Raw genomic sequence first — 57,671 nt, forward strand, 5'->3', positions numbered from 1 at the left:
AATAGCCGGAAATGAGGCTAATGAAGTAGAGCTTGAAGATGGAGCATTTTGGATATCAGCACTCCCTTCTTCACCTAATAATGTGGAGTTTGGCGATGTTGATTTAGACGATGGAGATACAGCTATCCTGGTTTCTCCTCAGTTTTCAGACCTTCCCGATGCGGATAATCGTATTCGCTTTGAAGCGGCATTTGAAGATGCCAGTTCAAACACTAGCGAATTGATAATCGGTGTAATGTCAGATCCCAATGATCCTTCTACGTTTGTCGAATTGCAAAGAGTTACTTCGAATACAGATGATGTTTTTAATTCTTATACCGTTGACCTTGATAATGCTGCAAGTATAGGGTCAGCACAATATATTGCAATTGCATCAGGTGCTGATGACAGTAATTTTGATGAGATTGCTTTTGATGATTTTGTGTATGAAGAAATCCCAACGTGCTTTCAACCTGTAATGGCATCTGCTTCATCTATTTCAACTTCAGAGTTAGAAGTGAATTGGACACCATCTACACAATCAGCAGCAACTGATTTTGTGATTGAGTACGGATCTGTTGGTTTTACACCTGGTATGGGTGATAGCCTTATCACGCAAAACCCTAATGCTGATACAATTACAGGTTTAATGAGCGGAACGTCTTATGACGTGTATGTTACGGCTGTTTGTGGTGCTGGGGACACGAGCTTTGTAGAAGGCCCATCAACGGCAACTACTTATTTCAATGCTCCATACTTTGAAGACTTTGAAGGTCTTTCAAGTGGAATTGAAGGAGGAACATTTGGAAACGGTTGGGTTGACGTGTCTTCAACAGATTTTGACTGGCACTCAAATACTGGAACGACCACTTCAAGTAGTACTGGTCCTAACGGAGACCATACTTCAGGTAATGGAGTTTACCTTTACAGTGAAGCTTCTAATGGCTCAGCAGGAGACACAGCAATATTAGAGTCTCCATTTGTGAATATTTCTTCACTGACTAATCCTTATATGTCTTTCTGGTATCACAGACATGGTGCAGATTATCTTACTGGATACATCGATATCTGGGATGGTTCATCATGGACTACGATTGACTCGATTGTTGGAGAAACACAAACCGCAGAGTCTGATCCTTACCTAAAGAAAGAACTCGATCTATCATCTTACAGTGGCGATGTTAAGTTCCGCTTCTGGCACATCAAAGATGACTTTGAAGCAGATTGGTCAATTGACGATGTAGAAGTTTTCAATAAACCTAATGATGATATTGGTGTTATTGGTTTTGTTGGTGATACTGCGCTTTGTGGAGACAGTAACACAGCAATAACTGTAATAGTAGAGAACTTTGGTTTAGCTGATCAAAGTGGATTTGACATTACAGTTGACTGGACAGGGTCAGCTTCAGGTACAGCTACTACAACATATAATAACACATTGGTAGCAGGAACAACTGATACGGTAATTGTTGATTCAGTAAACACAGTACTTGGTGGTACGTTTAATCTAGAAGGTTACACAATGCTATCTGGTGATGCAGTTGTATCAAATGACACTGCAACGTCACCAACTGTAACATTTGATCCGTTACCTGCATCACCAAGCTTACCATCAATGGTATCTACCTGTAATGGAACCGATACCACACTTGTTGTGAATTCAACATCTACAGAAAGGGTTACATGGTATGATGCTGGTATGAATTTCGTTAAGTACGGAGATTCAGCTTCTTTCACAGTAACTCAGAATGATACAGCATATGCAACTATCCAACCATATGTTGGTGATAATGTAGGTCCTGCAAACTATTCAGCGCTCGGGTCAGGTGGACCTTATTCATTTTTCACTTCTGGCCTGGAGTTCGATGTTAACCAGGAAGTTACAATTGATTCTGTTACTGTTTTTGTTACAGGAGCAGGTGATGTTCACGTTAATATTGAAGATAATTCCGGAAACCCTGTTGGTTCAACTGTTGTTTCAGTTAACCCAACTACAAGTGACGAGGAAATTACGATCCCCGTTGGAATTACTGTTCCAGCAGGAACGGGGTATGAAATGAATGCAACCGGTTCAACTGTTTCAGACTTGTACAGGAATAGTGGCGGTGCTTCATTCCCTTATACTAGTACTAATGGTTATGCAACAATAACAGACGGCACTTTAGCCGGATATTATTATTACTTCTATGACTGGGTGCTTTCTGACTCAGACTGCGAAAGTGCTCCTGCAAGAGTTACATTTGAGTCTAATCCGATCCCTACAGTATCTCTCGGTAACGATACAGCATATTGCGAAGGAGATGCGTTCAATATCACACTAGATGCAGGAAACGCTGGTGCTACTTACAACTGGAGTGATAACTCAACCAATCAAACACTTGTAGTAGATACAGCAGGTACATACTGGGTTGAAGTTACAAGTGCTGGTGGATGTGTAGATACAGATACTCTTGAAGTAACAGAAAACGCACTTCCAATGGTAAGTCTTGGAAATGATACAGCTTACTGTGCAGGAGATGCGTTTAGCACTACACTAGATGCAGGCAATGCTGGAGCTACATACAACTGGAGCGATAACTCAACCAATCAAACACTTGCAGTAGATACAGCAGGTACATACTGGGTTGAGGTTACAAACGCAAATGGTTGTGTGAGTACTGACACGCTAGAGGTAACAGAAAACGCACTTCCAATGGTGGACCTTGGAAATGATACAGCATACTGTGCAGGTGATGCATTCAGTATAACATTGGATGCAGGAAATGCTGGTGCTACTTATAACTGGAGCGATAACTCAACTGGTCAGACCCTTACTGTAAATACAGCAGGTACATACTGGGTTGAGGTAACAAACGCTGGCGGCTGTGTGAGCACAGATACGCTAGAAGTAACAGAAAGCTCAGTGCCAACTGTATCGCTCAATGATGCAGATATTTGTGCTGATGAAACTGCTACCCTAGATGCAGGAGCTGGATTTGCCAGCTACAACTGGAGTACAGGAGAAACAACACAAACGATCACTGTGTCATCAGATGATTCGTATGATGTTACCGTGACAAATGCAGCAGGATGTGAAGGAGAAGCATCAGCAGTAGTTACAGTTAATCCTCTACCGGTAGTTGACCTTGGAAATGACACATCAATGTCTCCAGGTTACACGATTACACTGGATGCAGGATCTGACGGAGACACATACAACTGGAACACAGGTGCATCAACTCAAACAGTAGATGTTGAGTATGGAGATGTACCAGCAGAGTTCTCAGTAGAAGTGACTTCAGCTGAAGGCTGTGTGTCAACCGACACGATTTACATCGATGCCAACACAGGAGTTAGAGACCTTGTTAAAGGATCTATCAAATTGTATCCAAACCCAACGCGTGGAAACGCTAAGCTGGATATGACACTCACTGAAGGAGGCGAGATGATGATCGAAGTTTACAGTATTTCTGGTCAATTACTCGATCAGGTACAATACGGAGCTTCAGCAGGTCAACAAATCGTACCGGTTGATATGAGTAACTACGAAAACGGTATGTATATCATCAATGTGAAATTGAATGACGAGAGTATTTCTCAATTCAACGTTACGAAGATGTAGTCTGGAAACTCATAGATAATTGAAAAGGGCATCGGCTTAGCTGATGCCCTTTTTTATTTACAGTATAAATAACCAGTATACCTAAGTGTAAATACCTTATTCTACTTTGTAGAATCTATAATTAAAAGAATAATGAACTTTTCTTCAACTGGCCAATAGGCTTATTACCAATATATAATATTGAGCCTTAAAAAACTTTGGGGTAAAGAAGGGTTCATTGATTTTACCAACTTGAGAGTTTAAGAATACTCAATTAAAAACTGTTTGTTTGAATTACCTGATACAGCATAATTTAGTTAATCCCTTGACTGTAAGCGGGCGAGCAACTTAAGCAGCTCCAGATAGAGCCATACCAGCGTTACCATCAATCCAAAAGCGCCAAACCATTCCATATATTTGGGAGCTCCTGACTTTGCACCACGCTCAATAAAATCGAAGTCGAGTAATAAGTTGAATGCTGCTACACCCACAATTACCAGGTTGATTCCGATCATCATCCAGGATGTGTTTTGCAAACTCAAAAAAGAACCGCCAAAAAAGCCCATCACCATGTTGATGATGTACATAAGAGCAATTCCGCCAGTTGCGGCCATTATTCCAGATCGCAACTTCTTGTTGACTTTGATGATTCCGGTTCTGTAGAGAAAAAGCATTGCAAAAAACACACCTATTGTGGAGGCTACTGCCTGGAAAACAATACTTCCCCCGCCAAAACTTTGGCTGATGTAGAGTGATATACCACCAAGAGCCATTCCTTCAAGCAAAGCGTAAACGGGAGCTGATATAGGCGATAAATTTGGTTTGAAAGAAGTCACCAATGCTGCGATTAATCCGCCAATAATACCAACCCACATCAATGTTGTACTGGGGTTTAGCCATGTGTAAGAAGCGCTGGCTAAAACGAGTAGAGTCAATAGAATTGTCTTGTTGACAGTTCCCGCAATTGTCATAGCTCCATCTGCGGTTGAACTTTTTGTAGCTTCTTTAAATGCTTTCGAGTTAAAAGCTGGGTTTGAAGATTGTATTTGTCTCATTGTTATTTTCAGTTTATTGAGATTCTAAACGACTTGTAGAATGAATTGGTTACTTTTTCCCGGTTGAGCCGAATCCGCCTTCTCCACGGTCACTGTCTTCGAGTGAATTTACTTCTCTCCATTCAACCTGTTCGTGTTTTGCTATGACCATTTGCGCCACACGCTCCCCATCTTCAATCGTTACGTCCTCATTGGATAAATTCACGAGCAATACACCAATTTCTCCACGATAATCGGCATCGATTGTGCCCGGAGCATTCAAAACTGTAATCCCTTGTTTAAATGCGAGTCCTGATCGCGGCCTAATCTGAGCCTCATAGCCCGCCTTTAACTCCATAAAAAGCCCCGTCTTGATCAATGTCCGTTCAAGTGGCTTGAGCGTTACAGGAGCATCTAAATTAGCTCGCAGATCCATCCCGGCACTCTGCTCAGTAGCGTAGTGCGGTAGTTTGTGTTTGCCTTTGTTGACAATTTTTACGTTCATAATAACTGTTTAATGCGTTTGCGTTCAATGGTCAGAACCGTAAACAGGAAGACGAGAAGTATTCCTGTGTTCAGGGTGTATTTCATCCAGCCTTCAAGTTCTGGAATCGTGCTGAGTCCATAGAGAGCTACAGCATAAGCCAAATAACCTAAAACTCTTTTTAGGTCGTATGGAATTGGGTTGTGTTTTTGGCCAAAGAAGTACGATAAATAACACATACTGGCATAGGCTGCAAAAGTAGCCCATGCGGCTCCTTCATAGCCCATTTGCGGAATGAGCATGTAGTTGAGCACAACTGTAATGATGGCTCCAACTACAGCAAGATAAGCACCGTAAATTGTCAGGTTTTTAATCTTGTACCAAACACTCAGGTTGTAAGTCCAACCGAGGAAAATGTTGGCTAAAAGTAAAATTGGAACAATGTGTAATCCTTTCCAGTATTCCTCTCTTCCCAAAAAGTGTTTAAACAAATCGAGGTACATGAGTACGAATAAAAACATTCCCGATACGATGATGGTAAACCAGTTCATGACATCGGCATAGGCGTGAGCCGCACCTTGTTGTTTTGCTCTAGAAAAGAAGAACGGCTCTACGGCATAGCGAAATGCCTGAATGAAGAGCGTGATTACGATGGAGAGTTTGTAAACACCTCCATAGATTCCAACCTGTGACTTTGCTGCTGTTTCACCGATTTCAGGTTCCAGAATTACGCGAATGAGTCTCCTGTCAAGTGTTTCGTTGATGATGCCGGCAAAACCTGCAACCATAACGGGCAGTGCATAGATCAAAAGTGTTTTGATTTGCTGTGAGTCGAGTTTGAAGTGTACGAGCCTAAAGGTTGGTGATAGCGCGATAAACTTGATTCCGCTCGCAATCAGGTTGGCGATAAACACATATCCCACACCAATAGCCGGGTTGTAAAATGTGTCGATAACCCAGTTTGAAGTTCCTTCACGAGCTTCCGGAATGAGGTATCCGATGAAAAACAAGTTGAGCCCGATGTTGACGCCAATATTCAGGAAGTTGATAACAGCAAACTTCACTGATTTTTCATCTTTCCTTAGTTTGGCTAGCGGAATTGCCGATAATGCATCAAAACCGAGAGCCAGCCCCATCCACACGATGTACTCGGGGTTTTGCTCATATCCAATCCAGTCGGCCAGGAGGTTCTGACCGAAAATAATAATAATGAAAAAGATGACGGTGCTGTAAGACAAAAAGCCCAGCACGTTGCCAATTACTTTGTTGCTATCAGTGTTATGTTCGTTGATGTAGCGGAAATAGGCGGTTTCAAGCCCCCATGTGAGTAAGACAGCAAAAAAAGCTGAGAGTGCATAAATTTCAGTGATAACACCGTAATCAGCTGTGATGAATTGAGTCGTGTGCAGCGGCACCAATAGGTAGTTGAGAAACCGACCCAGCATGCTCGATAAGCCGTAAATAGCGGTTTGACCTGCCAGTTTTTTTAGTGCTGCCATGAATTGATTTGTAGCTCAAAAGTAAAATTTAAAATCGGGTTGTGGGGAGAAGAAGCATTGTAACAAAGGGGGTGTATCAAAAAGCTTCTATGAGATAAAAAAAGACTCGTGTTTTAAAGGCATTAATCCAGTATTTTTAGCTACTACAAATTCTTAAGTAGCTTTTTAAAACCGAAAAATGTGAGATTTTTCGGTTTTGATACACCCCCTGTGAAAAGTATACTTTGATTTATTCGCCTTTAAAGTTCGGCTTGCGCTTTTCCAGGAAAGCTGAAGTTCCTTCTTTGAAATCTGCTGTTCCAAAAGAGTTTCCAAACTGGTTGATCTCTTCTTCAAAACCGTTTTTTCCTTCATCAAAGCCTGCATTAATCGCTTTGATAGCATTTCCAATGGCTTTAGGAGAATTCTTTTTGATGGCTTTTGCAATTTCCTCGCACTTTTCGAGAAGTTCACTCTGGAAAGTAACATGGTTGACGAGACCCCAGTGATGAGCATCTTCAGCATTGATCATGACTGCTGTAGCAACCATCTCAATCGCTTTTCCTTTTCCAACGAGCTGAGCGAGACGTTGAGTTCCTCCGTAACCCGGAATAACACCGAGAGAAACTTCAGGCAGTCCCATTTTGGCGTTTTCTGATGCCACGCGGATGTGACAACTCATAGCCAATTCGAGTCCGCCACCGAGAGCAAAACCGTTTACGGCTGCAATTACAGGCTTCCTGAGTGACTCAACCAAATCGAATAACTTCTTGTGGCCGTCAGCACTCAGTGATTTTCCTTCTTCAACACTGTAGTTTGCAAATTCCTTGATATCAGCACCTGCAACAAAAGCTTTTTCGCCAGATCCGGTTAAAATGATCACCTGAATATCATTATTTGCCTCACCATCTTTGAAAGCCTGAGAGAGCTCGCCAATGGTCTCGCGATTAAGCGCGTTGAGTTGCTTGGGGCGGTTTATCGTGATGTATAGAATGTTGTCTTTTGACTCGGTTTGTATGTTGTTATATGCCATTTTAAATGATTTTTTGTCTGCTCAAAATTATACATTTATTCAGAGCTCAACGGGAGCAAAATAGTGAAAGTGGTGCCTTCATTCACTTTTGTTTGGAAGTTGATTTCGCCTCCGGCAGCAATTACGATATTCTTCACCATTGCCAATCCAAGGCCCATTCCGCTCGATTTTGTGGTGAAATTCGGACTAAAGATTTTCTCTTTCAATTCATCAGGAATGCCGCTTCCGTTATCGCTTATTTTCACGACAACATTTGAGTTTGTTTTTTCCAAAAAGATTTTGATTTCGGGCTCTCTTTCATCGGGCACGGCCTGCAATCCATTTTTGATAAGGTTCGTGAAAGCGCGCAACAGGTGTTGTTTATCGGCAAAAACATAATGGTCAGATCCTTTTACATCAAGCTCGATTGCTCCGTTGTTGCGGTGCAACTCAATAGCCGAATTGAGGACAGATCTCAAACCAACTTTTTCGTTTTGTGCTTTTGGCATTTTGGCGAAATTGGAGAATTCATTCGCGATGCTTGAAAGTGTGTCGATTTGCTCAATTAGGTTCTGACCGATAGACTGAATGCGTTCTTCCAGCTCCTCAGGGTTTTGTTTTGCAGTGCGTTGAAGGTGCTGAATGTTGAGCCGCATTGGCGTGAGCGGATTTTTAATTTCGTGAGCAACCTGCCTGGCCATCTCTTTCCATGCAGATTCACGCTCGCTTTTGGCGAGTAACTGTGCACTTTTTTCGAGCTCTTCCAGCATCCTGTTGTAGTCGTTGATGAGCTCGCCAATTTCATCTTTGCTGTTCCACTCAATGGGTTCATTTTTCTTGTTGATGCGCACTTCTTTGAGTTTCGCACTGATTTTTTTGAGCGTGTTGGTGATGTAGTTACTCAGTAGGAAAGCGACAATCGAGGCGAATAAAAACAACAACACATAAACCTGGGCAAGAGTCAGCAGAAACGAAGAAACTTCATTCTGCATGGTTTGTGAGTCCTTGCGATACGGCAAATTGATAATAGCAATTTTCTTGTTGCCGTTCTCCAAAATGAAATAAGCGGAGAGATATTCCTCACCATCGAGCTGTTCCTTTTTGACGATGGATTCGTTGGGTTTGAGTTTGCCCAAAATTGAATCGTGGAGTGTTTTGGAGAAAACACCTTTTTCAAAAAGTTCAACCTGGGTTGAACCCAGTAAGTCACCATCAGTGGTATACACGTTTAGATCAACATCGTGAATTTCAGCCAATTCATGGATTTTGTTTTCCAGCTTTGCATTGACCTCTCTTATTCCGTTTTCAATGGTAAAATATTGCAGCGAAAGCATGATCGTGTTTTCCTGCTGCTGCAGTCTGTTTTGGTGAAACTGCTCGTTTCGGTTCTGAAAGAAAGCGTAGGTGGAAATACCGATGACAATGAGCGAAATGAGGATGAGCGCCATCATTGAAAGGTAGATGCGCGTACCCAATCCCAGTTTTAATGATTTTTTGCTCTTTGTCATGGCTTATCTTTTCTTCAGATAAGCAAAAACCGGGCTAAAGTTATTCAGTGCCCTCGTCATTTGTAATTTCCTGAGCGCTTTCGTCAAGAATTTTGAATAACTGATCGAGGTTTGGCGTGAGGATTACTTCAATTCTGCGGTTTTTTGCTTTACTTTCAGGAGTGTCGTTTGATGCGATTGGAAAGTGCTCTCCTCTACCGGCAGCTGTAAGCGTTTGTGGGTCGATGGAGCTATTGTTCATCATAATTCTCACAACTGATGTAGCGCGCATCACAGAAAGGTCCCAGTTGTCTTTTATGCATGAAGAGCTTATAGGATCAGTATCGGTGTGGCCTTCAACCAGAATGGTGAGTTCATTTTGATTTTCCAAAGCTTTTGCTAATTGAACAACAGCTTTTGTACCTTCAGATCCGACACTTGTTGAGCCACTCGCAAATAGCAACTTGGCCTCCATTGAAACGTAAACGCGACCGTTGCGCTGTTCAACGGTAATACCTTTATCGGCAAAGCCTGTAAGTGCATCTTTTACTTTATCGCGTAGTGCTTTTACAGCAGCATCCTTTTGAGCGATTATATTTTCGAGTTCCTGGACGCGTTTTTCACGAGCCTTGAGTTCTTCCTGGAGTTTGTTGAGTCTTTTTTCTTTGTCATCCAGTTTTTTGTCGAGCAGCTTGAGTTTGTCTTCCTTGATTTGAAGGTCGTCCTGTAGCGCCATTACTTCGCTCATCAGCTTGCGGTTTTCCGCATTCGACCCGCTTTCGAGAGCATCGGCCTTTTCACGAAGTTGTGTGTTGATTTTTTTGAGGCGATCAGTTTCGTGACGCAATTGGCGGTACTGTTTTGCTGTGGAAGCCGTATCGTCAATCATTGATCTCACAGCCTGCTTGAGCTTTTTTACCTCAGCTTTGAGCTCGGCATTTTCAGTTTCCAGGCGGTCTTTTTCTCCTGCGAGGTACTCGCGTTCTCCCTCGCATTTGTCGTATTTTGTTTTGAGTTCTTCAACGCGCTTTACAGGGACGCACGATGCAAACAGGGCGATGAACAAACTAAAAGCTATGAGTTTACGCATGATACAGATACATTTTTTCCAATATACAAAGGTTGATGTCAAACGCGCTCAAAACAATGGATATTGCGCTATTTTATGAACAGATGTCTTTTGACAACCTAAGGGATTAGTAAAGAACTGTCACCGTAACTCAAAAACCTGAACTCATTGTTGAGCGCATAACCGTACACTTTTTTCCAGTCAGACCCAATAAGAGCTGCGACCAGTAGCAAAAGTGTGCTTCCGGGCTGATGAAAATTGGTGATGAGTCCGTCACACACCTTAAACTTGTATCCCGGGGCGATGATAATCTCAGTTTGTCCACTCAACTTGTCAAGTTTGTGGTGCTTCATGTATTCCAGAATCATTTGGAGCGACTCACCTCTGGATGCATCCCACGGCTCATCGTAGGGTTCCCACTGCCCGATGCGAAACGGCATTTCCATTTTGAAGCCGTGCTTAGCGATTTGTGCGCCAACCCAATAAAGACTCTCCATCGTGCGCATGGCAGTTGTTCCAACGGTTATGAGTTTTTTATCATCCGTTTTGAGTAGTTCTTCAATGGTTTTTTTATTCACTTCAAAAAACTCACCGTGCATAGCGTGATCACCAATTTTATCGGTTTGCACGGGTCTGAATGTGCCGGCACTCACGTGCAGAGTAATTTGAGAAGAGTTGATTTTTGCTTTTTCAATATCGGTCAGAACCGAAGGCGTGAAGTGCAAACCCGCAGTGGGTGCAGCAACTGATCCTTCCACTTTGGCGAAAACTGTTTGATAGCGTGATTTGTCTTCCTCCTCAGCTTCTCGTGTCATGTAAGGAGGTAATGGAACTTTTCCGGCTTCTTCCAAAAGTTGAGAAAAGGTGAAGTTTTTAGGCTCCCAGCTAAACTCGATCAAAAAGCGGACATCTTCCCTGTCGATTTTTTTGACATTCAATAGATCGCCTCTTCCCGTTTGGAGCGTGAGTTTTTCTTCTTTCCATTTTTTTGCTCCGCCAACCATGCACCACCAGCGTGTGCTTTTGGTTTGTGAAAGAGCCAGCTCAGCGCTCGGTTCTGACTGTGGCTCGAGACAAAATACTTCGATAACACGCCCGTTTCGGTTGCGGAAAAACAGCCGGGCGGGAACGACCTTTGTGTTGTTAAAAATTAGGTGACTGTTTGATGGCAGCTCTTTTGGTAGCTGATTGAAGGTTTTGTGATCGATTTGTCTCTTCCTGTAAGTGAGAAGTTTTGAGCTATCTCGTGGTTCAACAGGGTATTGAGCGATTTTTTCATCGGGCAGGTTGTACTGGTAGCTCGCGATTGAAATTTCCTTGGGATGGGCCATTCTTAACTTTTTGACAAAAGTAAAGATGACGGATTTATCAGCTATCTAGCTTTTCTATTTCTTTCAATACATCATCAGCTTCCTGCATTTTTTGATCGGCAGCCTTTCTGTCTTTATGCGATAGAGCGTGTGACTCCTCCATCAATTTTTTGTATTTCTTTTGAAGTTTCTTTTTGGGATCAGAATTGAATAGTCCAAACATATTATCTCTATTTATGATTAGAACAGTCATAGTCTGCTAATGTTCGCGCTATTCGAATTTCAATTGCATTTTTTGAATGCGGCTTTCGAGTGATTCTGCAATGAATTTTTCCCTCAATCGATCTACCATCACGGGAAAGGCGAAGGGAGTGGGCTTTTCAGGTTCTGACAGAATAAACTCCTGGCTGTTGATGCGTTCAAGTGTTTTGAATAGCCTGTTAAACTCGAGTTGAAACTCCATGGCTTCTTCAAATGCTTCTTTATAAAGTAGATTGCGCGGTTCGTAATCGCGAAATACATCGAAAAACAGTTGTGAGGAAGATTGCAGGTGTCGGTCAGATTTTGATTTTCCGGGATAGCCTTTGAATACGAGTCCGCTAATGCCGGCAATTTCGCGAAACCTCCTTCGAGCCATTTCTGATGCATTGATGCTGTTTTGAATATCATCCATCAAATGCTCAGTAGTGAAAAGGTTATTGTCAATTGCTTCCTGTATAGGTACCGGTTGATCGCTGAGTAATTCAAATCCGTAATCGTTGACTGCGATAGAGAACGAGATAGGCTTGAGTAAACTCATGCGATAAGCGATTAGGCTGGCGATTCCTTCATGAACAAAGCGGCCGTCAAACGGATACATGCAGCAATGGTGGCCCTCTTTACTTTCAAAAGATTCTATGAGAAACTCGTTTTCCAGCGGAACATGACTTCGCTCTTTTTGAAAGTTCAGGAGTGGCTGAATAGTCTTGAGTTCAACATCCGATCCGGTGTTTAAAATGGCTTCTTGCATTTTTTCGCGGAGCATTTCAGATAAGTTGCTGCTCAAAGGCATTCTTCCTCCCTGCCAACTGGGAATTTTTCCGGTTTTGCTTTTACTCCTTTTTACCTGAACGACCATGTCTTTGATTCTCACTAGTTCAAGACTTCTTCCGGCAAACCAAAAGACATCGCCAGGCTTGAGTTTTGAGATAAACGACTCTTCAATTGAGCCTATTCTTCCTCCTGAAACAAATTTTACCGTTAGCATAGCATCAGAGACGATTGCTCCAATTTGCAAGCGATGCCTCATGGCTACTTTTCTGCTCGTTACTTTGTAGAGATTGTCTTCCAGCACTTCAACTTTGTGGTATTCATTATAGCTGTGTAGGCTGTCACCTCCTGTTGTGATGAAATCCAGGCACCAGAGCCATTCATCATCATTGATACTGTTAAAACTGAATGTGGATTTTATCTGTTCCAGTGTTTCATCGGGATAGAAACCATCACCAACAGCAAGAGTGGTGAGGTATTGAACCAAAACATCAAACGACCGGATATAAGGAGTTCGTTCCTCCATGTAATTTTGGTCGATCGCTTTTCTCAGTGCAGCCGCCTCAATCAGCTCGAGCGAATGAGTTGGAACGAAGTAGATTTTACTTTTCTCTCCCGGTCGGTGTCCACTTCTCCCTGCTCGTTGAGCAAACCGAGCTACTCCTTTTGGTCCGCCAATTTGAATAATCGTTTCAACAGGTCTAAAATCAACTCCCAGGTCGAGGCTCGATGTGCACACTACAGCTTTTAGTCGTTCGTCATGCAGAGCATCCTCAACCCAATCGCGCAGTTCCCCTGAAATAGAGCCGTGATGCATGGCTATTTGTCCGGCTAATTCAGGATCTTCATCCAGAATTCGTTGATACCAAATTTCACATTGAGAACGCGTATTGGTGAAAATAAGAGTTGTTTTGCTTTCATTGATAATGGGGACAACTTTTGCCAGGAGCTTTATGCCGAGGTGCCCGCTCCATGGAAACTTTTCAACTTCATCGGGTAAAACAGAAATGATCTCGAGCTCTTTTTTGATATCTGCTTTAATGAAAGCCGTTTTTTGTGGGTCGTGGTCAGATCCGAGTAATACTTCCATCGATTCCTCCATATTACCGATCGTAGCTGAAATGCCCCATACGCGCAATTTGTTGGAGAGGGATTTGAGTCTGCTCAGAGCCAGCTCCATCATCACCCCTCTTTTAGAGCCCATCAACTCGTGCCATTCATCACATACAACAGCTTTGAGGTTTTTGAATCGCTTTGAGGCATTTTTTTGTGCGAGGAGTAAGTGTAAACTCTCAGGAGTCGTGATCAATATTTGCGGCATTTTACGTGATTGGCGGGCTCGTTCTTTACTTGATGTGTCCCCGGTTCTGACCGAAACCTCCCAGGGAATATCGAGACCCTCAATCATTCTTTTACTGGATAGGTGAATTTCTTTACTCAGCGCCCGAATTGGCGTAATCCAGATGACTTGAAGTCCGCGAGGCTGTTTGTAGTTTGCTTTTTGTGAACTGAGATATTCAGCAACTATTCCGCCAAGCATGGCATAAGTCTTCCCCGAACCTGTTGGTGCATTGATCAATCCGTTCTTTCCAGATCGATATGCTGACCAGGCTTCCTTTTGAAATGGAAAAGGCTTCCAGCCCTTATCAGAAAACCAGTTTTTAACTAATGATGTACCTGCTGCCACAATGAAGTAATTCCAAATAAACGTAAAATGTTCAACCTTCCTGTAATTTTAATAAGTGCAAGAGACTTATATACTTGAGACTTTTTATATCAAAGGTCAAACTATGTTAACACAAGATGCAAACCTTAGGGAAAATAAAAGGGGTAGATTTTATACAAACCGATATTAGTGTAAAAAAAGGCAGTGCTATAGTACCTTTACTCAGAAATAACCGAGGCCTTCATGGTTTTGTGAATAACAAGGTTTACGATTACCGCGTTCAGGGTCTCGGGTTTGCTATAAGAAATAACATGATCAATAGCTTCCTAAGAGGAGAGGAAAGAAAAGTTGAACTCGAAGAAGTTGACTCAGATAAAGTTGAAGAAGAAAACGAAGAAGAAATCACAGAGGAAGAGGATTAACGCTCTTCCTTTTTCTTACCCTTTTCTTTGAATCGGATTGATTTGATAACAGCTTCTACTTCTCTCAAGTATTCACGTTTATCAAACTCAGGGGCGTAAGCATACCCGTAAGCCGTTACAACTTCATTTTTATGCTCATTCAAAATTGTGAGCATTACGAATGGTCCTCCCATCAGGTAGCCTTCTGTTCGCCAAAGACCGCGGACCTCTGTGGCAAAATGATCTCTGAAGTTGATTTCCTCAGCTCGCGGACGAACAAACCGGGTGTCAATGTCCATGTAAGAATTCTCAACCGGACCTGGAATGGTAGCCTTTAAAGCGCTATCGGCTTTGTTGATGATATTTGTTGGTTGGAGTTGATCGGGTGAGGTGTAAGGGTGTTTGAAAACCAACACCCCCTGGCTGATCTGATGCTTAAAGCCTCCTCTTTCGCGTTCACGTTCAAGCCTCAACCAAACAAAGTCTTTATTTGACTTGGCAAAATACATCCCTTTCATAGTCGTGATCTCAATATTCAATAAGCTGTCAATACGATCGTTGAGTTCTTCACTTCCGGCACTTTTATTTTTGTGGTAGAGCCTGTCGAGAGATTTTGCTTCAAAGTAATCGATGAGGTTTTGCGATTCCTCGTTGAACTTTTTGATGAGTCCCTCTTCATCTTTCGCCTTGATGCGAACGATCAATTGATGGCGAGCCCACACGTTTTTTTGAATATCCATTTTAGGTCCGGTTACCCGTGTTGGATCGATTTCAAAAATGAGGATATTCCCAAACGACTTGTAGACCTTGCTAAAACTCTTGTCAGTAGTGTGCTGTACGTTGAAAATCGGTTCTGACTGTGGAAGGCCGTATTGCGTTTTTCTCAGCTTTTCCCGAATCGTATCGCCAAGTTTTCCTTTCCACATATCCTGTTTTACCCAAACGATCAAGTCTCCTCCTTCTCCGCTCGCCATAGGCAAAAAGCGTTGGTTGTCTTCATCGCTCGAACAGCCGATGAAAAAGAGGACAGAAAGGAAAAATGCGAAATATTTAGCCATTTGTACCTACCACTATTTTCATTCCCGGTTTTAAGCGGGAATAGTTGACGTTTTTATTCAGTTCTTTTAGCTGAGAAACGCTAATTCCGCGGGCTTTTGCAATGTCCCACAGCGTATCACCACTTTGTATTTGGTAGTAAACCTTGCCTCCATCTTGCACAACCTCAATTTTTTTCGGTTCACTTTTTTGAGCGTAATGGTTACCACCTTTCGGGTAAATCACAAGTCGCTGACCGATGTTTATGCGTGAAGACCTCAGGTTATTCCAGCGCATAATTTCACTGGATCTAACACCATAACGTTGAGCAATTCGTCCTAGTACATCACCGCTCCTTACACGGTAGTAAACGCGATCTTCTTCAAACTCTTTTAAGTTTCCGTCATTCTCTTCACCCATCGTCTCATAAGTGGATGCTATGAGGGTATCCTGTTGCTCGTAAAATTCAAAAACCTTTTCGCGGGGGAGTCTCAGGATATTTGTTTTATCGCTGTAAGCAGGGATAAGATCACGCTTGTATGCCGGATTTAAAAAACTCAACTCTCTTTCGGTCAGATCCAGTTTTAAACTCAGTTCAGAGTAGAAAATTGGTCCTTTCACGTGAACGGTATCTGTCTCGAAGAAAGTTTTGAGTGGAGCTACACGGTTGATCTTGTATTCATCGGCATGTTCAAAAACGTAATATGCTGCGATAAAAGCCGGAACATAACCTCTTGTTTCACGAGGTAGAAAAGGGTAGAGATCCCAGTAATTTCCATCTTTAGACCCCGATCTTCTCATGGCTCGGTTCACGTTTCCGGGGCCGCAGTTGTAAGCTGCTAAAGCCAAATCCCATTTGTCATACATTCTGTATAAATACTTGAGGTATTGGGCTGCTGCATGAGTCGATTTAACCGGATCCATCCGTTCATCCATGTAGGAGTTTTGTTCCAAATCATACATTTTACCTGTAGAGTACATAAACTGCCACATTCCCACAGCGCCAGCATGTGAACGAGCTCTTGGGTTGAGAGCACTTTCCACAACTGCTAAATATTTTAATTCTAATGGAACATCGTGCTGATCGAGTACTTCTTCAAACATAGGGAAGTAATACTCGCTCAAACCGAGCATTCTGGAAACTTGTTCTCTCCTTTTTACTGCGTAAAGGTTGATGAAGGCTTCAACGCGATCGTTGTGAACCACATTGAATGGAGTGCGCAGATTCAGCGAATCCAAACGATTTTTCACAATGGAGTCGCTGAAAGTTGGAATTTCATTTTTGGGTATTTCCAAAAAGCCGGTATCAAAAGTCAGCTTTGCTGATTCTGCCATTTCAAAATACGGGGCATGCATCATGCTATCCATTGCCGCTACTAACGATGAGGTTTGTTCGATCACGGTAGTATCAATCGGTTCTGACTGTGAGCTATCTGGCTTTGTTGCCAACGCGCTCAATGAAAAAAATAAAAGACTTGTTAATGAAATCCACTTCATGGGTTGAAATTTATGCAGCTAATATGAAAAAACCATTGGCTGCTGTGAACCAATGGTTTCGTTACTTTTACACAACGGAGTTTTAACGAAATAGTTACTCAGTTAGTGTGCTAGCGAAACTGAGCAACTTCTTTTCTTCGAATGAACCGGCCATTATTTGCAGTCCATAAGGCATTCCGTTGCTGTGAAATCCAGCCGGAATCGATATTGCTGGTGTCCCGGCCAAGTTGGAGTGGACCGTGAAAATATCTTCCAGATACATCGAAACGGGATCATTATCATTGGCTCCAAACTCAAAAGCTGTCTTTGGAGTTGTTGGAGACAGGATGAAATCATAATCCCTGAGCATTTCATCAGTTTTTTCGCGAATAATTCTTCTAACTTTTTGTGCTTTAGAGTAGTAAGCATCGTAATAGCCGGCACTCAAAACAAATGTGCCCAGCATGATTCTGCGTTTTACCTCAGTGCCAAAGCCTTCAGTTCTCGACTTTACATAAGTTGATTCGAGATCCTCTGCCTGTTCGCTTCTGTAACCGTAACGCATTCCGTCATAGCGCGACAGGTTACTCGATGCCTCAGCATTTGAAAGCACGTAATAAGTTGGAACGAGTTTATCTAAAATATCAAGACTCACATAATCAATAGTGTGGCCTTGTTGTTTTAGCGAGTCTATTCTTTCTTCGAGATTCTTTTTTATTTCAGGATCGAGTCCGTCAGTCTCAAAAGTTTCTTTGATGACTGCAATTTTTGCTTTGCCATCAAACTTTGGAGCTGTTGAATAAGCATCCGTCTTTTTCGTTGAGGCAGTGCTGTCTTTTTGGTCAGATCCGGCAATAACCTCCAGGATAAGTGCCGAATCTTCAACCGAGTTCGTAAGCGGGCCAATTTGATCGAGCGATGACCCGTAAGCGATAAGCCCCCAACGTGAAACTCTTCCGTAAGTAGGTTTGAGACCTACAACACCACAAAATGAAGCGGGTTGACGAATAGATCCACCAGTGTCGGATCCAAGAGTTGCAAGACATAATCCAGCAGCTACAGCAGCTGCTGAACCACCGGATGATCCACCGGGTACCCGGTTCTGATCGTGAGGGTTTTTCACCGCACCATAAGCCGAGTGCTCATTAGAACTACCCATTGCAAATTCATCACAATTCAGGCGACCGATGATCACGGCATCCTCTTCGAGAAGTCTTTCCACAACGGTTGCACTGTAGAGTGACTCAAAGTTTTCCAGGATTTTTGAGGAAGCACTCACAGCATGACCTTTGTAGCAAATGTTGTCTTTTAAGCCGATTACCATTCCCGCCAGCTTTCCGGCAGAGTTGTTTTTCAGCTTTTCGTCAACTTTTTTGGCCTGCTCGATAGCATCCTGATCAAAAACCTCGAGAAAGGCATTGAGCGACTCTTTTTCTTTAATGGTTTCAAGGTAGTTGCGCGTAATATCTACAACGGTTTTACCGTTTTCGATTTCGCGCTTTACCTGTTCAAAAGATGTGTACACGTGATTGAGTTTTGAGAACGTGTTAGCTTTCTTTTTTGTCTTCTACTTTGTTCTTTTTGGAGTTTGCATCATCGTCTTCGTTAGAAGCGTCTTTAAATTCTCTGATGCCTTTTCCAAGTCCTTTCATTAGCTCGGGAAGTTTTTTACCGCCAAACAGTAAAAGTGCGAGCAAAAGAATGAGGACGATTTGCCATGGACCAATATTCATAATTTCCTCCTATATAGTTCTCGTTTATTCAACGCTAAATTGATGGGCAAAGGTACGAAAATGAACGGCAAAATTGAGACTATCTTGCTTTATAAAGCCAATATGCAGGGTTGAGGGTTTCAGCCTTTTGTCCTTTGCGTATTTGGAATTCCATTTCAGTCTTGCCCTGGCTGGTTCTAATCGTGCCGATAGCTTGTTTACTGGTTACTTTTTCACCGGTTGTGACGAATACGTCATCGAGTTTTCCGTAGGCTGTGAGGTAATCTCCGTGACGGATTACCACAACTTTTCCGGCACCCGGAATGATCAACACTTTGCTCACTTCACCGTCAAATACAGCTCGTGCAGTTGATCCTTCTTCAGTGCTGATGGCAACACCGTCATTTTTTACTTTCAGGTGGCTGAGTACCGGGTGTGCTTTGATTCCGTAACTCTGCGTGATAACACCTTTTTCTGTAGGCCAGGGTAGTTTACCCTTGTTGCTTGTAAAGTCATCGGCAAGTGCTTTTGCTTCAGGTGTTAGAGCCCATTCGCTTTCTTTTGATTTTGGATTGGCTTCTCGAGACTTACGCAACTCCTCGGCAATAACGCGCTGAATCGCTTTTTGGATAGCGAGCTGTTCTTCCTGTTTCTTTTCGATTTCTTTTTTGAGTTCACGCTCTTTTTGCTTGAGGTTGTTTGCGAGCGATTCCTGCTCATGTTGTTCCCCTGCAAGTTTTTGTTTTTCAGAACTCAAATCGGTGAGGAGTTGCTCCTTTTGTTTTCGGTCTTTTTTGAGTTGATCGGTTTCTTCCTGGAGTTTTTTCTCAAGTCTTTTGATTGCTGCAGCTTGCCTTTTGCGATACTCGGTGTATTCGCGCAGGTATTTTATTCGCTTGTAAGCCTGGTTGAAGTCTTTGGCCGCAAAAACGAACATGAGTTTATCGTAGCTGTTCTGGTTGCGCTCAGCAAAACGAATCAACTCAGCGTATTCTTCTTTGAGCTTTTTGAGGTCGTTGTGCATCGACTCTAAAAGGGCTTGATTTTCTTCAATTTCGTCAGAGAGGAGGTTGATCTCGGTTCTGATTGTGGTGATGAGTTGTTGGCGCTCATTGATTTTTTTGTTGATCAGAACCAAATCGTTGAGCGTACTTTGCTTTTGCTTTTTGGTTTGTTCGAGCAGCTTGTTTTTGTACTCAATATCCTTTACGAGGCTTGACTTTTGCTTTTCCAGCTCTTTGCGCTTTTGGCTCTGACCAAAAACTACCGAGCAGCTCAGGAGAAGAACAAAAGCCAGTGTTGTTGCTTTAGCGAATGGGCGTATAGCTGTCGTATATTTTGAAAGGAAAGCGTTCCTCATCGTTAATGTTTATTCGCGAATATTGGTTTTCAATAGTAAGCTTTTGCTTTGACTTGATGGTTATGGTAGACTCAGTTGCGAGGACAAAGTTGTCGATTTCTTTGAAATCCTGATAATCGATGAGGGCACTTCGTTTATTTCGTAAGTCGAGTATTTGCAATTTTGATAATCGGTAGTTTGCCGGATTGATCCAGTTACTGATTACGATATCGTCATCAATCTTGTGACTTTTTTCTCTGGCTTTTTTCAATTTGCGCTTTTTGAGCGTACTCAGCAGGTAGAGATCGTTATCGTTACTCCGCTTGATATTGGGGTCATCAATGTCGATTGCATTGCCGAGAAGGATTGACTGCAACTGATTGAAGTCGATATTGAGATCTAACTTTTCTTCGAGGAAAGAATATTCTCCGCTGAAGTATTCTTTTTTCGTTTTGTTGACAAAAAACAAACTGTCAGGACGAGCCAAAGCACGTGCAACTTCGTAACCGTATGCGGTAAATGAAATCCATATAACGGAATCAACCTGAATGCGGCAATTCATTTTTACGCTGTTCTTTTTGTCTTTCGATTTTATGTCGACAGCAGACTTAAATGAAATGGTTTTTGGGTTTATCTCGTGCTTTTTGATACTGTCGATGAGTTGTTCTGTGCGCTTGTTCAGGTCAGCTTTAGCGCCATCACCAGCTTTTTGGGTGGCTTTACAACTGTACAGCACTAACGGAATGATGAATAGGAATAAAATGTTACGCATCATAAGCTTACTGTGCAGATTGAGTTAGTTTTTCGTCAATTTGATCTGAAGCGGCTCCTGTATCTTTCGCTTTTTTCCAGTACTTACGGGCTGCTTCCTTTTGACCTAATTTGTTGAGTACATCACCGTAATGCTCCAATATTTCACCCTGGCTCATTCCGCCATTTTCAAGAGCAGTTTCGAGGTGTGTTTTTGCTTTTTGATATTCTCCTTTTTGGTAGAGCACCCAGGCATAAGTATCTAGATAAGTAGGATTTGTAGGATGTCTTTTAACTGTTTGAGAAGCCATCTCCTTAGCCTTTTCCAGGTTCTCCTTGCGCAAGCTCAAAAAGTACGCATAGTTGTTGAGCACATAATCGTTTTTTGGATTGAGCTTTAGAGCATTTTCATAGTTGAGCCATGCTTTCTCGTATTTTTCGAGATTGTAATAAGCATCACCGAGGCTACTGTAGAACTGCGTTTGAAGAGACTGGTTGTCAACTACCAGATTTTTTCCCTGCTCCAATGCAAAAGCTGCTTTGTCGTAGTTTTCGAGTTGTAAGTTGCTGAGTCCGTTCATGAGGAACGATATGGGCTGACTAGGAAACAACTCCATTGCAGCAGCACTGTGCTCCTGGAGTGATTCTGTTTTATTGAGTTCACTTTCAATGATGAGTAGTTGATTCCAAACGAGAAAACGGCTGCTGTCAAGTGCGATACTTTTGATGTATTTCTCGCGCGCTTTTTCTGAGCTTCCCTCTCTTATGAGGAAGTCTCCATATATGGCAAATGTTTTAGCTTCATCAGGGTGTGACTTTTCAAGGATCGAGAGCAACTCAAGACTCTTTTGTGCCAGTTGATCACCCGGATCTGAAACGCGGTAGTAATTCAGTAAAATTTTGACTTTGCTGTCGATGTCGAGCTCGGGATTTGCAAAAGCCTTTTTGCGCTCTTCAAAGGCCAAATCGTCTTTACCGGCATCTTCGTAATAATCGGCAAGGGAAAGCGCGATTAGCGGATTTTCGGGGTCTAGGTCGCGCAGCTTTTTGAATGTTTCAATCGCTTTTTCATATTCTCCCTGGCTCCGGTACAATGAAGCTAACATTCCGCGGTAATTCGCATTTGTGGGATCGTTTTTGATCAGCTTTTTGACTTCTTCCTCGGCCTTTTTGTTGTTGCCCTGCTTTGAGTGCAGCTTGTACTTCTGCTTGATGATATCGGCATTGAACCCTATTTTCTCCTCAATTTCATCGTACACTACGAGTGCATCATCAACGCGGTTTTCGTAGAGGTACATATTGGCTAATTCGTAATAGTAGCGGATTTGACCGGGATTTAACTCAGTGAGTTTTTTAAATGTTTCACCAGCTTTCTTGTAATTGTTCGTTCGTTTGAGTAGATCAGCGTAATGATCGAGGTACCAGCGGTTGGTGTCTTCTACAGAAATTGCTTTTTGAATGGAGGTAACCGCTTTTTCGTAATCGCTTTTTTCGGTCAGAACCAGAGACTTTTGGTATAAAGTTGCCGGATGGCCGGGAACCATTTCAAGGCATCTGTCAAATGATGAGAGTGCTTGATCCCAGTTCTCGAGCGACTTTTGCTTGATTCCGTCAAAGTATGCCGACTTAAACGAGTTTGAGTTCAGCTTGTCATTTGGTGTGTACCCTGTTTTATTTTGAGTTGCTTTATCCTTTTTAGCTGCTTTGTTGAAAACAGAGCAGGAACTCAGCAATAAAATCGAGAGAAAAACACCGGCTATTTTACTGTTTTGAATAATCTCCAATACTTAAATCTTTAGGTTCTGACTTTAAGGTAACGTGATTCCCGATCATTGAGTTATCAGCGTTCAATCCTTCAATAACCGTGTTGGTGTAGACGATGCTGTTTTTGATCACACTGTCTTTAACAGTTGTGTTTTCGTGAATACTAACGTGCGGCCCCACAACGCTATTTTCAATGACAACATTTTCACCGAGATAACAAGGTTCGTTAATGATGCTGTTGATGATCTTAGCCGATGAGTCTTTTTGATCTTTATCGCTGTTGAAAGCTAAAATGCGCGAATTGGTGTGAACTGTAGCGTTTTTGTTTCCGCAATCGAGCCACTCTTCAACTTCTCCCGGAACGAATTCCATCCCTTTTTCGGTCATGTTGCGCAGAGCATCTGGAAGTTGGTATTCGCCACCTTTAATAATGTCGTTTTCGATGAGGTATTCGAGTTCCTTGCGAAGTGTTGCACCATTTTTGAAATAGTAAATCCCGATCATCGCCAGATCTGAGACATATTCTTTTGGCTTTTCAACGTATTCGGTAATGACACTATTATCATCGATTTTCACAACGCCAAATTGGCTGGGGTCTTCAATTTTTTGAACCCAAAGGACACCGTCTTTTTCAGCGTTGAATTTAAAGTCGGCTTTGAAAAGTGTATCGGCAAAAGCGACAATCACATTGCCTTCGAGTAATTCTTTGGCACACAAAATTGCATGAGCTGTTCCAAGTGCTTCATCCTGGTAACAGATGTGGCCTTTTGCTCCCAGGTCATCAGCTACTTCCAGCAGTTTTTTTTCTGTTTCAGATCCAAATCTACCTGTAACAAAAGCAATATCGGTGATTTTTTCATCAGCAACATTAGCAATGTCTTCAACCAGTCTTTGAACAATTGGCTTTCCTGCAATAGGTAAAAGTGGTTTGGGAACAGTGAGCGTATGCGGGCGCATCCGTTTTCCCATGCCCGCCATTGGAACAATTATTTTCATGCGTGGAGAAGTCGTTTTATTTTCGCCAAAGGTAGTATTTAATGCATTTTTGACCTAAAGACTGTCAGAACCAAAAAAACATGTGTTTATGAATGGGATTGTCGTGAAAAAGCTGGATGAAATTGGCCAAAATGAAAACGGATCAACTTTTGGTTTGGCCACTCGCACAGCTGAAGGATTTATTGTTGCTCAGCGCAAAAAAGGATCGAAGAGTGGAGGGCATTACCACAAAGGAAATTCGGCTACTAAAAACCCTGAAATTTTGATTTTGACCAGTGGTTTAGCTAAGGTTTATGGCTCTGACCGAAAAACAGGAGAAACGTTTCATCACGAAGTTCAGGCTCCGGTTGAGTTGAATATTTACCCAAATGTGATTCACACCGTTGAAGCCGTTACAAATATTTCGTTCATCGAATTCAATTCTCTCGATGAGCACAAAGCAGATACCTATTACGAGGACTGATCTTTTGTGTGTTGATCTATGGCTTCCTGTTCTTGCCTGGCGATTTCATCATCGTAGAGCTCATCGTAGATATCAGTCTTTTTGCTCGATATCAAACTCCAGGTCATGATGATGCTGGTACCTAATATCACATATAACAAGATTCCCGATTCAAATGCTTCAATTTGGTACTCGCTTGGAATAGCGAAGTAGAGCAAGATGGTGATCAAACCTCTTGGTGCTATCCATAGCTCTGTTTTAGCAGCTTTCCGCTCGATAAAGAAAAGGAAAATGAAGCGTATCAAATAGGCTGCAGCCAGAATGATGACACTCACCAGAAAAACTTTTACTGATACGAGCGAAGAAAGAACGATCGTCATCCCAAATACCACGAAGAAGAAAGTGCGCACCACAAATGCGGTTTCGATCGTGATAAGCCTGAAATCGACCAGAACCCTGCGCATAGCAACTGGTTTGATCCAGCGACTAAGGCGACCCTGGAAAAATACTTTACGGTTGTTGAGTATCAGGCCAAATGTGAGAATAATGAGTAATGACGACAAGTGAAGCATTTTACCCAGTGCGTAGAGTAACACCAAAACTGCAATCAGTAAAAACAGCTTTACTTCCGATTCGATTTTTTGGAATACCCACACGAGAGCATAACTCAACACGAAAGAGAGCAAGATCGTGATGAGCGTATTCGTTCCAAAGTTAGCAAGCATAGCCGAACTGCTCTCGGCATCGACAGCCCCGGCATAAAAGTAGAAGAACATAATCCCGAAGATGTCGGAAAAGGTACTGTTGTAAATCAAAAATTCTTTCTTGTGTTCATCTAAAGAACCAACAGACGGAATCACAATAGCACTACTCAAAATACTCATCGGCATGGCGTAGAAAATACTTTGCTGAATCGAGGCACCTGTAAAAAACTGCACGATGTAAGTGAGCACAGCCGTTGTAGCCAGTAACTCCAGCAATGCAACCGACATGGATTTGATAATGATGGGCGCTTTGTCCTTCGTGAGTTTGAGGTCGAGTGCGGCTTCCAGCACGATCATAATTAATCCCACAATCCCCAGTAACTCTAAAATAGACATCATATTGATCTCGCCCATTTCAAAATAATTCATCAACTGGTTGAGGATGATTCCGGTCGTGATGAGCATTAAAACTGTTGGAATATTCGTGCGCTTGCTGATGAGGTTGTAGAAGTAACTCAATACAACAATGACACTAACTCCAATAAGAAAAATATATGGTGAACCGATGTTTGGCATGAGTCAATTTTTGATCAATTGGGTTGTAAAGATAATAGTCGAAAAGAACTATCGTTCAGTAGCTGCTTGAAATTGCGAATAAATAATCTTCGCTAATTCCGGCATGTAAGTCTCGTTAATGGTCAGAACCGAATTGTCACTGGCCGGAACTTGAATAGCGGCTTTTCCACCGTGCAGCCAGGTTCCGTCAGTCTTGTAAACTGAATAATGAGCCTGTAAATTTCTGTTGTAGCGATTGTGCTGAATGTCGAGCTGACTCGCATCCATCGGGATAACGAAATCGAGCTGGTTGATGGAAACCAAATAGTCAGTTTGGTGTTTTTCGCGCAAGAGGAATAGGAAATCATCACGCTGAAAAACCGCATTCATGTACTTGTCACCTTTACTCCGGTTTGTGCGTAACTGACCGTTTTCTATGTAAGTCCCCTCGCGTTTTGGCTCTTCTTTCTTTTTAAATTTCGACTTGAATTTATCGAGCTTCGATTTTTCCTCTTCGACTTTTGGAACACCAACATACTCGTATTTCATCGAGTTAAAGGCGAGCTCGTTGTTTTTCACGAGCACTGCTTTACGTGGGTTCTGAAAGTGAATAGAAGAAACGCTGTCACCAAATGTTTTGGAAACCGCTTTTACCAATCCAAATTTCAACGTGTCGCTGAGCTCTTCAAACTTGAGCCCGTTCACGTTCATCAGCTCCTGCGAAAAATGACATTTGAAAAGCGCATCTTTAAACGGCACAACGTATAAATCGCCCAGTTCGCTGGAAGCTGAAGCCTTATCATCAGACTCACCGGCATTTACCCGATAAGTCTCGTCCTGCGCAAAGCTGTTGAGCGCAGTGAAAAAGATCAATGAAAGAAGTAATTTTTTCATGTTTTATTCTCTAATCTAACATCCTCAAAACATCGTTACCATTTGCCCAAAGAAGCAAAGTGAGCAACAGTAGCATTCCTGCCAGTTGAGCGTATTCCATGAATTTTTCGCCCGGCTTTCTTCCGCTTACAATTTCGTAGAGCAAGAACATGACGTGTCCGCCATCAAGGGCCGGAATGGGCAAGATATTCATAATTGCTAAAATGAGGGATAGAAAAGCTGTAAGGTTCCAAAAAGTTCGCCAGTCCCACGCACTTGGGAAAAGGTTCCCGATAGTACCAAAACCACCGAGCTGACTAACACCTTCTTTGCTGAAAATAAGGCTGAACTGATCGATGTAGCCGCCCATTTTGTCCAGTGCTAAATTATAACCGGCCGGGAATGCCTCAAAAAAGGAATAATCTTTTTGTGTGAGTTCAAAAAAGTTAGTGATAGGCTTATTTCCAACGCCAACTTTGCCGTCTTCGCCAACCATTGCAGAGAGCGTTACAGGCTCACCATTGCGCTTTACTGTAATCTCGACTTCTTCCCCTTTCATATCCTGAACGGTTTTAGCAAAGTCGATGAAATACTCAGCATTTTTCCCGTTTACAGCCATGAATTTGTCGCCCTTTTGTATTCCCGCACTTTGGGCAGGTGAGTTTGGAAGAACAGTATCGGCAATGAACGGAATACGCTCTGTGAACAGCGATTTCTCTCCTGAGGCTAACATCTTTTGAGCAAATTCGTGCGGTACGCGAACCGTTCGGGTCTGACCATTGTTTTCAACTGTTACTTCGTTGATTTCCTCATTTAGAAGAAGTTCCTGTGTGATTGTAGCATAAGTGTAATCTTTTGGGAGCGGTTCTCCGTCAATTTCAATTACACGGTCTCCGTCCTTAAAACCGGCTTGTTTTGCTGTTTCACTTACGTGAACACCGTATTTGGCATCTTCAGCGCTGAGGTAGGTTTTTCCCCAGGTCATCATGATCATGGAGTAAATGAAAATGCCCAGGATAACATTTACCGTGACACCGCCCAGCATGACGATGAGTCGCTGCCATGCAGGTTTGGCTCTGAATTCGTAATCCTTTGCGGGTTCTTTCATCTGTTCCTTGTCCATGCTCTCGTCAATCATGCCCGAGAGTTTGACATAACCGCCCAGCGGGAGCCAGCCAACACCGTATTCAGTATCACCTTTTTTGGTTTTAAAAAGTGAAAACCACGGATCAAAAAACAGGTAAAATTTTTCAACTTTAACTCCAAATAGCTTGGCGGGCAGGAAGTGGCCAAACTCGTGCAAAATCACCAATATGGATAAGCTCAACAGCAGTTGAGCGGCTTTGATCAAAATATCGTCCATCGTAAAATTTGATATTAAATGGCAAATGTAGGAACCACAAATCAGTAAACTATTATTTTTATGCCCGCTATGGGTTAAAAATCTATAAACTTAACGCAAAACAGGTAAAGAAAAGTTACAATGAAAAAAGTCGCAATAGCAGGAATAGCAGTAATTTTTAGTCTTTTGAGCTTCGGTCAGAACCGAATGACTCCCGAGAAATTATGGGAATTGGGCCGCGTAAGCGGTGAGGTTTTTGTCTCACAATACGATTTAGTTGTTTACAGCGTCACGAAATACGATGTTGCAAAAAACTCGGGCGGTTCTGATTTGTATGTACTCAACAACCGCACCGGACAGGTGAATCAAATTACCGAGATGGAAGGTTCTGAACACGGTGTTCAACTACATCCCAGCGGAAAAAGGATTGGATTTATCAATCACGGGAAGCTTTTTGAAGTTGACTTGAGCGGAATGAATGTTCGCACAATGGAAAACCAGGATGTAGCTGTTTCTCATTTCAAGTATTCACCTTCAGGTGACAAGATTGCTTTTACAACTGATGTGAGGGTGAAAGATCCACTCGTAGCGAAATACCCTGACCTGGGACGAGCAAATGCTAAAATCTACACCGATTTAATGTACCGTCACTGGGATACATGGGAAGATGGCTCGTACAGTCATCTTCACGTTGCCGATTACAGAGAAGGAGTAATCTCCAACATTGAAGATATTATGCCGGATGAGCCTTACGATGTTCCGGTTAAGCCTTTTCACGGAGGTGAAGACTTTACCTGGAGTCCGGATGGCACAACTCTGGCTTACGTTTGCAAGAAACTCACAGGAAAAGAATATGCCGAAAGCACAAACACCGACATCTATTTTTATGATGTAGAATCAGGAAAAACCGAAAATGTAACGGAAGCAAATAAAGGGTACGACACTGATCCGCAATTCAATGAAAACGGAACTCTTTTCGCTTGGTTGAGCATGGAGAGAGATGGTTATGAGTCTGACCAAAACGAATTGAAAATTGCTAATACAGATGATATCAAAAACCCTGTAAACATCACCCAAAACTGGGACCGCCAGCTTTTTGGATTTGCTTTTCACGGGAACAACGAGGTTATCATCAATGCTGGTGACGAGGCTACTTACCAGCTTTACAGCATGTCAGCTGTAATTGATAAAAAAGTGAAAAGTCTCGATGAAACACGCAAAGCATTGACATCAGGAGATCACAATATTACCGGTATTGTTGGTGTTGGGCCAACACGAGTAGTGGCTCACAAATCCACGATGAACCGTGCTAATGAGTTGTACAGCTATAACATTGAATCTGGTGAAGAAAAGCAATTGACGAAAGTGAATGACAAAGCGTATTCAAAGATCAAAGACAGCAAAATTGAAAAGCGCTTTATCGAAACCACTGATGGTGAAAAAATGCTAACCTGGGTGATCTATCCGCCAGATTTTGATCCAAAGAAAAAATATCCAACACTCCTTTATTGCCAGGGCGGACCACAGAGTGCTGTTTCGCAATTTTACTCTTTCCGCTGGAACTTTCAACTAATGGCGGCTAAAGGTTACATAGTTGTAGCGCCAAACCGTAGGGGTTTGCCAACTTTTGGACAAGAATGGAATGAAGAGATCAGTAAGAACTGGGGCGGACAGGCAATTGACGATTACAAAGCGGCATTTGATGCCGTGATAGAAGAGCCGTATTGCGACAACGAGCGCACCGGAGCTGTGGGAGCGAGTTACGGAGGTTATTCGGTTTACTTCCTTGCCGGTAACCACGAAGATCGTTTTAACACGTTCATCTCACACTGCGGATTGTTTAACCTCGAGAGCTGGTACGGATCTACAGAAGAGCTATTCTTTGCCAACTTCGATATTGGCGGACCTTACTGGGGAAGTAATCCACCCGAGAGTTACGAGAAATATTCTCCTCACAACTTTGTAGACAACTGGGACAGCCCGATGATGGTCATCCACAGCGGAAAAGATTTTCGTGTTCCATACACGCAGGGAATGGAAGCTTTCCAGGCCGCTCAGTTAAAAGGATTAAAAAGCAAATTTCTCTATTTCCCTGATGAAAACCACTGGATTCTCAAACCACAAAACGGATTACTGTGGCAACGTGAATTTTTCTCGTGGTTAGAGGATACGATTGATGGAGAGTAAAAAGTAAAAGTACCGGGTTCTGATCAGTTTAATGGTCAGAACCCTTCCTTTTGAACTCATTCAATTTTTCTAAAGTTCGAACTTTAGAAAAGTTCTTCAACATCGAGGATTAATTGCATTAGGACTGTTTTTTAAACCATTTAGAAATGAAGAGTCATTGAGTGACGTTTTAAAGAACAAACAGTTTGAGGCGAGAATGAAATTCAATCTACTCACGATATGATTTTACGAGTTTTCTTAACCTTGGCCTTGACCTCGGCCTTAACTTTGGTGGTTGGTTAGTTTGCAGGTTGGCCGAAACGAACGATCTATCACCCGAACGCCAAACTTTATAACAACTTAAACACACAATAATTCCACAACTCAATTAGAACTCCTCTCGGCCTTAACCTTAGCCTCGACCTCAACACTTGATTAATAAACGATCCATTTTGCTGTTTTTACCGGTTCACCATTTTGGGTGAGAACACCAAAATACAGTCCCGGCTCATCAACTCTCAATCTTTTTTGAAAATTACTTCCCTGTACCGGGAAATGCATGACCTCCTGCCCCGTGCTGTTGTAGAGTGTGAACACAGCGTCTTTTCCTAGTAGGTGAGCTTTGTCAATAGCGAGTGTACTGTTTTGCCGGGTAGGATTGGGGTAAATAGAAACATTCACGTTTTGTTTAACGACATCATCAACCCCCAGGCACAACTGGCTGATACAGCCATTGGGATCAGCTTTGACGATCCAGGCGTTTTGGTCAGGATTAGATACCTCCCCGGCCATGATGAAGCCACCATCTGAAGTTGCTTCAATGTCCAAAAGACCCGTTCTGTCAGAATTGTTGTATTTGTACCACTCGATGTCGAGGCTGTCCCCGTTTGAGGCAGAAACCTTCATAAAAAAAGTACTGTCAACTGGAGGTACTCCAAAAGGCCCACCGGTAAGGTTAATGATCCCGTCTTTAAGATAGCCCTCTGTTGGCAAAATACTTCCTTCCGGAAAATATTCCTTACTCCATTCAATTGAGTAATCATCTGTTCTTAATTTGATTAAAGCAGTGTTTTGTTGGTTGTTCACTATTTTACCAGCACAGAAATAAACCTCATCATTTTCATAACTTCCCGTATTGATAAAATCAACACCTAATGAGTAATCCTGATAGATTGTATCGTGTTCAATATTCCCCGTCTCAGGATCTAATACAATTAAACCGGGTTTTAAGTCAGCAACGTTGTATTCAACTATATAGCCAATTAGAACCTTATTATTCAATGAATAAACTTTGGCATTCCTGTCAAAAAGACCAGGGTTTGGTATGATTTTTCTCCATCTTTCATTACCCTGCAAGTCCGTATTGATCACGAAAATATCGATATCATTGTTATTCTCAACACGTCCTGTAAGAATGAGTGTAGAGTCATTGACCTGGGCGACATTGCTGGTAGCTGTCCACCGTCCCATATCGTATACTCTCGTAAAAGTGTGATCGAGCAAAGTGGTATAAAAGCTAAGGATAGCGATACTGTCCTGGCTGGGGTCATAGAGATAGGCGAGTTTTGAATTTGAAGTAAAAGCTAATGATCCTGCTCTACCGTCATAAAGCCGTTGGTTGTTGTACTGTACTTTCGTACTGGTAATCGAATCGCCCTGTTCATTGATCTTGACGAGTTCGAGGTCCCGGTAGTTTTGTGTACTTATCCACTGTGAAAACACATATTGTCCGGGGCTTATTTCTTCAACATTACTCGAAGAGTTAATGCGGCCATTATGATCAAAATCTTTGCTGAAAACATGCTCTACCTGTGCCTTTAAACAGGTAGTACTGATCAGTAAACTGAAGAATATGATTAATAAACGATCCATTTTGCTGTTTTTCGACTAACTGTCATCGAAGCTATGAATTTATTTTTGATTTGGCTATGACCAAAATCTAAGCAGACTTCCTGTTCAGCCGTTTTTTCATTAGTAGATTGGCGATGACACCGGAGATCACGAGTCCGATCCCTACAAACATCGACCAGTCGTGCGAGATGCCGAAAATCGAGTAATCCCAAAACAGCGCGAAGATGATGCCCACGTATTTCAGCGGGGCTATTTGATTGGCTTCCTCGGCCTGCCAGGCTTTTGTCATAGTGACCTGTGCGAGCTGTGTGAATACGCCCATAGCAAGAATGATGAGCCAGTCCCACCCAACGGGCGTTTCCCAGTAAAAAAGCGAAACAACTCCCATGATAGGTGTGGCGATAAGCGGAAAGTAAAACACCACCACTACGGGGTGGTCAGATCCTTTCACCTTCCCGATCATGTTGTAGGCGAGTCCGGCAAAAACAGCCGATACCACCCCGGCAATCATGTAGATGAGGTCGATGTCATCGTTGAATCCTTTGATGACGATAATACCCGCAAAAGAAAGAGCAAAAAAGAGCCATTGAACAGGCTTCATGGGTTCTTTCAATATCCAGATGGCAAATAATGCCGTGAACATCGGACTCAAGTACTGGATCACGATAGCCGTTGCGATGGGCAGGTTCTGAAGAGTGAAAAAGAAACTCGACAGGGCAATGACGCCAAAGATTCCGCGCAGTACCAAATACTTGCGCTTGTTGCCGAGCGGATTTACGCCAGCTCTTTTCAAAATGATGAGGCTCAACACCAGCGATACGATGGATCTGAAAAAAACGAGCTCAGTAAAGGGCAAGTGGCTCAAAAACTTCACGCACAACTGCATGAGGCTAAAGCACAAAGCCGATATGAGCATGTATTGAACCCCTTTATTCACGAGCGTGCAAAGGTGGTGTTTTTTGTGAATTTTGCAGTGGAGTAGGCGTAATTTCGAGATAAATTACAACTTTGCTGTTCACCAAACACGAAAGCGTTTTGAAAAACAATCCGTCTGTAGCTGTTATTGGAGGAGGAAGCTGGGCATCAGCCATCGTAAAGATGCTCACCAACAATCTCGATCGCGTAAATTGGTGGATGCGAAACGAAAAGAGTGTTGATCACCTCAAAAAGTACCATCACAATCCCAAGTATTTGCAATCTGTGGAGTACAACATGGACAAGATTCATGTGAGCACAGATCTAAAGGAGATTATCGACAGCTCACAGGTGTTGGTAATGGCCACGCCATCGGCATTTATCGCCAATATGTTTGACGATTACCCGCGCGATGGGATGGACAAAAAGATCATCATCTCGGCTATTAAGGGGATTGTGCCGGAGTTCAACGCTATTCCGGCCCGTTATTTTCACAAGACGTTCAGAATCCCTTACGAGCAAATAGGGATGATCTCAGGGCCTTGTCACGCTGAAGAAGTGGCGCTCGAGCGCTTGTCATATATCACGGTTGCCTGCCCCGATCAGGACATAGCGGCTAATTTTGCCAAAATGCTGGATTGCCGTTACATCAAAACTTCTATTTCTGATGACCTGTTCGGAACCGAGCTCTCAGCAGTTTTAAAAAATGTGTACGCCATAGCGAGCGGTATTTACAGCGGACTCGGATACGGGGATAACTTCCAGGCGGTTTTGGTTTCAAATGCGATACAGGAAGCGGAACGATTCATCGATGCTGTAAACCCGATTCACCGCGATGTACTGACATCAGCTTATCTTGGGGATTTGCTCGTGACAGCATATTCAAAATTCTCGCGCAACCGCACTTTCGGTTTTATGATCGGGAAGGGATATTCTGTAAATACGGCCCAGCTTGAAATGGATATGATTGCTGAGGGCTACTATGCTGTAAAAAGCATTATGGCGATCAACGAAAAATTTGAAGTTGATTTGCCTATTTGCCAGGCAGTTTATCACGTGATCTACGAAAAGATTTCGCCTGTTATTGAAATGAATATTCTGGCGGATAAACTCAGTTAGTTTAATGTTTAACGTTTAGTGTTTAAGGGGTTTCATTCCTCAGTTTCAACTTTTCTAAAGTTCCAAACTTTAGAAAAGTTCTTCAAGAATCATTAAGGCGGTGAAATTTGTAAACGTAAAACCTTAGACGAGTAGCGGATTCAGCTTTTACACGAAATCAAAACTACGAGCTAAACGGCCTCGGGAACTGACGCGTAGAATTTCAGCAGTTAAGTGAGCGTGCATTTCACTATCTGATGAGACGGAGCCTACGATTTAAGATTTAGGTTTATTGTTTAGCAAAGGATCGCTTGTTTTCTCCGTCTCAATCCTGATCTCAATCTTTTTATCAAGAAAACACATCTATATCTCGCTCGACTGCAGGTAGAGTATATCTCTATATTTCGAGATTTTTCACCATTTAGAAATGAAGAGTCATTGAGGAGGTGAAGATTCTTGAATAGTGCTGACCAGAGGGTTTAAACCAAAGGTTTTTCATTCTTCTTCCGATTTGTAGTTCTTTTTAAGACTTTACACCTGGTTTCTCGAAGTCCTAATAATTGAAGACGCCTTTTATGAAATATTAAAAAATTGTGGTAAGAACTTGACAAAACAGTTGTTAATCACTATCGAAACAATGTAAACGTTATTCTCGTTTTTGGGGTTTTAACTATGAGCTGAAATAGGTAATAGAAACATAGTTTTTCCTAGTATTTTGCACTGTCAACTAAACGGACATCTTAACGCCAGGTTTTTAACTTTAAAGATAAGAAAAAGCATTTTTAATGACTATCACAGAAAGTGAGACTTTAAAACAAAAAATAGATCAATTACAACCATTTGTAGGGAATACACCTCTCTTCCCTATCACAGGTCTTCATCAGAATGAAAATGTTAAAATATACGCCAAACTTGAGTGGAATCAATTGACAAATAGCGTTAAAGCCAGAGCAGCTTTCAATATTGTAAAAAGCGCCATAGATAATGGTGAGTTATCACCAGGGAGTCAATTGCTCGATGCAAGTAGTGGCAACACAGGTGTTGCTTATGCAGCTATTGCAGCAGCATTAGACATCCCTTTTACATTGTGTATTCCTGAGAATGCATCAATTACAAAAGTTTCAGCACTCAAGGCATTCAATGCGCATTTGATTTATACGTCACCTTATGAGCTCACCGATGGAGCACAGGAAAAAGCCCTTGATCTAAAGCACGCTAATCCAGAGATGTATTATTATGCTGATCAGTACGCAAACTCAAATAACTGGAAAGCACATTTCAACAGCACCGGCCCTGAAATATATGAACAAACCCAAAAAGAGATAACACACTTTATAACCGGGGTTGGAACTTCAGGTACATTCATAGGTACTTCAAAGGCGTTGAAAAGCTTTAATGAAGCAATAAGAGTAATTTCTGTGCACCCAGATTCTGCGCTACATGGTTTGGAAGGTTGGAAGGATATGGAAACAGCCAGAGTGCCTGAATTTTACGATCCAAATTTGGCAGATGAAAGAAAAGAGGTTTCAACGGAAAAAGCTTACGAATACGTAAAAAAAGCAGGCCAAAAATTGGGCTTGATGTTGAGTCCGTCTTCTGCGGCTAATCTGTTCAGTGCAGTTGAGTTATCAAAAGAAATAGATCAGGGAGTAATCGTGACAGTGTTCCCAGATCATGGCAGTAACTATCCCGAGGTAATGAAGAATATTTTCTAAAACATTTTATGCTTTATTAGCGATCTGTGTAGGGTATCTAAACACAACAGCTTCTGAAAAGAGATTTAAAACCAGATTATTATGAAAATACAATTAACAGAAAAAGCAAAAGCAGCGATGGTTGAAGATGCCATTAAGACTTACCCACATGAATGCTGTGGCTTTTTTTACGGAGATGAAAATGAAGAAAGATTGGTTACGCAAGCTATTCCTGTGGAAAACACCAGAGAAGAAAATAGAGAGCGTAGGTTTGAGGTTTCGGCTAAAGACTACATGAAAGCTGAACAATATGCTGAAGAAAACGACTTATCGCTTTTAGGTGTATATCATTCACATCCTGACCACCCTTCTATTCCCTCTGAGCACGACTTAAAACAAGCTGTCCCTTACTTTTCTTACATCATCATCTCAATAAGAAAAAAGGAGCTAGCTAATATCCAATCCTGGAGGCTAGACGAATCAAAATTTATAGAAGAGCAAATAGTGAAATAGAAATTTAAAAGAAATCAAAAAGCTGATAAAAGAAGAGACTCTCAAATTTATCAGGTATATAATAACAATAAAAACAAATAGTTATGGCAAAAATTACAATTCCAACACCATTGAGAAAATTTACAGATCAGGAAAAAACATTTGAGTCTAATGCAGAAAATGTGGATACTGCTCTACGTGAATTGGTTGAAAAGCATCCAAAACTCAAATCCCAGTTGTTTAATGATGAAGATGATTTGAGATCTTTCATTAAGGTTTTTGTTGGAGATGAAGATATTAAAGACCTCAATGAAGGAGAAACAGCGATAAAAAAGGAAACAACGGTTAGTATTGTTCCAGCTATTGCAGGAGGTAAAAGCTAGGTTTTTATGAAGAAAGATGATTTTTTCTCTAAAGAAGAATTAGAAAGGTATAGCCGGCACTTAATCATACCAGAGTTTAATATCGATGGCCAAAAAAAGCTAAAAAGTGCCAAAGTGCTTGTTGTGGGAACTGGAGGATTAGGAGCTCCTTTATTGCAATATCTCACGGCAGCAGGTGTTGGTACAATTGGAGTCGTTGACTTTGATGTTGTAGAAGATAGCAACTTGCAAAGGCAGGTTTTATTTTCAACAGACGATGTTGGTAAACCTAAAACAGAAGCTGCTGTTGAGCGCATGAAGGGGCTCAACCCTCATATTGAGTTCAAAATATACAACACACAGCTCAACTCTTCAAATGCCCTTGATATTATTAAAGAATACGATATCGTTGCTGATGGGACAGATAATTTTCCAACGAGATATTTAGTAAACGATGCGTGTGTTTTGCTCAACAAACCATATGTGTATGCTTCTATATTCCGTTTTGACGGTCAGTTAACTGTATTTAATTATCAGTATGAAGATGGAACGACTGGCCCTAACTATAGAGATCTTTATTCAGAACCACCACCACCAGGCCTTGTTCCCAGTTGTGCTGAAGGAGGCGTTATTGGCGTACTCCCAGGAATATTGGGAAGTTTACAAGCCAATGAAGTAATAAAAGTTCTTTCTGGTGTCGGAGATCCGCTTATAGGAAGAATGTTCAGTTTTGATACGCTTGGTTTTGAAACGAGGATATTCAAATTCAAGAAAGATCCCAAGAATCCAATTAGTGGTGAGAATCCAACAATTCATGAACTTATCGATTATGAGCACTTTTGCGGTATACCTCAACAAGAAGAGGAAGATGCTAAACAAGAAAGTGTTAAAGAGCTTTCAGCAAAAGAACTAAAAGAGTTGAAAGAGAATGGTGAAGACTTTCAGCTCATTGATGTTCGTGAAGAGTTTGAATACAGAATTTCAAACCTTGGAGGTGAATTGATACCACTTAATAACGTTCTAGATGAAGCCGGTAAAATAGCCAAAGACAAAAAAGTCGTTGTTCATTGTAGAACAGGTGCGAGAAGTGGAGATGCAATTCGAGCTCTCAAGGAAAAGTTTGGTTACGATAACCTCTACAATCTTAAAGGAGGTATATTAGAATATGCTGACGAAATTGATGACTCATTGGCTAAATATTGACACTGTTCATCACTAATACCTGAAGCAACACGCTTCAGGTTTTTTTACCCAAAAAGATCAGCAAAAACTTCACCGATTTGCTTCACCATTTTAATCTCGATGTTGTAGTCTTTTTGGTCGATGCCTTTTTTGTTGTACGAACTGATGTAGATCTTTTCAAAGCCGAGTTTTTCTGCTTCGCTGATTCGTTGATCGCAGCGTGTCACGGGTCTTATTTCTCCTGAAAGTCCAACCTCGGCAGCAAAGCAGTAATTGGCACTTATCGGCATATCGGCATTGGAGGATAACACGGAACAAACCAGTGCCAGGTCGATGGCCGGATCATCCACTTTTATTCCGCCCGCGATGTTTAAAAACACATCTTTCGTAGCGAGCTTGAACCCGCAGCGTTTTTCCAGCACAGCTAAAAGCATTGAGAGTCTGCGCAGGTCAAAACCCGTAGCAGATCGTTGTGGAGTGCCGTAAGCGGCCGTACTCACCAGCGCCTGCGTTTCAATCATCATTGGGCGCAAGCCTTCCATTGTTGCGGCAATAGCTGTTCCGCTGAGTGACTGATCGCGGTTACCGATGAATATCTCTGACGGATTGCGCACTTCCCGCAAGCCGCTCCCTTCCATTTCGTAAATCCCCAACTCGTTAGTCGATCCAAAGCGGTTTTTCACGGATCTGAGCAAGCGATAAATGTGGTTGCGGTCGCCCTCAAACTGCAAGACACTATCTACCATGTGTTCCAGTATTTTGGGACCGGCAATGTGGCCTTCCTTGTTGATGTGCCCGATGAGGAAAACGGGAATGTTGCTCTCTTTAGCAAAACGCAACAGTTCGGCTGTGCACTCGCGCACCTGGCTCACGCTTCCCGGAGCGCTTTCGATCAATGAGGTGTGTAGCGTTTGAATAGAATCCACAATCAGGATGTCAGGTGCTACATTCTTGATGTGTTTGAATATTGTGTCGAGTGATGTTTCGGCCAGTAAAAAAGTATCGGCAGCTTCTTTTCCCATTCGCTGGGCGCGCATTTTGATTTGCTGCGGACTCTCCTCACCCGAGATGTACAGCACTTTTTTGCCCGGTAGCGAAACGGCTATTTGCAACATCAGTGTTGATTTCCCGATTCCGGGCTCACCACCTATAAGCACGAGCGAACCCGGGACGATACCTCCGCCTAAAACGCGATCTAGCTCGTTGTTGTTGGTTGAAATACGCGGCAGGTTTTCCGTTTCAATTTCGGTCAGAGCCAGCGGTTTGGCAATGGTGTCGTTAGTCGATTCGGTTCTGACCGAAGCGCGCTTTTTATCATTTTTCGTGATAACTTCCTCTACAAAAGAGTTCCATTCACCGCAGCTGGAGCAGCGTCCAACCCACTTTGGCGATTGCGCACCGCAGTTTTGACAGATGAAAACGGATTTCGTTTTAGCCATGCCGCTAAGGTAAAGCTATTGGTTTGAATCCAATATTTTTTGCTCTAAAGATGTGGTGGAATAGCCCGGTAAAAAGGCGATTGCTTCTACTTTTCCGCCATTTTTTTTCACATGGTCAGATCCCACAATGTAGCGTTTATCATTTTGGTCAGAACACTTTGGGTCGTAGTCGCCTCCTTTTACCAGAACATTAGGTGTGAGCTCATTGATAAGATCAAAAGGTGTTTCTTCATCGAAAATGATGACGGCATCCACAAAAAAGAGAGCTGCCAAAATTGTAGCGCGTTGATCCTGGTCTTTGATGGGCCTGGCCGGACCTTTATTCAGCGTTTTCACCGATGCATCGCTGTTGAGACCCATTACCAGCTTTGTGCCCAAATCGGCTGCTTTTGAGAGGTAGTCTATGTGGCCTTTGTGCAAGAGGTCAAATACACCGTTTGTGAATACGACCTTCTCGCCCTGCGACTTCCATTCGGCTACGGTTCTGACCGCAACCGATTTATCCATGATTTTATGCCTGAGTTGATTTGAGTTTGTCATTTTTCCATCGGTTAAACGGTGAAATTAAAGCAAATGACAGCGCGCCCAAAATAAGGATGAGAATTGTTTGAGCTGTCCACACAATCCACCCGAAGGCTCCGGCTGTATTTTTATCCACTTCGTAAAGTACGAGAATTGCCTGTACAGCGAGCGGGTACGCACCAATTCCGCCATTTGTCACTGCGATTGTGATTCCGCCTAGAGCAAAGCCTGTGAGTACGCCCGCAATGGGAACGTCTGATGTTTCGGGCAACGCGAAGAAGCACAGGTAAAACATCATGAGGTACATCAGCCAAATGAAAATTGTGTGCCCGATGAATGCCCATTTTTTCTTCATGGTGTAAATGCTGAGCATCCCGTCAACGATTCCTTTGAGTGTTTTTTGAATGGTTTGAATGAGTTTGTTTTCTGATTTGATTCGGTAGATGAAAACGAGTGATCCTATTCCGCCAACCAGTAAAACAACTAACAAAACGAGGATTGTTGTACCGGATATTTTACCAAAAACAGATGCCAGGATATCATTGAGTAAACCCTGGATGACTTCGTACTGGAGAAAAACTACCGTGAGGATTGTGGTCATGAGAATGAGTGCATCGGCAACGCGTTCTGCGATAACTGTTCCCAATAATTTTTCAAACGGGATATTTTCGTATTTCCGTGCAATTCCACAGCGCGATATTTCACCGAGCCTGGGAACAGCGAGGTTGATAAGGTAGCCGATCATCACAGCAAAAAAGCTGTTGGTGAAATTGGGCTTGTAACCGAGTGGAGCCAGTGTGAACTTCCATCGGTAAGCGCGACTCATGTGACTGAGGGTTGCTGCTACGAGTGAGAGCCAAACCCAACTGTAGTTGGCCCGCTCAAAAGCACCCATAATTTCTGTTTTGTCTTCAGGAGTTAGTGAGGAATAAAAATACCACACGAGAAAAAGACCAAAACCCAGCGGTATGGCGATTTTCAAAAATCCGGTGAGGTACTTTTTCATAGCGAGTTAGGGTTTCAAAGTGTTGTTGGTTTCGTCTGGAAAGATAACGGAAGGTTTGAACTTTTTCGCCTCTTCAAACTCCAGTTGAGCATAAGATATGATAATGATAATATCATTGACTGCAACTTTTCTTGCAGCCGGACCATTGAGGCAAATTTCACCACTTCCGCTCTCGCCTTTGATCACATAAGTTTCGAGGCGCTCACCATTGTTGATGTTCACGATTTGCACTTTTTCGCCTTCAATGATGTTTGAGGCTTTCATCAAGTCTTCATCAATCGTAATGCTGCCGATGTAATTGAGATCGGCCTGTGTAACCTTAACGCGGTGAATCTTAGATTTTACAACTTCAATAAGCATAGCTAAATACGCTGATAAATAAAGTGAGCAAAAGTAACGATTAATTCAGGCTGATGTTATCAATCAAACGCACATTTCCGGCAAAAACTGCTATGAATGCGCGAGCGGGAACATCAATAGTGCCGTTGAGCAATTCCATCGTTTTAGTGTTGGCAATATTGAAATATTCCAGGTCAAACATCTCCTGTTGATTAAAAGTCTCTTTGACAGCTTTTTCGATCTCTTCAACCGTTTTTCCTTTTTCTTTCAGATCACGGGCCATGAGGAGTGACTTGTAAATAATAGAGCCTTTCTCCATTTGCTCATCAGTGAGTCGCTCGTTGCGAGAGCTTTTTGCGAGTCCGTTCGCTTCGCGCTCAATAGGGCAGCCCACAACATTGACATCGAGACCTTCAAGTTCAGCCATTTTGCGCACTACCAAAACCTGTTGATAATCCTTTTCGCCAAAGTAAGCATTGTTAGGTTCAATGATCTCGAAAAGTTTTTGAACTACGGTTCCCACACCATCGAAGTGGCCGGGTCTGAACTCGCCTTCCATTTTCGTAGCTAAAGAGCCAAAAGGATAAGATTTTGACTTTTTGCCTTCTGGATACATGTCGTCATCGGTAGGAGTGAAAACTACATCACATCCTGCAGATTGCAAATAGTCGATATCCCTTTCAAGTGTACGTGGATATTTTTCGAGATCTTCAGGATTATTGAATTGAGTTGGGTTTACGTAAACGCTAACTACTGTGATGTCATTGTCACTTGCCGATCTTTCTACAAGTGCGAGATGGCCGCTGTGCAGTGCGCCCATGGTGGCAACAAAGCCTATCGATTGATTATTCGCCTGTGCATTTTGCACAACCGATTGCATTTCTTTCTTTGTTCTACAAACTTTCACGCTTCACTGAATTTAGTCAATTTATATTGACAGAGCGCAGGGCAAAGTGGGCAAAACTAATTGAAAACTTGATTTACAAGCCATTTATGCTTAATTTTGTGCGAATTTTTTGATAAAGAAGGTATAATATGAGTAAGCCAAGAATTTTATTTGTGTCGCAGGAAATAACCCCCTACCTTCCTGAAAACCAAATGTCAGGTGTGGGGCGTAATCTGCCACAAGGGATACAGGAAAGAGGAAAAGAGATCAGGACATTTATGCCCAGGTTTGGCGTAATCAATGAAAGGCGTCATCAATTGCATGAAGTTATTCGCCTTTCAGGAATGAACCTAGTGGTAAATGATTTTGATCATCCGTTGATTATCAAGGTGGCATCTATACAACCGGCACGTATGCAGGTTTACTTCATCGACAACGAAGAATTTTTTCACCGCAAAGCAATTTTTGAGGATAAAGAAGGAAACTTCTTTGAAGACAACGATGAGCGCTCGATCTTTTTTGTTCGCGGAGTGCTCGAAACAGTAAAAAAACTAGGTTGGTCTCCTGATATCATCCACTGTCACGGCTGGATGACTTCACTTCTTCCAACTTACCTCAAGACTGTTTACAAAAATGATCCGCTCTTCAATGATACACAGGTTGTTTACAGCGTTTACGACCAACATCCCGATAAAAAGATCGATGATGAAATGATCAACAAAGTGAAGTTTGACGGTATCGAGCACGATAAAATTTCAGTAATTGAAAAGGCTGATTACAACAACCTTCACAAATTAGCAGTCTCTCATGCCGATGCTGTAATCAAAGGATCTGAAAATGTAGATGAAGGAGTGGAAAAGGCAATTAAAGAAGCTGATAAACCGTTCCTCGACTATCAAGACGAAGAATCATACATTGATGCATACTCAGAATTTTATGACAAAATACTCGATGAAAAATCGGTTCTTGCCGATTAAGAGCATTACTACCATAATGTCACAGGCAAAAGGGGTACTCGTTTACCCCTTTTCCATTTTATTAATTCTTGTTGCTCTTTCTTCCTGCAAAAAGGAAAATAAAGTAGGCGGTCAACTACAGCCCGATAGCGACAAAGTATCAGGCAATGTGGTAGATACCTTCTCGATAAAAGCCAAAACTGTAAAGGTGGATTCTGTGCGCTCTGATGAAGGTTTTAGAACGCTTCTCGGTGAATACTACGACCCGGTTTTTGGTCCCACCAAAGCGAGTCTTTTTTTACAGTATCGCCCGTCACAGGTTCAGGTTGACTTTGGTAATCCCAACAACCTAACTTTTGACTCGCTCATAATGTCACTTCCCTTTACTGTTGGAACTTCATATTACGGACGAAACAGTTTGAGAGCAAATAACCTCGATCGCGTTTCATTAAAGGTTTATCGAGCCACAACAAATGTATTTGCGTCAGACTCAGTTTATTCGAATGGTACGATCAGAACTCCTGGCGGAGCCAGGCAGTTTACTTATGATGAGGGTAACCCGGTTGGTGAAGCAACTATTTACACTCCCAATGCTCAAGATACATTCGAGGTTGGAAATAATGCTGAGCCACCACAGTTACGCATAAAGCTCGACTCAACTTTTGGTCAGCAGCTATTGACTGCAGGAGCAGGAGTTTACGATAATCAATTAGCTTTCGTCCAGTACCTCAATGGTTTGGTTATCGTCCCTGAAGACAATAATTATTTCCTCGATGGCGGACAAATCATGTTCATAGATCCTTTGTCATCGTTCAACCGCATGATAATGCACTATCGCATTGATGATGGATCTGGTCAAAATGCAGAGACTTACGAGTACATACTGAACGACTCCAGCTCTTATTTCAACCTCTACGAGCACGATTACAGTATGGCACCTTTTCAAATGGATCTGAACGATTATGAAGGTGGACGAGAAAAGCTGTACATCCAGGCCATGGGGGGAACACGTGTAACACTCGAAATACCGCATATCGAAAACTTCTTTGAAGGTTTTGAAAACGGAGTTATCATTAACCGTGCTGAGTTACTGCTCCCTGTTGAGCAAAATGACGGCTATAATCGCATAGCTCAATTGAGTATTGGTCAGTTTGATTCAACGCGCACTTTGTTCACCATCCCAGATGCGATTGAAGGAACATCACACCTCGATGGTTTTTATGACACAACTAATACACGTTATCGCTTTAATGTGACGCGATATGTTCAAAACCTGTTCCTCAACCACGAGTCGGGTGAAAATGCTAAATTTGAAGTCGCGTTGTTAACTTCAGGCGAAGGTGTCAACGCTACACGCTCGGTGTTGACAGGCTATAACCCTACATCAGGCGCTAAACCTAAAATGAAAATTATTTACACCCCTGTAAATTAATCAGTCTTATGTGTGGAATCGTTGGTTATGTGGGCAGCCAGGAGGCTTACCCAATCTTAATAAAAGGATTAAAAAGGCTTGAATATAGAGGCTATGACAGTGCCGGAGTAGCCATTGTTGATGAAGATGATATCAACCTCATCAAGTGCAAAGGTAAAGTTGCCGATTTAGAGAGTAAAGCTAATGGTCAGAACCTGAAAGGGACGCTGGGTATTGGACACACTCGTTGGGCAACTCACGGGCCGCCAAATGATGTCAACTCGCATCCTCATTACTCTCAAAGCAAAAACCTCGCGATCATTCACAATGGAATCATCGAAAATTATGATTCGCTCAAAAAAGAGCTGGTGAATCAGGGGTACCGCTTTGAAAGTGAAACCGATACTGAGGTTCTGATCAATTTCATCGAAATGGTGAAAGATGCTGAAGACCTTAAACTGGAAGATGCAGTACGTGTAGCGTTGAACCAGGTTGTAGGTGCTTATGCAATCGCCATTGTAGAACGAGGAAACACTGATAAAATCGTATTGGCGAAAAAAGGAAGTCCGCTCGTTGTTGGAATTGGAGACGATGAGTTCTTTATTGCGTCAGATGCCACTCCTTTTGTCGAGTACACAAAAAACGCTGTCTACCTTGAGGATGAAGAAATGGCCGTTATTGAACGCGGTAAAAAGCTAGAGATCAAAAGTATTACTGATAACAAGTCGATTGATCCTTACATACACAAACTACAAATGCACCTCGAAGAAATTGAAAAAGGAGGATACGATCACTTTATGCTCAAAGAAATTTTTGAGCAGCCACGATCTATTCGTGATACACTTCGCGGACGATTACTCCCAGACGAAGGAATTATCTCAATGTCAGGAGTAAAAGAGTACGGAGCAAAATTTGAAAATGCGAGTAGAATTCTGTTTGTGGCTTGTGGTACGAGCTGGCATGCAGGATTGGTTGCAGAGTACATGTTTGAAGAGTTTGCCCGTATTCCGGTAGAGGTTGAGTACGCATCTGAGTTTCGTTATCGCAACCCAATTATCACTGAAGACGATGTTGTAATCGCGATTTCTCAATCCGGAGAAACGGCTGATACGTTAGCAGCGATCGAATTGGCGAAGAAAAAAGGAGCTACAATATTCGGAATATGTAATGTCGTAGGGTCTTCAATTGCGCGTGCTTCACATGCCGGAGCTTATACACATGCCGGACCGGAAATTGGTGTAGCATCGACCAAAGCATTTACAGCTCAGGTTGCCGTGTTAGCTTTGATCGCGTTGGAGATCGGGCGCAGAAAAGGGGCTCTGACCGAGAGTAGATTCAGATCACTGATCAGCGAGCTGGATCAAATACCCAAGAAAGTTGAGCAAATGCTCGAAAGTGAAGATACAACTGTCAGTATAGCTGAAATGTACAAGGATGTATCGAATTTCCTTTACCTGGGAAGAGGATACAACTTCCCTGTAGCACTCGAAGGAGCTCTGAAGCTGAAAGAAATTTCATACATCCATGCTGAGGGATATCCTGCTGCTGAAATGAAGCACGGACCAATTGCCCTGATAGATGAAAACATGCCGGTAGTTGTTATTGCAACTAAAAACGGGCAATACGAAAAGGTTGTGAGCAACATCCAGGAGATTAAAGCACGTAACGGAAAAATCATTGCCGTTGTGAATGAAGGGGATGAAACCATTAGAGAAATGGCCGATCACGTGATTGAAATTCCTGATTCAGATGAAGCTTTTACACCATTGATTACGACAATCCCGCTTCAATTGCTCTCGTACCACATTGCTGTGATGAGAGGTTGTAATGTGGATCAACCAAGGAATTTGGCAAAATCTGTTACAGTGGAGTAGAGAAGACTACTAAAAATTCATTTTTTTAACTTGATCACCCGCCTCATTAAAGTTTTTCCAAACTCCTTTTTCTCTATTGTTTTGATACTGGCCAATTTGTTTGATAGAGCCATTTGGATAATATTTTTTCCAAATTCCGGTTCTGTTATTGTTTAAGTATTGCCCAATTGTTTTTATATTCCCATTAGGATAAAACTCAATGTAGCTTCCGTTGGCTTCATTGTCTTTTAACTCGAGAATTGAAACAGTATTACCAGCTTTGTCATATGTATATTGAATAGGGTAAGGGGGGAGCGTTATTTTTTTTCTCAAATCACCACTTTTGTAAAAGAACACTCTATCATCGGTTAGTTTACCGATTTTATAATGCTCTCTTTTTTTTACGAAACCATCATCGTCATAATATATCCAAACGCTGGTTTTTAGATTATTCTCGAAGGCACCTTTAATTACAGTATCTTTTTTATGATTGTACTTGACGTACTCACCATTTTTCAGGCCTTTGCTGTACTGTATGGTTTCGCTCAAAAAACCACTCTCGCTGTAAAGTTTTACTATCCCTTCAATTGTGTCATTTGTATAGTTTTGGGTTTGTTTCAAGAGTCCATTAGGGTAGTAATAATATTGAAGGCCATCTAGTTTTCCATATTTGTAATTTGCCTTTTGTTTAATTTGACCATTTTTATAATATACCTTCCATTTGCCACATAAAAGCCCATCGCAATAAAACCCTTTTTGCCATATGTTGTTGTTGCTATATTTTATTTGGTAGAGTCCATTCTTGGTGCCGTTTTTAGTGTGATAAAACTCCTTTTCAATCCCATTTTTATAGTAGTTTTTTTTAGACTCTGACTGGCATTGAGCAGATCCTGTAAAGACCAATACAACAATAATTACTAAAATTGCTTTCATCTTATCGTTATCGTTTTTCGCAAGGCTTCCAGGTCAAGACCAAAGCCAGGGTCAACAACGAATAGTATTTCATATGTGCCTTTGTCAAGGTCAGAGATATCATATGAAAGCCTTTTAATTTGTTTGGGGTAAACGGTTCTCTGCATCTTTTTTGATGATATATTCTCACCAGTTTTAGTGTTCACTGCAGAATAGTAATACTTAAACTTATGTATATAAGAGGGAGTGTTGTTTTTTATTTTAAGCGTACAAATATTTGAAGTTTTGTTATGAAAAAAGGAATCTTTAAGAAGTGAGAAGCTAATATTTTCTTTTTCTCCAGAGTCTTGAATTATCTTCACTGCTATTCTGGGGATTACTTTAATGCCGGTTTTAAGCTCATCTTTCATTCTTGTTCTAGCGTTTTCATCTACTACTGAAACAAATCCCGTAATCCATTTTGAGCCTTCTACATCTTTCGTATCTGGTTTCATTGTTATTTTGATCTCACCCTGTTCTTCAGGCCCAATTCTAACCTCTTTGTTATCGAGGGTTATCCATTTGAAGCAAGAGTTCTCAGTTGTTCCCGGACTCGTATATTTCTTTACCCCGTCAATAAAATATTCATCAGAAAAAGTAAGCTTAAAGGTTTGAGGAGTGTCATTGTGGTTAGTTATTGTAATCGATGCTGCTTGAGGTTTTTCATAAGTTGCATTGAAGTATATAACAACAGGAGCTACTTCGAAATCCTGAGAGAAAGATTTTAAAGTTATAAGTAAAAATAAAACTCCGAAAATTGTTTTTTGCATATTGCGATTTATTAATTTCTAAATCAAATAAACATGAAAAGCGTTAAAATCCTCAAGTATTCATTATTATTGATAATTATTTCATGTTCTATTCCATCTTTCAGTCAGCCTGTTTCAGACAGAGCTGTAGTTCCTGTAGCCGTAACACTCAATCAGATACTTCGGTTAAATGTGACTGATGGGGGTAATATTGAGTTTGTGTTCAACCGAATAGACCAGTATCAAAACGGAATCCCTAATTCGGCTATTTACGATACTAGATTGACTGTAGCTTCATCAACTGCATGGGAGCTGAATATGGGAGCTGAAGATGCTACTTTTATTGGTACAGATGACCCGTCAAATACTTTGGATTTAGATTATGTTGGTTTTCAGTTGACTGACGCGGGAAACCACACTTTTGGGACTGAGTTTATCGATGCTGCCGGTGCAAATGCAGCTGCTGTTGGGCTTGCGACATACCCTGTTTCAGTTATTACAAGTGCTGCTGCGCCAAACGGTAATGCAGGGGATATTACTGATAACATAATTGTTATAAATTGGGAGTGTAACACTACAGGTTTAAACACTACGACTGGAAATAATGCGCTTATTGATGAAACCATAAATCCAGATCGATACGTAACAAATGTTCTACTTGACGTAGAGCCAAATTAATCTAATGAAGCTTAAAAGCTTTTTGATATCGATTTGTCTAGTTTTCATTTATTCGGTTTCTCACAGCCAGCCTTATAATACAGCAAGGTTGTCATTGATTCAATCACAGCAAGTAGAAGTTTATGTTAATTCATTCGATGAAATAGAAAACGGAATCACCGTTCCAGGTGGAACGGTGTTAGGGGTTACACTCCAGGACTTAAACGATCCTTCGGCTCCTGCCCCACTATCCGGTTTTGAAATATTCGTAAGAACCAATAACGGTATTTCTTCAAACTTTGAAGGTATCAACGGGAATTCAATGGATCTTGACATACTATCTTTAACTAGTAGTAATAGACAGGGTTTTGGATCGTCCACCTTTTTTTATGGGCCTTTAAGCCTTGATCAGATAAGCCAGTTGATTGTTGAGAGCACGTTAACTAATTGTGACTGGAGCACTCATCAGATAAATGTTCAATATGAATTTGGCACAGCTAATTGCACCAGTAAATTCACAAGTTTCAAATCTGATTTTTATACAGTTGAAGTTGAATTTATACTTGAACCGGTTTTTTGATTATTTACTAAATCTTAAATCGCTTCTCATATGTTTAATTTTCATTGTGCCATCTATTATTTACTCTCAGGTAACAGAAGGGCCATCTATTGATACAACTGAGTTTTTCAAAAACCTAGATTCAACGAATAATTTATCTAATCCTGGCACAACGGATAGCCTAATTTATTTTTCATCATTTAAGACTTTTTTTGAGGGCGATAATGAGATTGTTTGGAAAAGCCTCAACATAAAATATAGAGCGCCTGACACCCGAGACTTCAAACTGAAATTGTTCTACTCTGATTTTTTTCAGCTATTATCAGCTAATAATGAATATGCTTTTAGCCAGGCCAAAGAGATAGACACAACCATTCTTTTACCATTTAGAGTAAAAGAAAATTCAAGTCTTGAGGGAGGCACTACGACCAGCATAAGTGCTCAACTCCTTATCAATGAGCAGGAATTAGTTAAAGAGGCTATATCATTTCTCCATTATAAAAGAAAATCATCCTGGGACTTTAGTGCTGAGTTGAGTAATCCTTTGTGGTTGAAAAATGAAGCTGAAAAAAAAGTTTACGTTCGTGTATCGAACAAGAGCAATTACACACAAACTTTTAATGTGAAGCTGAAGGCTCGAAGCACACAATCTTCTGAAGAAAAGATTTTTAAAATTAAGAAAAGAGCAGATACAGCTCTTGCCTTTAAAATCAAAAACCCTTCAACTAATTCTTTTGATGAAAACAGGATAACAATTGAGGTGGTTAATTCTGGTGAAACGAAGCGCCAAATTCTTTACACTCATAATCCAGGTTCTAATTATGAAAATACCACTTACTTCACAGAAACACCAGCCAACCTGGAAGTTGGGGCTTTTAATTTTGGCTCTGGAGCCTCACCCACATACTCATTAAGAAGCTGGGGAGATATTCATTTTTCTTCCAATGAGAGGCTCCAGTATTCCTTCAACTTCTTCAATATTCTTTTTGACAGTCCTAATGTTGATCTTTGGAGATACAGTAGGCTCTCAATTATAGCTGATTTTCCAGGGTTAACCGTAAACGCAGGAGATCAAACTCTGGGGAACTTTTATCCAGAATGGGGAAGGGGCTTAAGCGCAACAAAAGTCTTCCAGGAATCAAATAATGAGGTTTCATTAGGTGCGGTAAATAACCTTTTTTTTGATAGAACAACATACAACGCCTCTGGGAAATTGCGTTTTGGTAATGTAGTATTAAGACCTTCATTTTCCAGGTCAACAGATGCTTCTAATCTGGTTCAAAAAATTGAAGGTAATATTTTTAGTGACTTCAGAATAAAAAAGCATTTAATATCAGCTGGTCTTTCTTTTTCACAAAGACAACACCTATATGATACGAATTCATTTAACACGCCATCACAGTTTTATCTTCCAGGCAGGACTCTAAATGGCTATGCTTATTCCCTAAGGTATGGGTTTTCAAATAAACTCTGGAGGATAAGACTAAAAACAAGAACCAAGTCAAAGTATCACGCAGGAGCATTTACCGGAACACAAAATCAAAGACTTCAAGTCACAAGAACGATCTCGCGAAAAAGCAGGGTCAGTGGTAGAGTTTCAAGAAGAAAGTTTGAGCCTTCTGAAACGTTTAGAGGGGTTTTGAGTAACCTGAACTATTACGATCTCACAAGAGCTATGCTCTTGTACCGAACCGAGATCTTAAAAACTAACCTTTCCTTTGGAACAAACTTTTTATATTCTGAAATAAGCAATAATTTAAATCAGTTAGATGGCACACCACTCGATTTAAATATTTATACCTCGCCAAGAATATATACGCGCTTATCTGGCAAAATTTCCTCTTATAGAATAAGCGCTCAGGCACAAGTTGGCCCAGTATATTTAAATCAAACCACACCAATTAACTTTTCCAATAATGCTTATCAAATTGGAGTAAATATCACTGATAACATTTCAAATATTTCATTGCGGTTTAATGATGGGTTAATTATACCCTCTGTTACTGGTTTAAACTCATACACGCTCAATAACTCTCAAAGTTTTTTCTTGGCCTATCGTTACCGAAAAACACTTCTTGACCAAATGCTCGATCTCAACTTTAACCTAAATTACAGTAATTACATAGAAGCACAAAGCACATTGGTTAGTGCATTTTTACAAAGTGACCTAAAGTTGAATCATGGCATTGAATTATCAGCATATTTGAATTTTTCAACGGTAAATTATCAAAACCGTGAAACACAAACTCAATCACTTTTTACTAATGCAGGTTTTGCTCTGAGGAAAAAGTTTGACGTAAATCAGCCACAACTGAAGTATTTTGATTTGAGCTTTAATACTTTTTTTGACGAAAATGGTAACAATCAGCTCGACTCTACCGAGCTAAATATTCAAAATGTATTAGTGGAACTCGAAAACGTTATTGATGATAACCAGTCCGTTGAAAAGCGTTTACTTTCAAATGAAAGTGGAAAAGTGAATTTTAAGGACTTACCAGAAGGAAATTACACAGCTCATTTCACCCCCGTTGGAAAAAGCGAAATTAACCTTGGAGAAAAGGCTATATCATTCATGTTAAATAGTGATAAGACAGAAGATATTCCTTTATCTGAGGAATACAGCTTAAAGGGTCGGGTTATTTTTCAAAAAGCTAAGTTTTCTAGCGTTCAAAGTCTTGACTTTTCCAAAATTAAGTTAATAATAAATGGACCCAGGGGTAAAGAAATCAAGACCTGGGCTTCTGATGATGGTCGTTTTAACTTTAACCTCAACAAAACCCCCGGGATTTATAAGCTATCAATTGACACTTCATTGTTACCTGATAACATTCTTGTAGAAAAACAATCTTATTATTTTGAAATGAATGGATTAAAAAGTTACTCAATTAACTTTAAGCTTTTTGAAAAAGAAAGGAAGTTAAATATAACAGAGTAGCGATTTAGGACTTAGTCTTTTTCATGCTTTGATAGGCTCTCAGCGAAGAACTTCCTGTGAAAGATTAAAATAATCCCAACTCCAATTGAAATGGCTGTATCAGCAATGTTGAAAATGGGTCTGAAAAAGATAAAATGATCACCACCAACGAGCGGAACCCAATCAGGAAAAAAGCCGCTGATGAGTGGGAAGTAGAGCATATCCACAACTTTTCCGTGCATCCAGGTTCCGTAACCGCCACCCTCGGGGAATAGTTGTGCAATGCTGTAATAGCTGTCGCTGAATATGACTCCGTAAAATACTGAGTCAATGATGTTTCCCAACGCACCGGCCAGAATGAGTGTTACCCCAATGACAGCCCCTTTAGGTGCGCCTTCTTTGGTAATTCTTACAATGTATCGCGCAATGAAAAACACGGCCACAATTCGAAAGAGGGTTAGGAAGAGCTTGCCGTAGTCACCGCCAAACTCCATCCCGAAAGCCATTCCGGGATTTTCAGTGAAGTGAATAATAAACCAGTCGCCCAAAACAGAGAACTCTTCGTTCAGGTACATGTTGAGCTTTACCATGAACTTAGAGATCTGGTCGATAAGTAAAACTCCCAGTAGTACTAATACCGGGAGTTGAAAATGTTTTTCGTTTTTAGCCAAACTGATCGATGCTGCGGTTGCTGTTGACAACAATTATTGCATTCGCTTAGCTTCAATGCTAAGGGTTGCGTGTGGAACTACTCTCAAGCGGTCTTTTGAAATGAGTTTTCCGGTTTTACGGCAAACACCGTAAGTTTTGTTTTCAATGCGAACGAGTGCAGCTCTCAGGTGTTTGATAAACTTTTCCTGGCGAGCAGCTAATTGAGCAGTTTCTTCACGAGAAAGTGTGTCAGATCCATCTTCCATCATTTTGAAAGTTGGAGATGTATCATCAGTTCCGTTATTGTTGTGTGAAATACTCGAGTTTAAAAGTTCGAGATCTTTTTCAGCTTCAACAATTTTTTTGTCAATAATTTCTTTGAACTCAGCTAGCTCAGCATCGCTATATCTGTTTTTTTCTTTTGTTTCCATACAGCGGAAATATTTTTATAGGTTGTTAAGTTCTTTCAATTTTAAACTTACAGGTGAGGTCTTCATTAAGCTCGCTTTCATGAACGTTATCGCCTGAAAGTGAGTCTACAAAATTTAGCTCATCTGCCAATGTTTCCGCGCAAATATAATCGAAATTATCGTTTACTGCAGCGGTTAACAATTCTTGTGATTCAACAGTGATCTCAATGCGGTCAGTTACGTCAAAACCACTGTCTTTACGCAGGTTTTGAATGCGGTTGACTAATTCACGCGTAATTCCCTCGTGGCGCAATTCATCATTCAGTTGAATGTCGAGTGCAACGGTAATTCCGTTTTCTGTCATAACGAGCCATCCGGGAATATCGTCAGTCGAAATCTCAACATCATCAATTGTGAGGGTTACATTTTCACCCTGAACCTCGATTTGGATCTGACCATTGCGTTCCAGCTCGTTGATATCTTCCTGTTCAAACTGATTGACAGCGGCTGCTATACCCTTCATCAGTTTGCCGTATTTTGGGCCTAGCGCTTTGAAATCGGGCTTGATCTGTTTTACCAATACGCCTTTCGTATCGTTGAGGAATTCGATTTCTTTGATGTTCGTTTCCGTTTTGATGAGGTTTGCCACATCGCTCAGTTGACGCTCAAAGGTGTCGTTCAGAACCGGAACCATGATCTTTTGAAGTGGCTGGCGAACTTTGATACTCTCTTTCTTGCGAAGAGCTAGAATCATTGAAGATACTTGCTGAGCGATAGACATGCGCTCTTCGAGGTCGGTGTCGATTTCACTTTCAACAACTTCTGGCATGAAAGCGAGATGAACACTTTCCTGATCTTCTTTTGAGGTAACGCTGTTCAGATCGCGGTACAATTGCTCTGCGTAAAACGGAGCTATTGGAGCAGCCAGCTTTGCAACTGCCGTGAGACATTCGTAAAGCGTTTGATAAGCTGCAATTTTATCCTGACCGTAATCACCTCGCCAAAAACGTTTACGACTGAGGCGTACGTGCCAGTTCGATAGGTTTTCAACGACAAACTCCTGAATCAACCGGCCTGCTTTTGTTGGCTCGTAATCAGCGTAAGCTGCGTCAACTTCTTTGATGAGTGAGTTGAGTTTTGAAATTACCCAGCGATCGATCTCAGGGCGATCTTTGATGTCTATTTTATCCTCGCTGAAAGTAAAGCCATCTACGTTGGCGTAGAGCGAGAAGAAAGCGTAGGTATTTTGAAGGGCTCTGAAGAACTTGCGTTTAACTTCATTAACTCCTTCGAGATCAAACTTGAGGTTATCCCACGGCTGAGCATTCGTGATCATGTACCAGCGAATAGCATCTGTACCGTATTTTTCCATCGCTTCAAATGGCTCAACAGCATTGCCAAGGCGCTTCGACATCTTTTGTCCGTTCTTGTCGAGAACGAGTCCGTTTGAAACGACATTCTTGTAAGCTACGCTATCAAATATCATAGACCCGATGGCGTGCAACGTGAAGAACCAACCGCGTGTTTGGTCAACTCCTTCAGCGATGAAGTCGGCCGGGTAAGATTGGTTCTGATCGATAGCTTCTTTGTTTTCAAATGGGTAGTGATGTTGTGCGTAAGGCATTGAACCGGAATCGAACCAAACATCAATCAAATCCTTTTCACGAGTCATCGTTTCACCCGATTTGCTCACGAGTTTTACATCATCAACATAAGGACGGTGAAGATCAATTTGATCGTAATTCGATTCATCCATATTGCCTGGTTTGAAGTCAGCGAGCGGATTGTTGTCCATCACTCCGGCTTCAACGGCTTTGTCGATTTCGTCTTTCAGTTCTTCAACTGATCCCACGACTTTTACTTCGTCACCCTCTTCAGTTGTCCATACAGGAAGCGGAATTCCCCAGTAGCGTGAACGGGATAAATTCCAGTCGTTGAGGTTTTCGAGCCAATTCCCGAAACGGCCTTCACCGGTTGCTTTTGGTTTCCAGTTGATCGTTTTGTTGAGCCCGATCATTTGATCCTTCATCTCAGTTGAGCGGATGAACCACGAATCGAGCGGGTAGTAGAGAACCGGCTTATCAGTACGCCAGCAATGCGGATAGCTGTGCGTGTACTTTTCAACATTAAAGGCGAGCCCTTCCATCTTGAGTTTGATGGAAATGCGCTCGTCAACGCTCAAATATTTATCAATGTTCTTGATGACATCTTTTAAATCGGTTTGTTGCTTTTTAAGGGCTTCTTCCTTTTCCTCATCGGTGAGGTACTCTTCTTTTACATATTCACCGCCAATTCCAAAAACATCATCTTTTACGGTTTCAAGGAATTTACCCTGTAAATCTACGAGTGGACTCGGGTTTCCGTTTTTGTCTTCCACGAGCATTGGTGGAACTCCGGCTTCTTTTGCTACGCGGGCATCATCAGCACCAAATGTTGGAGCGGTGTGAACGATTCCGGTACCATCTTCGGTAGTGACAAAGTCGCCCGGAATTACGCGAAAAGCATCATCCGGATTTTCCATCGGTTTGGCGTATGGAAGTAGTTGCTCGTAGTTTGTGCCCACGAGGTCTTTACCTTTGAACGATTCTGCGATGTAAAACGGAATCTTCTTGTCGCCTTTTTGGAAAGCTACAACGCCTTCAAGCGTATCGACCTGTTGGAATTTCTTTCCGAGGACGTTTTTGACAAGGTCCTTAGCCAACACGATAAATATTGGCTCGTGCGTGTATTGGTTGAAGGTTCTGACCAGCACATAATCGATTTTTTCACCTACGGTCAGAGCCGTGTTTGAGGGCAACGTCCAGGGTGTAGTGGTCCATGCCAGCAGATAGAGATTACCTTCTTCATAAGCAGCTTTAAGAGCCGGTACCTTGAAAGTAGAATCGGCAACTTTAAACTGTGCGATGATTGTTGTGTCCTTGACATCGCGATAGCAACCGGGCATGTTGAGCTCGTGCGAGCTGAGCCCGGTACCGGCTTTTGGCGAATAAGGCTGAATGGTGTAACCCTTGTAGAGCAAGTTCTTTTCGTGAAATTGCTTGAGCAACCACCACACTGTTTCGATGTATTTTGTTTTGTAGGTGATATACGGATCGTCCATATCCACCCAATACCCCATTTTTTCTGTGAGGTTGTTCCAGATATCAGTATAGCGCATTACCGCTTCGCGGCAGGCTTTGTTGTAATCAGCAATGGAAATTTTATCACCGATGTCTTCTTTGTTGATGCCCAGCTCCTTCTCAACGCCTAATTCAACTGGGAGTCCGTGTGTATCCCATCCAGCTTTGCGTTTTACCTGTTTGCCTTTCATCGTTTGATAGCGGCAAAAAAGGTCTTTGATGGTGCGGGCCATCACGTGGTGGATGCCCGGTTTCCCGTTAGCAGACGGAGGTCCTTCGTAAAAGACGAATGGGTCAGAACCGGTGCGTTCTTCAACCGACTTTTCAAAGATGCGGTTGTTTTTCCAGAATTCGTTTATTTCATCTGCAACCTCTGTGAGGTTTAACTGCTTGTATTCGTTGAATTTCGCCATGATTTGGACTTTGCCCTAAAAATGCGAGCAAAGGTAAAATTTTGAATAGATTGCGCGGGTGTTAAAATGCATGTCCTTCGTGCAAGATGATATTATCTTATCTGTGTTGCTCTATATTTTAAAGAAGTTAATCTTACAAATAATGCTTGTAAAATATTGCTCATGGGGAATTTAGTCTAAATGTGTTTTCACTGTGATTAAATAATGAATTCATTATTATAAATTAGATTAGCAGGAGTTTATAAAAAACACATTCAACTAGTTGCTTTATTGATGCTTTAGGCTTTTGCAATGTACTGCAAAAGCAACCTACAAGTGAATATCACCTTCTGTTAATATAAAAATGCAAATAGTTATCAATAATGTAAATTAAATCGATAATATACGTAAACATTTAGTGCTTATTTACACTCCTTAATGTTGTATGTATGTTACAGAAAGATTATCGGAAAAACGCAGATTATAAAAAAAAGGTAAAAATATTGTAAAAAAACATATTAGGTGCTTTTGATTTAATAATTGTATGATCTTGTTTAATCTAAAACATGATGTCTCATACACATCAAAAGCCTTACAAAACGTTAAATACGTTTTGTAAGGTTTATTTAAACAAATAGGTATTTTTAAGATTACACTCAAGATCGAGCACTTTCTTTAAGGTTTAGTTTATGTTTGATCAAGATTGTTAGGTTAGACAGCCTCACAGAGTGGGGCTGTTTTTTTTGAATGGTTTGTTATCAACCGCTCAATATTTGTTCTTTCTACTCTTTAATCAAATCCAAAAATCAATACGCTCTATTTTTTTAGGCCCTTTTATAAAATTTTGCTTTGAACGTCACTAAAACAGAATATTCATTTCATTTATGGATACTTCCTTTAAAAGTCACCTGAGCAAATTCTATTTTTAAAGCCCGCTTAATCTGCTTGGCTTTTTTCTCAATATTCTAAAGTGCCTCAACCAATTAACCTTTCTGACTTTAATGTTATGAATAGTGTCAAGATCTGTTCTGTTAAGCACTATTTAGGGTATGTATTGCTGGAACTCTAACTTTTTCAGTTTGAGTTTTTAAAATAAACGTTTTGAAAAAAATTTTGCTGCCTACGTATTAGAAGAGCTTTATTGATCGATTAGGTGGAAATTTCCTTATTTTCATTAAAGGTGTAATCCCTTGTTCAATAGTTTTATGCTTTCCTCTTAGTTCGTATTATAACCATTAAAGTTAATTACCTCAAATAATGCCATGCGTGCTATTCAAAAATAGCAAATATAATTTAAAAAAAAGTACTTAAAAAAGCAAAAAACAGATCATTTCTATCACTTTTTATCACATCTCACATAACAACAACTAAATTCAATATAAGGCCTTAGAGATAGTGGTATTTTTGTAAAAATTTTAAAAAAAATTGTCATGAACAACATTAGATTTCTGCTTTTAGCATCCTTAATTTTTATGTCTGCAAACCAAGTGTTTTCTCACTCTGTACAAACATTTTGGGAAGAAAGGAATAATGGATCTATTCGATTTTGGTTAGAGCATTGGCATGGTCAACCATCCCAA

The 57,671-nt window shown here is 41.4% G+C and carries 48 protein-coding genes (1 of these 48 running past the window's edge); 16 read left to right on the forward strand and 32 right to left on the reverse strand.

The window, feature by feature from the left end; all coding sequences use genetic code 11:
- Window positions 1–3,580 (forward strand): T9SS type A sorting domain-containing protein (locus tag RI557_RS01260; RefSeq protein ID WP_310681559.1); only part of this gene is annotated, 3,580 nt, incomplete at its 5' end.
- Window positions 3,581–3,876: 296 nt separating this feature from the next.
- On the opposite strand, the gene RI557_RS01265 is transcribed toward RI557_RS01260, so the two are convergent.
- From RI557_RS01265 to RI557_RS01305, 9 genes are all read right to left on the reverse strand, one after another.
- Window positions 3,877–4,614 carry a Bax inhibitor-1/YccA family protein gene (locus tag RI557_RS01265; protein WP_310666721.1) on the reverse strand — a complete coding sequence of 246 codons (738 nt, stop codon included), beginning with the start codon at window positions 4,612–4,614 and terminating at the stop codon, window positions 3,877–3,879.
- A gap of 49 nt (window positions 4,615–4,663) precedes the next feature.
- On the reverse strand, window positions 4,664–5,098 hold the full coding sequence (dut, locus tag RI557_RS01270) for a dUTP diphosphatase (protein WP_310666722.1): 435 nt from the start codon (window positions 5,096–5,098) through the stop codon (window positions 4,664–4,666).
- Window positions 5,095–6,576 carry a polysaccharide biosynthesis C-terminal domain-containing protein gene (locus tag RI557_RS01275; RefSeq protein ID WP_310681561.1) on the reverse strand — a complete coding sequence of 494 codons (1,482 nt, stop codon included), beginning with the start codon at window positions 6,574–6,576 and terminating at the stop codon, window positions 5,095–5,097. The genes dut and RI557_RS01275 overlap by 4 nt, the downstream gene beginning before the upstream one ends.
- A 229-nt stretch (window positions 6,577–6,805) precedes the next feature.
- Window positions 6,806–7,588, reverse strand: a complete 783-nt coding sequence (locus RI557_RS01280; protein ID WP_310666724.1) for an enoyl-CoA hydratase-related protein — start codon at window positions 7,586–7,588, stop codon at window positions 6,806–6,808.
- 35 nt (window positions 7,589–7,623) lie between these two features.
- On the reverse strand, window positions 7,624–9,075 hold the full coding sequence (locus RI557_RS01285) for an ATP-binding protein (RefSeq protein WP_310681563.1): 1,452 nt from the start codon (window positions 9,073–9,075) through the stop codon (window positions 7,624–7,626).
- A gap of 40 nt (window positions 9,076–9,115) precedes the next feature.
- Window positions 9,116–10,144 (reverse strand): OmpA family protein, encoded by a 1,029-nt coding sequence (locus RI557_RS01290; RefSeq protein WP_310681565.1) that lies wholly within the window; start codon window positions 10,142–10,144, stop codon window positions 9,116–9,118.
- 98 nt (window positions 10,145–10,242) lie between these two features.
- Window positions 10,243–11,454, reverse strand: a complete 1,212-nt coding sequence (locus RI557_RS01295) for an S-adenosylmethionine:tRNA ribosyltransferase-isomerase (protein WP_310681567.1) — start codon at window positions 11,452–11,454, stop codon at window positions 10,243–10,245.
- 37 nt (window positions 11,455–11,491) lie between these two features.
- Window positions 11,492–11,656: a Lacal_2735 family protein gene (locus tag RI557_RS01300; protein WP_310666728.1), complete on the reverse strand. Its 165-nt coding sequence runs from the start codon at window positions 11,654–11,656 to the stop codon at window positions 11,492–11,494.
- Window positions 11,657–11,704: 48 nt separating this feature from the next.
- On the reverse strand, window positions 11,705–14,149 hold the full coding sequence (locus tag RI557_RS01305) for a ligase-associated DNA damage response DEXH box helicase (protein WP_310681569.1): 2,445 nt from the start codon (window positions 14,147–14,149) through the stop codon (window positions 11,705–11,707).
- Between the two features lie 116 nt (window positions 14,150–14,265).
- Between RI557_RS01305 and RI557_RS01310 the strand changes: the two genes are divergently transcribed.
- Window positions 14,266–14,550, forward strand: coding sequence for a hypothetical protein (locus tag RI557_RS01310; protein WP_310666730.1), 285 nt, complete (start codon window positions 14,266–14,268; stop codon window positions 14,548–14,550).
- Here RI557_RS01310 and RI557_RS01315 read toward each other — a convergent pair.
- The 8 genes from RI557_RS01315 to RI557_RS01350 all read right to left on the reverse strand — a co-directional run bounded on the left by RI557_RS01315 (window position 14,547) and on the right by RI557_RS01350 (window position 23,601).
- Window positions 14,547–15,587 carry a DUF4837 family protein gene (locus tag RI557_RS01315; protein WP_310666731.1) on the reverse strand — a complete coding sequence of 347 codons (1,041 nt, stop codon included), beginning with the start codon at window positions 15,585–15,587 and terminating at the stop codon, window positions 14,547–14,549. The two genes, RI557_RS01310 and RI557_RS01315, sit on opposite strands and share 4 nt — an antisense overlap.
- Entirely contained in the window at window positions 15,580–17,061 is a 1,482-nt protein-coding gene (locus RI557_RS01320; RefSeq protein ID WP_310681572.1) for a transglycosylase SLT domain-containing protein, read from the reverse strand. The genes RI557_RS01315 and RI557_RS01320 overlap by 8 nt, the downstream gene beginning before the upstream one ends.
- 94 nt (window positions 17,062–17,155) lie before the next feature.
- Window positions 17,156–18,565, reverse strand: a complete 1,410-nt coding sequence (gene gatA / locus RI557_RS01325) for an Asp-tRNA(Asn)/Glu-tRNA(Gln) amidotransferase subunit GatA (RefSeq protein ID WP_310681574.1) — start codon at window positions 18,563–18,565, stop codon at window positions 17,156–17,158.
- 22 nt (window positions 18,566–18,587) lie between these two features.
- The gene (gene tatA, locus RI557_RS01330) at window positions 18,588–18,773 is read right to left on the reverse strand and encodes a twin-arginine translocase TatA/TatE family subunit (protein ID WP_151167902.1); all 186 of its coding nucleotides are present in this window, start codon (window positions 18,771–18,773) and stop codon (window positions 18,588–18,590) included.
- A gap of 79 nt (window positions 18,774–18,852) precedes the next feature.
- Entirely contained in the window at window positions 18,853–20,112 is a 1,260-nt protein-coding gene (locus RI557_RS01335; RefSeq protein WP_310681576.1) for a peptidoglycan DD-metalloendopeptidase family protein, read from the reverse strand.
- Entirely contained in the window at window positions 20,060–20,866 is an 807-nt protein-coding gene (locus tag RI557_RS01340; protein WP_310681578.1) for a DUF4292 domain-containing protein, read from the reverse strand. Before RI557_RS01340 ends, RI557_RS01335 begins: the two co-directional genes overlap by 53 nt.
- 4 nt (window positions 20,867–20,870) lie before the next feature.
- Complete coding sequence (locus tag RI557_RS01345) at window positions 20,871–22,625, reverse strand: tetratricopeptide repeat protein (protein ID WP_310681579.1); 1,755 nt, start codon at window positions 22,623–22,625, stop codon at window positions 20,871–20,873.
- On the reverse strand, window positions 22,603–23,601 hold the full coding sequence (locus RI557_RS01350) for a sugar phosphate nucleotidyltransferase (protein ID WP_310666738.1): 999 nt from the start codon (window positions 23,599–23,601) through the stop codon (window positions 22,603–22,605). The genes RI557_RS01345 and RI557_RS01350 overlap by 23 nt, the downstream gene beginning before the upstream one ends.
- An 88-nt stretch (window positions 23,602–23,689) precedes the next feature.
- Between RI557_RS01350 and RI557_RS01355 the strand changes: the two genes are divergently transcribed.
- Window positions 23,690–24,064, forward strand: a complete 375-nt coding sequence (locus RI557_RS01355) for a hypothetical protein (protein WP_310666739.1) — start codon at window positions 23,690–23,692, stop codon at window positions 24,062–24,064.
- Here the strand turns inward: RI557_RS01355 and RI557_RS01360 are convergent.
- From RI557_RS01360 to rseP, 3 genes are read right to left on the reverse strand one after another with little or no spacing between them, the layout of a single operon-like run.
- Window positions 24,052–25,323 carry a cation:proton antiporter gene (locus RI557_RS01360; RefSeq protein WP_310666740.1) on the reverse strand — a complete coding sequence of 424 codons (1,272 nt, stop codon included), beginning with the start codon at window positions 25,321–25,323 and terminating at the stop codon, window positions 24,052–24,054. The two genes, RI557_RS01355 and RI557_RS01360, sit on opposite strands and share 13 nt — an antisense overlap.
- Before the next feature lie 48 nt (window positions 25,324–25,371).
- Window positions 25,372–26,196 (reverse strand): hypothetical protein, encoded by an 825-nt coding sequence (locus RI557_RS01365; RefSeq protein WP_310681580.1) that lies wholly within the window; start codon window positions 26,194–26,196, stop codon window positions 25,372–25,374.
- A 10-nt stretch (window positions 26,197–26,206) separates the two neighbouring features.
- On the reverse strand, window positions 26,207–27,538 hold the full coding sequence (gene rseP, locus RI557_RS01370; protein WP_310681581.1) for an RIP metalloprotease RseP: 1,332 nt from the start codon (window positions 27,536–27,538) through the stop codon (window positions 26,207–26,209).
- A gap of 120 nt (window positions 27,539–27,658) precedes the next feature.
- Between rseP and RI557_RS01375 the strand changes: the two genes are divergently transcribed.
- The gene (locus RI557_RS01375) at window positions 27,659–29,704 is read left to right on the forward strand and encodes a S9 family peptidase (RefSeq protein ID WP_310681582.1); all 2,046 of its coding nucleotides are present in this window, start codon (window positions 27,659–27,661) and stop codon (window positions 29,702–29,704) included.
- Window positions 29,705–30,118: 414 nt separating this feature from the next.
- Here RI557_RS01375 and RI557_RS01380 read toward each other — a convergent pair whose 3' ends face one another.
- Both RI557_RS01380 and RI557_RS01385 read right to left on the reverse strand, forming a co-directional pair.
- On the reverse strand, window positions 30,119–31,555 hold the full coding sequence (locus RI557_RS01380; protein WP_310681583.1) for a T9SS type A sorting domain-containing protein: 1,437 nt from the start codon (window positions 31,553–31,555) through the stop codon (window positions 30,119–30,121).
- Between the two features lie 67 nt (window positions 31,556–31,622).
- Entirely contained in the window at window positions 31,623–32,471 is an 849-nt protein-coding gene (locus tag RI557_RS01385; RefSeq protein ID WP_310666745.1) for a DMT family transporter, read from the reverse strand.
- 71 nt (window positions 32,472–32,542) lie between these two features.
- Between RI557_RS01385 and RI557_RS01390 the strand changes: the two genes are divergently transcribed.
- From RI557_RS01390 to moeB, 5 genes are all read left to right on the forward strand, one after another.
- Window positions 32,543–33,568, forward strand: coding sequence for an NAD(P)H-dependent glycerol-3-phosphate dehydrogenase (locus RI557_RS01390; protein ID WP_310666746.1), 1,026 nt, complete (start codon window positions 32,543–32,545; stop codon window positions 33,566–33,568).
- A 764-nt stretch (window positions 33,569–34,332) separates the two neighbouring features.
- Window positions 34,333–35,262: a cysteine synthase family protein gene (locus RI557_RS01395; protein ID WP_310666747.1), complete on the forward strand. Its 930-nt coding sequence runs from the start codon at window positions 34,333–34,335 to the stop codon at window positions 35,260–35,262.
- Window positions 35,263–35,343: 81 nt separating this feature from the next.
- Entirely contained in the window at window positions 35,344–35,754 is a 411-nt protein-coding gene (locus RI557_RS01400) for a M67 family metallopeptidase (RefSeq protein ID WP_310681584.1), read from the forward strand.
- A gap of 83 nt (window positions 35,755–35,837) precedes the next feature.
- Window positions 35,838–36,116, forward strand: a complete 279-nt coding sequence (locus RI557_RS01405; RefSeq protein ID WP_310666749.1) for a MoaD/ThiS family protein — start codon at window positions 35,838–35,840, stop codon at window positions 36,114–36,116.
- 6 nt (window positions 36,117–36,122) lie between these two features.
- The gene (moeB, locus tag RI557_RS01410) at window positions 36,123–37,298 is read left to right on the forward strand and encodes a molybdopterin-synthase adenylyltransferase MoeB (protein WP_310666750.1); all 1,176 of its coding nucleotides are present in this window, start codon (window positions 36,123–36,125) and stop codon (window positions 37,296–37,298) included.
- A 44-nt stretch (window positions 37,299–37,342) separates the two neighbouring features.
- Here the strand turns inward: moeB and radA are convergent, their stop codons facing one another.
- The 5 genes from radA to panC are packed head-to-tail and all read right to left on the reverse strand — an operon-like array spanning window position 37,343 to window position 41,490.
- Window positions 37,343–38,716 (reverse strand): DNA repair protein RadA, encoded by a 1,374-nt coding sequence (radA, locus tag RI557_RS01415; RefSeq protein ID WP_310666751.1) that lies wholly within the window; start codon window positions 38,714–38,716, stop codon window positions 37,343–37,345.
- A gap of 15 nt (window positions 38,717–38,731) precedes the next feature.
- A complete protein-coding gene (locus RI557_RS01420) occupies window positions 38,732–39,223 on the reverse strand; it encodes an adenylyltransferase/cytidyltransferase family protein (protein ID WP_310681591.1) in 492 nt (163 codons plus the stop codon).
- A 4-nt stretch (window positions 39,224–39,227) separates the two neighbouring features.
- Window positions 39,228–40,244 (reverse strand): lysylphosphatidylglycerol synthase transmembrane domain-containing protein, encoded by a 1,017-nt coding sequence (locus tag RI557_RS01425; protein WP_310666753.1) that lies wholly within the window; start codon window positions 40,242–40,244, stop codon window positions 39,228–39,230.
- Between the two features lie 6 nt (window positions 40,245–40,250).
- The gene (panD, locus tag RI557_RS01430) at window positions 40,251–40,604 is read right to left on the reverse strand and encodes an aspartate 1-decarboxylase (RefSeq protein WP_310666754.1); all 354 of its coding nucleotides are present in this window, start codon (window positions 40,602–40,604) and stop codon (window positions 40,251–40,253) included.
- A 40-nt stretch (window positions 40,605–40,644) separates the two neighbouring features.
- Entirely contained in the window at window positions 40,645–41,490 is an 846-nt protein-coding gene (gene panC / locus RI557_RS01435) for a pantoate--beta-alanine ligase (protein WP_310666755.1), read from the reverse strand.
- Window positions 41,491–41,618: 128 nt separating this feature from the next.
- Between panC and RI557_RS01440 the strand changes: the two genes are divergently transcribed.
- The 3 genes from RI557_RS01440 to glmS are packed head-to-tail and all read left to right on the forward strand — an operon-like array spanning window position 41,619 to window position 45,710.
- On the forward strand, window positions 41,619–42,446 hold the full coding sequence (locus tag RI557_RS01440; protein ID WP_310681593.1) for a glycogen/starch synthase: 828 nt from the start codon (window positions 41,619–41,621) through the stop codon (window positions 42,444–42,446).
- Window positions 42,421–43,857 carry a DUF4270 family protein gene (locus RI557_RS01445; RefSeq protein WP_310681595.1) on the forward strand — a complete coding sequence of 479 codons (1,437 nt, stop codon included), beginning with the start codon at window positions 42,421–42,423 and terminating at the stop codon, window positions 43,855–43,857. Before RI557_RS01440 ends, RI557_RS01445 begins: the two co-directional genes overlap by 26 nt.
- Before the next feature lie 8 nt (window positions 43,858–43,865).
- Window positions 43,866–45,710 carry a glutamine--fructose-6-phosphate transaminase (isomerizing) gene (glmS, locus tag RI557_RS01450; RefSeq protein ID WP_310666758.1) on the forward strand — a complete coding sequence of 615 codons (1,845 nt, stop codon included), beginning with the start codon at window positions 43,866–43,868 and terminating at the stop codon, window positions 45,708–45,710.
- A gap of 9 nt (window positions 45,711–45,719) precedes the next feature.
- On the opposite strand, the gene RI557_RS01455 is transcribed toward glmS, so the two are convergent.
- Together RI557_RS01455 and RI557_RS01460 are read right to left on the reverse strand one after the other, a co-directional pair.
- Window positions 45,720–46,622: a toxin-antitoxin system YwqK family antitoxin gene (locus RI557_RS01455; RefSeq protein ID WP_310666759.1), complete on the reverse strand. Its 903-nt coding sequence runs from the start codon at window positions 46,620–46,622 to the stop codon at window positions 45,720–45,722.
- Window positions 46,619–47,410, reverse strand: a complete 792-nt coding sequence (locus RI557_RS01460; protein ID WP_310681603.1) for a hypothetical protein — start codon at window positions 47,408–47,410, stop codon at window positions 46,619–46,621. Before RI557_RS01460 ends, RI557_RS01455 begins: the two co-directional genes overlap by 4 nt.
- 33 nt (window positions 47,411–47,443) lie before the next feature.
- Here RI557_RS01460 and RI557_RS01465 point away from each other — a divergent pair, with 33 nt between their 5' ends.
- Genes RI557_RS01465 through RI557_RS01475 form a run of 3 tightly spaced genes read left to right on the forward strand, consistent with a single transcriptional unit; the run spans window position 47,444 to window position 51,540 of the window.
- Window positions 47,444–48,067, forward strand: a complete 624-nt coding sequence (locus RI557_RS01465; protein ID WP_310666761.1) for a hypothetical protein — start codon at window positions 47,444–47,446, stop codon at window positions 48,065–48,067.
- 4 nt (window positions 48,068–48,071) lie between these two features.
- Entirely contained in the window at window positions 48,072–48,626 is a 555-nt protein-coding gene (locus RI557_RS01470; RefSeq protein ID WP_310666762.1) for a hypothetical protein, read from the forward strand.
- A complete protein-coding gene (locus RI557_RS01475) occupies window positions 48,529–51,540 on the forward strand; it encodes a hypothetical protein (protein ID WP_310666763.1) in 3,012 nt (1,003 codons plus the stop codon). The genes RI557_RS01470 and RI557_RS01475 overlap by 98 nt, the downstream gene beginning before the upstream one ends.
- 11 nt (window positions 51,541–51,551) lie before the next feature.
- Here RI557_RS01475 and RI557_RS01480 read toward each other — a convergent pair whose 3' ends face one another.
- Genes RI557_RS01480 through ileS form a run of 3 tightly spaced genes read right to left on the reverse strand, consistent with a single transcriptional unit; the run spans window position 51,552 to window position 56,112 of the window.
- Window positions 51,552–52,220 (reverse strand): lipoprotein signal peptidase, encoded by a 669-nt coding sequence (locus RI557_RS01480; protein ID WP_310666764.1) that lies wholly within the window; start codon window positions 52,218–52,220, stop codon window positions 51,552–51,554.
- A gap of 3 nt (window positions 52,221–52,223) precedes the next feature.
- On the reverse strand, window positions 52,224–52,601 hold the full coding sequence (locus RI557_RS01485; RefSeq protein ID WP_310666765.1) for a TraR/DksA C4-type zinc finger protein: 378 nt from the start codon (window positions 52,599–52,601) through the stop codon (window positions 52,224–52,226).
- Between the two features lie 25 nt (window positions 52,602–52,626).
- The gene (ileS, locus tag RI557_RS01490; RefSeq protein ID WP_310681605.1) at window positions 52,627–56,112 is read right to left on the reverse strand and encodes an isoleucine--tRNA ligase; all 3,486 of its coding nucleotides are present in this window, start codon (window positions 56,110–56,112) and stop codon (window positions 52,627–52,629) included.
- A 1,451-nt stretch (window positions 56,113–57,563) separates the two neighbouring features.
- On the opposite strand from ileS, the gene RI557_RS01495 reads away from it, so the two are divergent.
- A protein-coding gene (locus tag RI557_RS01495) for a T9SS type A sorting domain-containing protein (protein WP_310681607.1) crosses the window boundary here: on the forward strand, window positions 57,564–57,671 show its 5' end (the start). The gene runs 2,472 nt beyond the window's last position; 108 of the gene's 2,580 nt are visible here — the first part of the coding sequence; its start codon is at window positions 57,564–57,566; its stop codon lies off the right edge, out of view.

Origin of the sequence: Salibacter sp., from assembly GCF_031581065.1 — a bacterium.
Classification (GTDB): domain Bacteria; phylum Bacteroidota; class Bacteroidia; order Flavobacteriales_G; family Salibacteraceae; genus Salibacter.

Excerpts from the sequence above, each read along its gene's own strand:
- RI557_RS01265 (WP_310666721.1), bottom strand. The coding sequence starts at position 4,614 with ATGAGACAAATACAATCTTCAAACCCAGCTTTTAACTCGAAAGCATTT.
- dut (WP_310666722.1), bottom strand. The coding sequence starts at position 5,098 with ATGAACGTAAAAATTGTCAACAAAGGCAAACACAAACTACCGCACTAC.
- RI557_RS01275 (WP_310681561.1), bottom strand. The coding sequence starts at position 6,576 with ATGGCAGCACTAAAAAAACTGGCAGGTCAAACCGCTATTTACGGCTTA.
- RI557_RS01280 (WP_310666724.1), bottom strand. The coding sequence starts at position 7,588 with ATGGCATATAACAACATACAAACCGAGTCAAAAGACAACATTCTATAC.
- RI557_RS01285 (WP_310681563.1), bottom strand. The coding sequence starts at position 9,075 with ATGACAAAGAGCAAAAAATCATTAAAACTGGGATTGGGTACGCGCATC.
- RI557_RS01290 (WP_310681565.1), bottom strand. The coding sequence starts at position 10,144 with ATGCGTAAACTCATAGCTTTTAGTTTGTTCATCGCCCTGTTTGCATCG.
- RI557_RS01295 (WP_310681567.1), bottom strand. The coding sequence starts at position 11,454 with ATGGCCCATCCCAAGGAAATTTCAATCGCGAGCTACCAGTACAACCTG.
- RI557_RS01300 (WP_310666728.1), bottom strand. The coding sequence starts at position 11,656 with ATGTTTGGACTATTCAATTCTGATCCCAAAAAGAAACTTCAAAAGAAA.
- RI557_RS01310 (WP_310666730.1), top strand. The coding sequence starts at position 14,266 with ATGCAAACCTTAGGGAAAATAAAAGGGGTAGATTTTATACAAACCGAT.
- RI557_RS01315 (WP_310666731.1), bottom strand. The coding sequence starts at position 15,587 with ATGGCTAAATATTTCGCATTTTTCCTTTCTGTCCTCTTTTTCATCGGC.
- RI557_RS01320 (WP_310681572.1), bottom strand. The coding sequence starts at position 17,061 with ATGAAGTGGATTTCATTAACAAGTCTTTTATTTTTTTCATTGAGCGCG.
- tatA (WP_151167902.1), bottom strand. The coding sequence starts at position 18,773 with ATGAATATTGGTCCATGGCAAATCGTCCTCATTCTTTTGCTCGCACTT.
- RI557_RS01335 (WP_310681576.1), bottom strand. The coding sequence starts at position 20,112 with ATGAGGAACGCTTTCCTTTCAAAATATACGACAGCTATACGCCCATTC.
- RI557_RS01340 (WP_310681578.1), bottom strand. The coding sequence starts at position 20,866 with ATGATGCGTAACATTTTATTCCTATTCATCATTCCGTTAGTGCTGTAC.
- RI557_RS01350 (WP_310666738.1), bottom strand. The coding sequence starts at position 23,601 with ATGAAAATAATTGTTCCAATGGCGGGCATGGGAAAACGGATGCGCCCG.
- RI557_RS01355 (WP_310666739.1), top strand. The coding sequence starts at position 23,690 with ATGAATGGGATTGTCGTGAAAAAGCTGGATGAAATTGGCCAAAATGAA.
- RI557_RS01360 (WP_310666740.1), bottom strand. The coding sequence starts at position 25,323 with ATGCCAAACATCGGTTCACCATATATTTTTCTTATTGGAGTTAGTGTC.
- RI557_RS01365 (WP_310681580.1), bottom strand. The coding sequence starts at position 26,196 with ATGAAAAAATTACTTCTTTCATTGATCTTTTTCACTGCGCTCAACAGC.
- rseP (WP_310681581.1), bottom strand. The coding sequence starts at position 27,538 with ATGGACGATATTTTGATCAAAGCCGCTCAACTGCTGTTGAGCTTATCC.
- RI557_RS01375 (WP_310681582.1), top strand. The coding sequence starts at position 27,659 with ATGAAAAAAGTCGCAATAGCAGGAATAGCAGTAATTTTTAGTCTTTTG.
- RI557_RS01380 (WP_310681583.1), bottom strand. The coding sequence starts at position 31,555 with ATGGATCGTTTATTAATCATATTCTTCAGTTTACTGATCAGTACTACC.
- RI557_RS01395 (WP_310666747.1), top strand. The coding sequence starts at position 34,333 with ATGACTATCACAGAAAGTGAGACTTTAAAACAAAAAATAGATCAATTA.
- RI557_RS01400 (WP_310681584.1), top strand. The coding sequence starts at position 35,344 with ATGAAAATACAATTAACAGAAAAAGCAAAAGCAGCGATGGTTGAAGAT.
- RI557_RS01405 (WP_310666749.1), top strand. The coding sequence starts at position 35,838 with ATGGCAAAAATTACAATTCCAACACCATTGAGAAAATTTACAGATCAG.
- moeB (WP_310666750.1), top strand. The coding sequence starts at position 36,123 with ATGAAGAAAGATGATTTTTTCTCTAAAGAAGAATTAGAAAGGTATAGC.
- radA (WP_310666751.1), bottom strand. The coding sequence starts at position 38,716 with ATGGCTAAAACGAAATCCGTTTTCATCTGTCAAAACTGCGGTGCGCAA.
- RI557_RS01420 (WP_310681591.1), bottom strand. The coding sequence starts at position 39,223 with ATGGATAAATCGGTTGCGGTCAGAACCGTAGCCGAATGGAAGTCGCAG.
- RI557_RS01425 (WP_310666753.1), bottom strand. The coding sequence starts at position 40,244 with ATGAAAAAGTACCTCACCGGATTTTTGAAAATCGCCATACCGCTGGGT.
- panD (WP_310666754.1), bottom strand. The coding sequence starts at position 40,604 with ATGCTTATTGAAGTTGTAAAATCTAAGATTCACCGCGTTAAGGTTACA.
- RI557_RS01440 (WP_310681593.1), top strand. The coding sequence starts at position 41,619 with ATGAGTAAGCCAAGAATTTTATTTGTGTCGCAGGAAATAACCCCCTAC.
- RI557_RS01445 (WP_310681595.1), top strand. The coding sequence starts at position 42,421 with ATGAAAAATCGGTTCTTGCCGATTAAGAGCATTACTACCATAATGTCA.
- glmS (WP_310666758.1), top strand. The coding sequence starts at position 43,866 with ATGTGTGGAATCGTTGGTTATGTGGGCAGCCAGGAGGCTTACCCAATC.
- RI557_RS01455 (WP_310666759.1), bottom strand. The coding sequence starts at position 46,622 with ATGAAAGCAATTTTAGTAATTATTGTTGTATTGGTCTTTACAGGATCT.
- RI557_RS01460 (WP_310681603.1), bottom strand. The coding sequence starts at position 47,410 with ATGCAAAAAACAATTTTCGGAGTTTTATTTTTACTTATAACTTTAAAA.
- RI557_RS01465 (WP_310666761.1), top strand. The coding sequence starts at position 47,444 with ATGAAAAGCGTTAAAATCCTCAAGTATTCATTATTATTGATAATTATT.
- RI557_RS01470 (WP_310666762.1), top strand. The coding sequence starts at position 48,072 with ATGAAGCTTAAAAGCTTTTTGATATCGATTTGTCTAGTTTTCATTTAT.
- RI557_RS01475 (WP_310666763.1), top strand. The coding sequence starts at position 48,529 with ATGAATTTGGCACAGCTAATTGCACCAGTAAATTCACAAGTTTCAAAT.
- RI557_RS01485 (WP_310666765.1), bottom strand. The coding sequence starts at position 52,601 with ATGGAAACAAAAGAAAAAAACAGATATAGCGATGCTGAGCTAGCTGAG.
- ileS (WP_310681605.1), bottom strand. The coding sequence starts at position 56,112 with ATGGCGAAATTCAACGAATACAAGCAGTTAAACCTCACAGAGGTTGCA.